Origin of the sequence: Halogeometricum pallidum JCM 14848 (assembly GCF_000337095.1) — an archaeon.
Lineage (GTDB): Archaea > Halobacteriota > Halobacteria > Halobacteriales > Haloferacaceae > Halogeometricum > Halogeometricum pallidum.
This window is the reverse complement of the sequence record NZ_AOIV01000002.1, coordinates 1-54,077: the sequence shown is the minus strand read 5'-3', so window position 1 is coordinate 54,077 and position 54,077 is coordinate 1. Positions and strand designations below refer to the sequence as shown.

Here is a 54,077-nt window from a genome sequence, read left to right as displayed (position 1 = left end):
CGGGCGGCCGTCGGCGATGCCGGTGGGCTGACCGCTCTCGTCGTCGCCGAAGGTGTAGTAGAAGCCGACGGAGACGACCACCTCGTAACCGTCGTCGCGTTCCTCGACCGATTTCACGCCGGCGCAGACGACTATCTCCTGTAGTTCCTCCGTCTCCTCCTCGACGATTGCGTTGTGGCGGTACACCTCCTCGGAGGCGGCGACGTACGGGCCGGCCGTCTCGGCGTCGACCGTCGGGGGGCGTTCGGGATACTCGCGCGATTCTACGGTGTCTCCGCCGATCAGTCCGCCGAGACATCCCGCGAACAGCACCGACAGGGCGACGGCGACGAGAACGACGCTTCGATTTACCCCGGTACTGTTCGACCGCTGAGATGACATATTCCCTCGCCGCTTCGGTCGCTCACTCGGCCGCCGACGAAGTCGGACTCCGGGTCGTTTCCTGCCGGCGGACCGTGGTTTCAACCCGCCGGGGCGCGAGTCGTCCCGTATGCCGCGAACCACCGTCGCCGAGTTCTCCGTGGAGTCGCTCGAAATCCTCGCCCCCGATGGGAGCGTCGACGAGGACTTAGAGCCCTCCCTCTCGGAGGAGACGCTGTTCGACATCTACCGGACGATGCGCCGCGCGCGCCGCCTCGACGAACGCGCCGTCGCCCTCCAGCGACGGGGTGAACTCGGGACGTACGCGCCCGGAACCGGGCAGGAGGCGGCGCAGGTCGGAAGCGCCGCCGCCCTCGCCGAGGACGACTGGGTCGTCCCGGCGTTCAGAGAGCAGGCGGCCCTGCTGACGCGCGGCGCGTCGATGGGGAGTATACTCGCCTACGCGATGGGACTCGAAGAGGGAGCCGAAACCTCGGCCGAAGACCGCGCGCTGCCGCCGGCGATTCCCGTCGGGTCGCAGGCCCTCCACGCCGTCGGCATCGGGTGGGCGCAGGCGATACGCGACGAGGACGCCGCCGCGATAGCCTACTTCGGCGACGGCGCCACGTCGACGGGCGACGTGTACGAGGCGCTGAACTCCGCGGGCGCCTACGGCGCGCACACCGTCTTCCTCTGTCAGAACAACCAGTACGCCATCTCGACGCCCCGGGAGAATCAGACGCGCGCGGGGACACTGGCGCAGAAGGCCGTCGCCGCCGGCATCGACGGGATTCAGGTGGACGGCAACGACGCGCTGGCGGTGTACGAGGCGACGCAACGGGCACTCGACCAAGCGCGCGAGGGCAACCCCGTGCTGGTCGAGGCGCTCACCTACCGCCGGTCGATGCACACCACCTCCGACGACCCGCGGAAGTACCGCGAGGAGGAAGAGGAGGTCGACTGGGACCGCAAGGACCCCATCGCCCGGTTCGAGGCGTACCTCCGCGGGCGCGGGATACTCACCGACGAACGCGTCGAGGAACTCGCGGCGGAGATAGAGGCCGAACTCGAAGACGCCGTCGCGGACGCGAGGGAGACGGCCGCCGAGGCCGACCCCGCCGACATGTTCGAGTACGCCTACGCGGAGACGCCGCCGTGGCTGGAGCGTCAAGCGGCCGCCTCCCGAGGAGGAGGTGACGCGGATGGCGAGTGACCTGCGATTGGTCGAGGCGGTGAAGGCGACGCTCGGCGAGGAGATGGCGCGCGACGAGTCGGTCGTCCTCTACGGCGAGGACGTGGGCGTCGCGGGCGGCGTGTTCCGCGCGACGGACGGACTGTTAGACGAGTTCCCGAACCGGGTGTACGACTCTCCGCTCGGCGAGTCGGGCATCGTCGGCGCCGGCGTCGGACTCGCCGCCGCCGGGATGCGGCCCGTGGCCGAGATACAGTTCCAGTCGTTCCTCTACCAGGGGTTCGCACAGCTTCAACAGCACGCCTCCCGCCTCCGGAGTCGGTCGCGCGGCGGGTTCTCCTGTCCGATAACGATTCGGACGCCGTACGGCGGCGGCATCCACGCCCTCGAACACCACTCCGAGAGCTTCGAGTCCGGGTTCGCGCACGTCCCCGGACTCAAGGTGGTGATTCCCTCCTCGCCCGCCGAGGGCAAGGGACTGCTCGCGGCGTCGATTCGGGACCCCGACCCGGTCGTCTTCATGGAACCGACGCGCCTGTACCGGTCGCTCCGCGAGTCCGTCCCCGACGACGACCACGTGATTCCGCTGGGCGAGGCTACCGTGGCCGAGGAGGGCGCGGACGTGACCGTCGTCGCGTGGGGATCGATGCTTCAACGGACGCTGAGCGCCGTCGACGACGTCGACGCGGACGTGGAAGTCGTCAACCCCCGGACCATCTACCCCCTCGACACCGACACCATCACCGAGTCGGTGAAGAAGACGGGGCGGTGCGTCGTCGTCCACGAGGCGCCCGAGACCGCCGGGTTCGGAGCCGAAATCGTCTCGCGCATCACCGAGACGGCGTTCTACCACCTCGAAGCGCCGCCCGAACGCGTCACGGGGTACGACGTGCCGGTGCCGATGTTCGCCCGCGAGGACGCCTACCTCCCGGACGAGAAGCGCATCGCCGCCGGGATTCGCCGGGCCGTCGAGACGTAAGGTGGCGCGGGCGGAAACGGACGCCGGCGCGAGCGAGCGACCGTCGTCTCGGTCACCCGCCGACCAAACGGTAATGGGAGTCGACCCCGTGTGACTCGACGGCACGGTCCGGGTCGCTCGGCGTCGGTACGGGACCGCCCCGGCGACGCCGCGACCCGCCCGCGGACGACGGCCGCAATCCCACGCTCCCATGTACGAACACGACATCACGCTGACGGTGAACGGTGCGACGGAGGAACTGACGGTCGAGTCGCGCACGCTGCTCGTCCACGCGCTCCGCGACCGACTGGACTACACCGGTCCGAACGTCGGATGCGAGAGCGGGAAGTGCGGCGCCTGCACGGTCCACCTCGACGGCGACGCGGTGAAGTCCTGTACACTGCTCGCCGTGCAGGCCGACGGGAGCGACGTGACGACCGTCGAAGGGATGGCCGAGGGCGGCGCGGATAGCGACGCCGACGCCCTCCATCCCATCCAGCGGGCGTTCCACGAGGAGCACGGCCTCCAGTGCGGCTACTGCACCCCGGGGATGGTGATGACGGCGGCGCAGGTGCTGGAGGAGGAACCGGACCCCTCCCGCGAGGCGATTCGCGCGTCGCTGAAGGGGAATATCTGCCGCTGCACGGGCTATCACAACGTCGTGAACGCCGTCGAGTCGGCCGCCGACTCGCTCCGGAACCTCGACCCCTCGACGGCGGGGGGCGAGTGAGATGTTCCCGCCGCAGTTCGGCTACCGGCGGGCCGAGAGCGCCGACGAGGCGATAGCGCTCCTCGCGGAGTTCTCCGACCGGGACGTGCGGCTGTTGGCCGGCGGCCATGGCCTGTTACCGGACCTGAAAGCCGGGCGCGAAGCGCCGGACGTGTTGGTCGACGTCGGCGGCGTCGACGACCTGCGGTACGTCGACGCGGGGAGCGGAGCGGTGGCCGTCGGCGCGCTGACGACGTACGCCGACGCAGTCGAGAGCGGGCCGCTCTGGTCCCGCGCGACGGCGTTCGCGGAGGCCGTCTCGCACGTCGGCGACGTGCAGATTCGCAACCGCGGCACCGTCGGCGGCAACCTCGCGCAGGCCGACCCGTCGGCCGACCCGCCCGCGGCGGCCCTCGTCTCGGAGGCGACGCTGGTCGCCCGCGGTTCGGACGGGCGGCGCGAAATCGACGCCGCGGACTTCTTCGGGGGCGACGGCGAGACGGCCCTCCGCGACGGGGAACTTCTGACCGAGATTCGGCTCCCGGACGCGGGTGGCGAGGACGCGGGAGACGAGACGGCCGGCGGCGCCTACGTCAAGAAGACCCACCCCGCGTCGGGGTACGCGCTGGTCGGCGTCGCCGCCGTCGTCGCCGTCGAGGGCGGGAGCGTGACCGACGCCCGCGTCGCCGTCAACGGCGTGACCGACCCGCCGCGGCGACTCGCGCCCGTCGAGGCGGCCCTCGAAGGCGAGTCGGCGGACGCCGAGAGCGTCGCAACCGCCGCCGGGCGGGCGGACGAGGGCGTCGACGCCGCCGCCGCCGTCTCTGACTCGTACGCGTCCGGCGCCTACCGGGTCGACGTTCTTCCCGTTCACGTCCGCCGGGCGCTCGAAACGGCGCTCGACCGGGCGACGGGCGCGGCGGCGACGCCGGCCGGTCCGCCGCACCGCTCCGCCGTCGCCGACGGAGGTGACCGCCGGTGAGCGACGCGCGGGACGGACGCGCCGATGACGCGCGAACCGTCGGCGGCGAGGAGTCCGACGGGTCGACTTCGGGTGACCGACTCGTCGGACGCGGAATCGACCGCCGGGAGGACGCCGAACTGCTCACCGGACGGGCGACGTACACCGACGACATCTCGTCGGACGCGGCGCATCTCGCGTTCGTCCGGAGTTCGGTCGGGCACGGGCGAATCGAGTCGATAGACGCGAGTGAGGCAGAGGAGATGGGGGGCGTCCTCGGCGTCTACGCGTGGGCGGACCTCGACGCCTCGCCGTCGCCCGGCGTGCTCCCCATCCGGACCGAGTCGCTGGACTGCGAGGTGCCGGGACATCCGGTGCTCGCCCGCGAGCGAGTCCGCTACGAGGGCCAACCCGTCGCCGCCGTCGTCGCAGAGGACCGCTACGTCGCTCGGGACGCCGTCGAGGCGGTGGACGTCGAGTACGAGTCGCTCCCGGCCGTCGTCGACCCCGCCGAGGCGACGGCGGACGGAGCGCCGACGCTGTACGAGACCGCGCCGGACAACGTCGCCCTCGACGCCGAACTCGGGGACGCGGCGGCGACCGAGGAGGCGTTCTCGGCCGCCGACCGGGTCGTGGAACTGGAGTTGGTGAACAACCGCCTCATCGCCAGCGCGCTCGAACCCCGGGCGGCCCTCGCGCGCTACGACGCCGACACCGAGCGGTTCACCGTCGAGATGACCAGCCAGTCGCCGCACGGTCACCGGGGAAAACTGGCGGAGACGCTGGGCGTCTCCGAGAGTCGAGTGAGGGTAATCGTCCCGCGCGTCGGCGGCGGGTTCGGGCACAAGGGTCACCACCACCCGGGCGAGGCGATGGCGGCGTGGTGCGCGCGGGAACTCGGCCGGCCGGTGAAGTGGACGGCGACCCGTTCGGAGAACTACCGCGAGGGCGCCCACGCCCGCGACCACCGGACGAGCGCGGAACTCGCCGTCGACGACGACGGCACGGTGCGCGGCCTGCGAGTCGACACGCGCGCCGCCGTCGGCGGCTACGGTCTCGGCGGCGGCGCGTCGATGCCGGGGTGGTACGGCCGCCTGCTGTCGAGTCAGTACCGCATCCCCGCCATCCACTGCCGGACGCGCGCTGTCTTCACCAACACCGCGCCGGTGCACTCCTACCGCGGGGCGGGCCGCCCCGAGGCCATCTACGTCACCGAGCGACTGATGGACGCCGCCGCGGACGAACTCGGCGTCGACCCGGTCGGACTCCGGCGACGGAACCTCATCGCCCCCGAGGAGTTTCCCTACGAGACGGCCGTCGGCGCCTCCTACGATAGCGGCGACTACGAGACGGCGTTGGACGAGGTGCTGGACGCGATAGGGTACGACGAGTTGCGCGAACGGGCGGGAGAACCGGGCGACGACGGCCGCTACCGCGGCGTCAGCGTCGCTTGCTTCACGGAGTCGACCGGCGGCGGATTCGAACGCGGCGTCGTCCGCGTCCGCCGCGACGGGAGCGTCGCCGTCTACGCGGGCACCCACTCGCACGGGCAGGGTCACGAGACGACGTACGCCCAACTCGTCGCCGACGAACTCGGCGTCCCGTACGACGACGTCGAGGTGGTCGAGGGGGACACCGACGACACGCCCGACGGCACGGGCACGTTCGGCAGTCGGAGCACCGTCACCGGCGGGAGCGCCGTCGTCGAGAGCGCGCGGGACGTGCTGAGAGCGGCCCGCGGCGTCGCCGCCGACCGGTTGGGCGTCGACGCCGCGGACGTCGTCTCCGAGGCGGGCGAGTTCCGCGTCGTCGGCCGACCCGAGCGCTCGGTGTCGTTCGCCGACGCGGCGCGCGCGGCCGAGACGACCGACGACGGAGCTAGTGAGAAGGGAGAGGGAGACGGCGTCGCCTTCGAGGCGTCGACGCGCTACGAACCCGACGGTACGGCGTACGCCTTCGGGACGCACGCCGCCCTCGTCGCCGTCGACGGCGAGACGGGCGCGGTGGAGATAGAGCGGTACGTCGCCGTCGACGACTGCGGCGAACGCGTCAACCCGACCATCGTCGAGGGGCAGGTGCACGGCGGCGTCGCGCAGGGCATCGGACAGGCGCGTTCCGAGGGCGCGGCGTACGACGACGACGGACGCCTCCTGACGGACTCGATGCTGTCGTACGCCCTGCCGCGGGCCACCTCGCTGCCGGACATCGAGACGCGCGCGACGGTGACGCCGAGTCCGCGAAATCCCATCGGCGCCAAGGGCATCGGCGAGGCGGGCACCATCGCCGCCCCGCCGACGGTGGTGAACGCCGTCGTCGACGCGCTCTCGCCGTTCGGAATCGAACACGTCGACATGCCGCTGACCGAGGAGAACGTCCTCGACGCGATACGGACGGCGGAGGACGAAGTCTGAGCGACGGAGTCCGACGGCACTCTCACCGACTCTTTCGTCGGATTAGTCGTCCGGGCGACGTTCGCGGGCGTCGACGGCACGCCCGCGGGCAGACCCGCGCGCCCGTTCGCCGAGCGCGCCGCTCAGAGGCGTTCGACGGCCGCGAGATGCCAAGTATCGAACGAACCGACGGTCGGACGACTCTCCGGTCTCGGCGCATAGGTACGGACCGTTCGGCGTCGAAAGGTGTCGCCCGAGACACTAACGGCCGGTATCATCCCCAGGCGGCGTGCCGCGTCAACCGGGAAACCCTCGTGTCAGGCGGTCCGTCTTTGCGGCGCGGACGGTCCGAACTGTCGCGCACCTGGGTTCTCCGCCTGTTCATCGCTCCCGTAGCGGGATAACTCGGGCGGGGACTAACGGTGCGCACCGGACGTAGAGCGCCGACGATAAAGGGGATTCCGACTCGGCTCAGAGCGCGTATTCGTCCTCGGACAACTGGACGTAGCGGTCGCCGCGGAACTTGCGTTTCGTCTTCTTGTAGTTCGTGACGAACCGGGCCGCCGAGAGACCCGAGCGAATCTTCCCCATCTTGAACAGGCTATCGTTCGAACTGGCCGACATGAGTTTCCGGGCGATGGAGAACGCGCGGTCCCAGTCGTCGGGGCCGTAGTCGCGGACGACGTCCGCGAAGGCGACGTTCCGCCGCACCTCGTCGCCGATGGCGTCCTTCCAGCGGTCGTTGTACGCCGAGAGGTCGCCGGAGGCGGCGAGTTCGCCGGCGATGGCGCCCGTCCGCACGGCGACGTGGTCGCCGCCCTCGTGGAACGCCGAGGTGGCTCCCATCGCGCCGCCGGTGACGGCGATGCCCGCCCCCGTCGGTGAGTCGATGGGACGGGTCGACGATATCGAGTAGGTCTCCGTCCCCTTCGTCTTCCCGCGGTCCTCGACGAGGGGGAAATCCTCCTCGACGTCGTACTCGTCGCCGTACTCCTGTTCGAGCAGTCGCCGGACGTACTCCTTTCCCTGCGGGACTCGCTCGTCGGAGTCGCGGAGCAGTTTGTACTTCTCGCGGGCCTCCACCGCCGAGAGGTCGAGTCCGATGGGCATCGTCAGTCCGATGCGGGCGACGTTGTCGTCGTTCGGGAATATCCACGGGTAGGCGGTATGACCGGGCATGTACCCCCACCAGAACGTGATGGCGCCCTCCACCTCGCGGGCGACTTCCTCCGGAAGGCGGCGGTGCTCCTGGTAGGCGATGTGGTTCACCTTCGTCGTCGCCAGTCGGTCGGTGATATCGAACGCGAGGTAGCGGTCGAGCACCTTGTTCGTCACCTGTCGCTGCGGACCGTCGGCGAGGACGAGGAACTCGCCGGCGACGTCGTCGCCGCTCGCGAGGCGGACGGTGTGTCGCGGCGTCCCGTCCAAATCCGTCTCCACGTCGCGGACGGAGGCCTTCACGCGGTACTCCGCGCCAGCGTCCTCGGCCCTGTCGCGGAGGAAGTCGTCGAAGCGCGCGCGGTTCATGCAGTAGCCGAAGTGGTCGTACGAGGTGTCGAACCCCGTCTCGCGCATGGTCAGCGCCTCGTTCGGGCCGACGAACTCAGCGCGGTCAAGCGTCGAGAGGACGACCCCGTCGGGCATCTCGTCGGGGTGGATGCCCATGATGTCGATCCAGTAATCGAGGATGCCCGCGGCGTCCGTCGAGTCGGGACCGAGGCGGTCCGGGCGGTCCGCCCGCGGTACCCCTTTCTCCAGCACCACCGCCGACGCCCCCGACTCCGCGGCGGCGTGCGCGGCGGCCGACCCCGCGGGGCCGCCGCCGACGATGACGACGTCGAATCGCTCCATGCCGATACTGCTTCTCGGTTCGGTATTAAACCCGGTGAACCGGTGACGGCGCCCTCACTCCCCGTCGCCGGGGGCGGTCATCGCGCCGGTGAAGGCGAAGCCGTCGTCGTTGTCGTCACTCCGATGCGGACGCCTCGACCGCTCGTCGACTGTCCGATGGTACGATACGGGGAACACTTCGGAAACGGCACCGCCCGCCGGATGAGGTGGACCTTTGTAGCCGTTTTCGGAAGGGACTCCTAACGATGAGCCAAGAGGACGCGCCGGATATCGCGGTGCTTCGACAGAAGATTCACGGACTGTCCGCCGAGGAGTACGCGGAGACGCTCCGGGAGCGACTCCCCGAGAAGGACATCGCCCTCGCGCGGACGCCGGCGGAGGAGCGGGAACTGCTGAAGCAGGTGCCCGTCGCGACGGGGTTCAGCGTCGAGGAGGACGTCCTCGACGAGGCGGAGAATCTCGAACTGTTCGCCTGCGTGTTCGCCGGGACGGGCCACCTCCCCCTCGAAGCGCTCGAAGAACGCGGCGTCGCCGTCACGAACGCCTCGGGCGTCCACGGCCCGAACATCGCCGAGCAGGTGCTCGGCGGCATCCTCTCTTTTTCCCGCCGCTTCCACGTCGGGTGGCGGCAGAAGCAGCGCAACGAGTGGCGTTCGTACCCCACCTACGAGTTACAGGGGTCGACCGTGACGGTGCTCGGACTCGGCGCCATCGGCGAGGCCGTCGTGGAGCGACTCGAACCGTTCGGCGTCGACACTATCGGCGTGCGCTACTCCCCGGAGAAGGGCGGCCCCACCGACGAGGTAGTCGGCTTCGAGGACGAGTCTGGCTTCCACGACGCCCTCGCTCGCTCGGACTACGTCGTCGTCGCCTGCCCCCTCACCGACACCACGCGCGGTATCCTCGACGCGGACGCGTTCAAGACGATGGACCCCGAGACGGTGCTGATAAACGTCGGCCGCGGCCCCGTCGTCGACACCGACGCCCTCCTCGACGCCCTGCGCGGCAACGCCGTCCGCGGTGCGGCCCTCGACGTGACCGACCCCGAACCGCTCCCGGACGACCACGAACTGTGGGGCTTCGACAACGTGCTCATCACGCCGCACAACGCGGGCCACACGCCGAAGTACTGGGAGCGCATGACGGACATCATCGAGGAGAACTTGGAGCGGTTGGAGTCGGGCGAGGAGGAACTGCGGAATCAGGTGTAGGCCGGATTCGGACGCGAAGCCGTCGGGCGGACCGCGGGAGCCCACACGCCCCCGTGAACCGCCCGTTCGACGCGTTGTTTCACCTCTCGAAGGCGTCTCACTACTCCTTCGGACTCCGAGTGACGACTTCGTAGGGTCGCATCATCTCTTGGTCCTCGTGTTCGAGGATGTGGCAGTGCCAGACGTACCGTCCGGCGAAGTTTCCGAACCGGCTGATGATGCGGACCGTCTCGCCGGCGTACACCTTCACGGTGTCTTTGTTCCCTCGTTCGGTCGGGTCCGGTGCGTCGGTTCCGTCCGGTCCCCTCCCGACGACCTGGAAGTCGACGAGGTGCAGGTGGATGGGGTGGGCATCCGGCGTCTGGTTGTGCAGCTCCCAGATTTCGGTGGTCCCGAGTTGCGGCTCGGTGACGACGTCGTCTCCCCAGTGCTCCGGTTCGGTGTCCAGACCCCCCTCGTTGAGGAGATGCGTGTCGATTCCGGACGGGTCGTTCTCGGGCGAGACGAGTCCCATCTGTCGGGTCGTCACCGTCGCCTGCTCGCTGAACTGCTCCGGCTCCGGGAGGCGAAGCGACGTCGGGTCCACGACGGGGTCCTGCGGCGTTCCCGTTCCCACCTCGAACTGCGCCAGTTCGGGGAGGTCGGAGCCGTCCGTGGATTCGCTCGGACTCTCGAACGGGAATCCGGCGTCGTTCGTGACGGTCAATGTCTCCCCCGCGTGTTCGGAGAAGTCCACGACGACGTCCGCTCGTTCCGCGGGGGCGAGCAGGAGGGACTCCTTCGACTGGTCCGGTCCGACGGCGACCGCGTCCCGGAGGAATCCGAGGTCGGTCCCGATCTGGTACATCGTCGGGACGGTGCCGCCCTCGTTGTCGAAAGCGAGACCGAAGAACCGCCCGTTCGACCCGTTGAGAAGTCGGAAACGATACTGCCGCGGTTCGACCTGGAACCGGGGCCACGCGAGTCCGTTGACGACGGAGACGTCTCCGGAGACCTCCGCCTCGAACTCCTCGGGGTACTTGTACGACCCGGTCGGTTCGTCCTCGTCTGGGCCGTTGAACGCGCGGTCCTGAAACAGCATCGGCACCTCGCGGTCGCCGCTCGGGAGGCCGAGTCGCTCCTCCTCCGGTCCGCGCAGGAGGTAGAAACCGGCGAGTCCGGCGTAGACGTTCAGTCGCGTGGTTCCGAGCGCGTGGTCGTGGTACCACAGCGTCGCGGGCGACTGCCGGTTCGTGTAGTCGTACACCGCTTTCTCGAACTGCGGGCCGGTTATCACGTCCGCGCCGTTCGCCGACGAGGAGGACCACTGCTCGGGCAGACCGTCGCTCGCGGACTCGACGTGAAGTCCATGCGCGTGCGTCGACGTCCTGACTTCGGGGAAGGCCCCGTCGTACTGGCTTGCCCACTCCTCGTCGTAGTCCTCCCACGTGGTCCCGTGGACCCGCGTGTCCACGTCGAAGATGTGCTGGTCGGGGAGTTCGTTCACGAACTCGACCTTCAGCCGTCGGTTGACCGCGGCTTCGATGGTCTTTCCGGGGTACTGACCCTCCGCGTCGTTCGGTCCTTTGTACCCCCAGACTTTCGTGTCCGGAATGTCGGGATGATGCGAGTGCGTCCCCGGTCTCATCTCGACGCGGTAGTACGGCGCTCCGTCTCGCGTTCCGGTGGGCGACATGACGCCCGGTATCGCGTCCTCTATGTCGACGTCCTGCCATCCGAGGTCGCCGAGACCGAACCCTGGCGACGTCAGACCGATTGCCGCCGTCGGCCTCGCGGCGACCGGTAGCATCGCGGCGGTCCCGAGTGCTGCGCCCGTCTTCAGGACCGTTCGGCGGTCGATTCTCCGGTTCGATTGTGAGTGCTCGTCTGTCATCGGTTTCACAAGGGTCCCAACCCTCTACATTGTCAACATTTAACACGGCATTTGTAATATTGACACTTCTCTGATAGACTGTCGAGACACTACCGCTAACGTGGTGATTATTGCCGGCGCAGACCGAGAAACTCGACGGCAGAAACGGAGTGACTCCCTCGAAGCGCGGTTCGGAGGAAACGAACACTACCGTCCGGCGGAACCCGCCGGAAACGGCGTGCTGCGAGCGGATAAACCTGATATTTACCTGAACTGAGTCTCCAAGGCTCCTTCCCCAACGGGCGACCGGGGGCGTCCCGTCGGGGGCGTTCTGCGACGCCGTGCGACCCGACCACCTGACCCTCAGACCCAGCCTTCCTCGACCAGAAGCTCCCCGTTCAGCAGGGAGGCGCCGGCCGCGCCGCGAATCGTGTTGTGCGCGAGGCAGTTGTACTTGATTCCGGTACCCGTCTCCTGGACTCCGCCGGCGGATATCTGCATGCCGTCGCCACGTTCGCGGTCCAGACGGGGCTGGGGCCGCACGGGGTCCTCGAAGACGTGGATGAGTTGTTCGGGGGCGCTGTGCAGGTCGATGCCCTCGTAGGAGCGCATCGCCTCGGCGGCGTCCTCGGCAGTCGCCTCCTCGGCCGTCTCGGCGAAGACGTTCTCCAGGTGGCCGTCGATGGTCGGGATGCGGTTGCAGGAGGCGGCGACGTCCATCCCGTGGAGGTTCACGTCGACGCCGTCGAACTCTCCGAGCAGCTTTCTGGATTCGGTCTCCATCTTGTTCTCCTCGCCGCCGATGTGTGGGATGGCGTTGTCGATTATCTCCATCGACGTGACGCCGGAGTAGCCCGCGCCGGAGACCGCCTGCAGGGTGGAGACACGGACGGATTCGAGGTCGAACGCCTCGTCGAGGGCGGCCAGCGTCGGCACCATCGTGATGGTCGAACAGTTCGGGTTCTTCACGAGGGCGCCGTCCCACCCGCGTTCGTCGCGTTGGACCTCGATGAGGTCGAGGTGGTCGGGGTTCACCTCCGGGATGGTGAGCGGTACGTCGGGCGCCATCCGGTCGTTCGAGGAGTTCGAGGAGACGACGTAGCCCTCGTGGAGGAACTCGGGTTCGACCTCCGTGGCGACGCCGGAGGGGAGCGACGAGAAGAGGAGGTCGACGTCCTCCGGGATGGCCTCGGGCGTCGTCGGTCCGACCTCCATCTCGGCCACGTCCTCCGGGATGGGGACGTTCACGCGCCACTTCGCGGCGTCCGCGTAGGTCTTGCCCGCGCTCTCCTCGCTGGCGGTCAGCGCCGCGAGTTCGAACGTCGGGTGGTCGTCGAGGAGTTGGATGAATCGCTGTCCGACTGCACCGGTCGCGCCGAGGATACCGACTCGTACTGCCATTGCCGTGGCTTTCCGTGGCACACCCATAAGGCCGTTTGGATTCGGGACGTACTTCACGAACGTTCACCTTCGACGCCGAAACGGTAGTCTCGACGGACGTTCGTCCACTCCGACGCCGCAGCGGGTGCGACGGACGTCGAACCGGGAGCGGTACCGAACCGATAGAATGAGGTGCCGCGTTCGGGTATACTCCCGCAAATGTTCAGTAAGGTTCTCGTTGCCAACCGCGGGGAGATAGCCGTCCGCGTGATGCGGGCGTGCAAAGAGTTGGGCGTGCGCACCGTCGCCGTCTACAGCGACGCCGACAAGCACTCGGGACACGTGCGCTACGCGGACGAGGCGTACAACATCGGCCCCGCCCGCGCGGCGGACTCCTATCTCGACCACGAGGCGGTCATCGAGGCCGGCGAGAAAGCCGGCGCCGACGCCATCCACCCCGGATACGGCTTCCTCGCGGAGAACGCCGACTTCGCCGCAAAGGTCGAAGAGTCGGAAATGACGTGGGTCGGCCCCTCCGCGGCGGCGATGGAGCGTCTCGGCGAGAAGACGAAGGCGCGCGCGCTGATGCAGGAGGCCGACGTCCCCGTCGTTCCGGGCACCACCGAACCCGTCGAGTCCGCCGACGAGGTCAAGCGGGTAGCCGACGAGTATGGCTACCCCGTCGCCATCAAGGCGGAGGGCGGCGGCGGCGGCCGCGGCCTGAAGGTCGTCTACGACGAGGCGGAGGTCGAAGAACAACTCGAGACCGCACAGCGGGAGGGGGAGGCGTACTTCGATAACGCCTCCGTCTACGTCGAGAAGTACCTCGAAGCGCCGCGGCACATCGAGGTGCAGATTCTCGCGGACCACCACGACAACGTCCGCCACCTGGGCGAACGCGATTGCTCCCTCCAGCGTCGCCACCAGAAGGTCATCGAGGAGGCGCCCTCGCCCGCTCTCGGCGAGGACCTCAGAGAACAGATCGGCGAGGCGGCGCGCCGCGGCGTCGACGCCGCCGACTACACGAACGCCGGGACGGTGGAGTTCCTCGTCGAGGACGGCGAGTTCTACTTCATGGAGGTGAACACCCGGATTCAGGTCGAACACACGGTGACAGAGCAGGTGACGGGTATCGACGTGGTGAAGTGGCAACTGCGCGTCGCCGCCGGCGAGGAACTCGGCTTCGAACAGGACGACGTGGAGATAGAGGGCCACTCGATGGAGTTCCGCATCAACGCGGAGAACGCCGCCAACAACTTCGCGCCCGCACCGGGCGGGAAGTTGGAGACGTACGACCCGCCGGGCGGATTCGGCGTGCGACTGGACGACGCCCTCCGGCAGGGCGACGACCTGGTGACGGACTACGACTCGATGATAGCCAAACTCATCGTCACCGCGGGCGACCGCGAGGAGTGTCTCGCACGCTCCGAACGCGCCTTAGAGGAGTTCCAGATAGACGGCTTCCACACCATCATTCCGTTCCACCGGCTGATGTTGACCGACGAGAAGTTCCGCGCGGGCGAGCACACGACCGACTATCTCGACGAGGAACTGGACAAGACGAGAATCGAGCGGGCCGTCGAGAAGTGGGGGCCGGCCGACTCGGAGGGCGACTCGGACGAGGGAGACGAGGAGGTCACCGAACGCGACTTCACCGTCGAGGTCAACGGCAAGCGCTTCGAGGTCAGCCTCGAAGAACGGGGCGCGCCCGCCGTGGAAGTCCCCTCGGGGGCCGGCGGCGCGGGCGGGAACACCCGTTCGCGCCCCGACGTGGCCGAAGAGGACGAGGAGGAGGCGGTCGCCGTCGAGGGCGGCGAGCAGATAACCGCCGAGATGCAGGGTACTATCCTCTCGGTCGACGTGGCCGAGGGCGACGACGTCGAGAGCGGCGACGTGGTGTGCGTCCTCGAAGCGATGAAGATGGAGAACGACGTCGTGGCCGAACGCGGCGGCACCGTCGCGCAGGTGCTCGTCGGCGAGGGTGAGAGCGTCGACATGGGTGACGTGCTGGTCGTCTTGGAGTAACGACGACCGCGTCCGCGATGCGTCGGTCGTCTCTTTTCAGCGGTTGCCGGTGAGAACGAGAATCAGGCCGAACACGACGCCGACGGCGATAAGCGCCGCGCCGCCGATGCCGTACAGTTCCGCGGCCGTGTACTGGAACCGTTCGCCGTAGCGCATGATACCCGCCGAGAGAAGCAACGTGATCCCCGAACCGGTCAGTACCGTCGCGATGTCGAAACCGGCTGGGTTTCCGAAGTCAGGCACGGTCGAGACGACTCCCAGCGCGTGCAAAGACCTACCGGCCGGGCTCAGAGTTGCTTGACGACTTCGGCCGGGTTACCCTGCACGACCACCTCGTCGGGAACGTCGCGGGTGACGACGGCGCCCGAGGCGACCACGCTGTCGTCGCCGATGGTCACGCCGGGGTTGACGACGGCCCGCCCGCCGAACCACACCCGGTCGCCGACGGTGACGGGCTTTCCGTACTCCTCGCCGACCACGCGTTCGGCGGCGTCGAGGGGGTGCGTCGCGGTGTAGACGTGGACGCCCGGCGCGAGCATGCAGTCGTCGCCGAACTCGACGCGGCAGACGTCCAGTACGACGCAGTCGAAGTTGGCGAAGAAGCGGTCGCCGACGTGGACGTTGTAGCCGTAGTCGCACTTGAACGTCGGTTCGACGAGTGGGTCCTCGCCGACGGACCCGAACAGTTCTCCGAGGATATCCTCCCGGCGGTCGTCCTCGTCGACGCCCGTCGCGTTGTACTCCTCGGTCAGTCGGCGCGCCGCGCGCCGTTCTTCGACCAGCGTCGGGTCCGAAGGGTCGTAGAGTTCCCCCGCCAGCATCTTCTCCTTCTCGGTCTCCGTCTCTCCGTCTCGCTCCGGGGGCATCGTTCTCCCCTCGTCGCCGGCGGACTTCGTTCTTGCGCGCCGCCGCGGGAACCCCCGCGCTTTTCTCCCCGTCTCTCCCACCCCCGGTATGAACGAGACGCGCCGCACCCTCCTCGACGCCCTCGCCGAGGGGCCGACGACGGGGCCGGCACTCGCGGACCGACTCGGCGTCTCCCGCGCCGCCGTCTGGAAGCAGGTCGAGGCCCTCCGCGAGGAGGGGTTCGGCGTCGAGAGCGGCGAGGACGGCTACCGGATCACCGACGTGCCCGAGTACGGCGCGGCGGCCATCGAGTTCGGCCTCGGCGCGCCCTACGAGGTGGAGTACCACGATAGACTCGGGAGTTCGAACGACCGGGGGCGCGAACTCGCCGCCGACGGCGCCTCGGACGTCGTCGTCGTCGCCGGCGAACAGACCGGGAGCAGGGGGCGACTCCGCCGCGAGTGGACGGCCCCCGCGGGCGGCGTCTGGGCGAGCGTCGTCCTCCGACCCGAGGTTCCGCCGGCGCACGCGCCCCTCTACACGCTCGCCGCCGCCGTCGCCGTCACGCGGGCGGCGCGCGAGGCGGGCGTGGACGCGTCGATAAAGTGGCCGAACGACGTCCTCGTGAACGAAGTGAACGAGGGCACGTCGGCGGATGCTGACGGAGTTCTCGTGAGTGAAACGAACGAAAACACATCGGCGGACGCTGACGGGGAACGGGTCGAAGAATCGACGGCGAAACCGGACCGCGGCGGCCGCAAACTGGCGGGCGTGCTCACCGAGATGGAGGGCGAAGCGGACCGGGTCTCGTGGGTCGTCGTCGGCATCGGCGTGAACGTCAACGTCGACGCCGCCGACCTCCCGCCGGGCGCGACGACCGTTCGGGAAGCGGTCGGCGACGTGGACGGGCGGACGTTCTGCCAACGGGTTCTGGAGACGTTCGCCGAGTTGACCGACGACCCCGACTCGATTCTCCCGGCGTGGCGCGAACACGCCGCGACGCTGGGGCAGTACGTGCGCGTCGAGACGCCGGGCGGCGTCGTCGAGGGGGAAGCCGTCGACGTGCGCACGCCCGGAGCGCTCGTCGTGCGGACCGACGAGGGCGAACGCGTCGTCCACGCGGGCGACTGCGAGCACCTCCGACCGGCGCGTTCGCGTTAGTCCGCCTCGACGCCCGCCCCGGCGTCTGACTGCGTCTCGGCGTCCGACTCCGCTTCGTCTTCGGTCTCCTGATCGGCGTCGCCGACGCGGACCGTCAGCACCGGCACCTCGGAGGCGCGGACGACCTTCTCCGCGACGCTGCCGAGGAGCAGGCGGTCGATGCCGCCGCGGCCGTGCGTCCCCATCACGACGAGGTCGCAGCCCTCTCGCTCGGCGAACCGAACGATCTCTCGGCTCGGCGTCCCTTCGGCGACCGTCGTCTCGACGGGTACGTCCGCGTTCTCGGCGACGGTGCGAGCCTCCTTCATCGCGGCCTCGGCGTCCGAGCGCAGCATCTCGTCTAACCCCTCCCACGAGGACTCCATCGGGAGGCCGGCGTAGCTCCCGGTGTTGACGACGTACAGAGCGTGGACGGTCGCGCCGTGGACGGCCGCGAGCCCGACGGCGTGTTCGAGGACGCGTGCGGACCCGGCGGAACCGTCGGTCGGGACGAGGATGCGCTGATACATCATGTTAACTCACCGCACGATAGTCGGCTCAGCGCCTTAACGCTATCCGCCGGAGGTGTTACGAACCGAAACCCGGCGTCAGAGGAGCACGTCGGTGACGTCCGCCCGCCCCGCGCGCCTGACGACGGCGCGGACGGGGTCTTTCGCGCCGGCGAGGTTGTCCGAGTCGCCGTCGAGGACGAGCAGTTTCGCCTCTCGGCCCTCCTCGACGACGCCGTAGTTCTTGCCGGCCAACTCGGCGCCGTTGACCGTCGCCATCCGCAGCACCTCGGCGGCGGACACGTCCGCGAGTTTGTTGAGAAACTCCATCTCGCGGAACATCGACGGCGAGTTGAGCATCACGTTGTCCGTCCCGAGGGCGACGGTGGTCCGGTCGACCAAGTCGCGGACCGGGGCGACGCCGACGTTCGTGACGAGGTTCGACCGCGGGCAGAGGACTATCGGCACCCCGCTCTCCTCGATGCGGTCGAGGTGCGACGCCTCGGGGTGGACCATGTGGACGGCGAAGTCCGGCGAGAGGTCCAGCGCCGGGTCGATATCGAGCGAATCGCGTTCGCCAGCGTGGATGCCGAACAGCTTTCCCGCCTCCCGCGTCGCCTCGCGGAGGTCGGCGAACTCGGCGTCGCGGGCGCCCGAGGCGCCGAAGCCGTCGGACGCGCGCATCGCGTCGGCCGTCTCGCGGCCGAGGACCACGGGGTCGATGTCGAGTCCGTCCGCGGCCGCGCGGATGGCCTCGACGCCCTCGACGCCGCCCTCGCGGAACTCGATGCAGGTCGCCGTCCCCGTCGCCTGCATCATGCGGAGCGACCGCCGCATCGCCTCGACCTTCTCCTCGCGACTCGCCGCGCGGAGCAGTCGATGTTTCAGGCCGTCCGGCGGCGCGACCAAGTCGTCCAGCGACAGCCCCGACCCCGCCTCCTTGGCGATGGAGTCGCCGATGTGCGTGTGCGCGTTGACGAACGCCGGCAGGACGATGCGCTCGGAATCCACGTCCGCCTCCTCGACCGCCGAAATCTCGCCGTCTTCGACGACGACCCGACCCTCGACCGGGTCGAACTCGCGGCCGCGGAGGACGGTTCCTTCGACTATCATGGTCGGTACTCCCGCCGGCGAGCGCTTGAAACTCCCGACCTCCGAATCGGAGTCTCCACTCTACTCCGCGAACTCGTCCAGCGTCGTGTTGACGCCGTGGCGAACGTCGGAGACGAGGGCGCCGTCGATGTCGAGGCCCATCTCCTCGACGGCGGCGCGGCCGACGGCGGCCGTCTCGTCGGCGGGCGCGTAGACGCCGAAGCGCCACTGCTGGCTCTGGGCGGTCCGGAGGGCGGAGACGAGCGGAGACTGCTTGCCGAGGCGGCGTATCTCGCCGCTGACCATCACGCGGGTGGTCGATTCGGTCATCGACGGCCGCGGGGGAACGTCGACGATGACCGACTCGGGGTCGGTGCCCGCCCGGTCGGCGATGGCGGCCTCGAACTCCCGGTAGGCGCCGTGGTCGGCGTCGACGACGTCGTTCGGGACCGCGTCCATCTCCGCCCAGACCGCCCGCTTGAACAGGTTCCGACTGCCGAGGCGTTCGGCGAACGCGCCGGTTTCGGGGGTCATCCGGAGGGCGGCGATGAGGTCGTGGTCGTCCATGCGACGGAGTTGGTCGGGCGTGAGGTCGGGTTGCCGCAGGAGGCGTTCGGTCGCCCGCCTGAGCATCGCCTTCGAGATGCGGGCAACGTGGTGCTGGTAGACGGTCGGGTTCATCAACGCGCGGGCGAGCAGCAGCGATTCGGCCGTTTGGACGTTCCCCTCGTCGAGGACGAGTTCGCCGTCGACGAAGGTGAGTTCCCGGATCAGTCGCTCGTGGTCGATGGTGCCGTACGGGACGCCGGTGTGGTGGGCGTCGCGCACCAGATAGTCCATCCGGTCGACGTCCAACTCGCCCGAGACGAGTTGGCCGTACTTCCCCTCGCCGGCCACGAGGTCCGCTATCGTCGCGGGCTCTAAGTCGTGTTCGCGGAGGACGTGCCCCACCGCGCCCTCGGCGATGAGTTCGTGCACGTCGTCGTGGTACTTCCCCGTGTGGCGGTGGGTGACGCTCTCGATGTTGTGGCTGTACGGCCCGTGACCAACGTCGTGGAGGAGCGAGGCGGCGCGGATTCGCTCGGCCTGCACGCCCTCGATGCCGAGGTGGTCGAGGGCGCGGGAGGCGAGGTGGTAGACGCCCAGCGAGTGCTCGAACCGCGTGTGGTTCGCCGACGGGTAAACGAGTTGCACCGTCCCCAACTGCTTGATGTGCCGGAGCCGTTGCACCTCCTCGGTGTCGAGGAGGGCCTCGGCGACGCCCTCGACCTCGATGTGGTCGTGGACGCTGTCCTTGATGGTCGTCATACCGAGCGTTGGGTCGTCTCCGGGTAAAAAACGTCGGACGGGGGTCTTCGGGCCAGTCGCCGCGCGCCGACGGACGGTCGATGCGCGGGTCCGACGGCCGACGCACTGCTCCGAATCAGGCGGTCGGTTCGGGCCGCCGCGCCTCGCCCGCGTCGGCCAGCGTTCCGCCCAGCGCGCCGCCGAGCGTACCGGGGACGACCGTCACGGTGACGAACAGCAGCGTCGCGAGGCCGGCCGTAAGGCCGAACGTCGGGGTGACCGCGCCGAGCGCCAGCAGGACCGCCCCGAGCAGGGCGCTGCCGGCGACTGCGGCGACGACGCCGTGCGCGGCGTCGCGTCCTACCGTTCCGGCGTTGACGTAGCCGGCGACGCCGCCGGCGAGGAGTCCGGAGAGCCCCGCCCCGAGCATCGGGAAGTCAGACTCGGCGTATGGCAGTCCCGGTCCGCCCATCAGTCCCACCGCGACGCCGACGAACAGCCCGGAGAGTAGCGCTCTGTAGTTCATGAGGACTCTATACGCCGCGTCAGTACGTAAACGAGTTCGCGGCGTTCCGTGATTGTCCGGTTCCCCGTCGGATGCGCCCGAACGTCCGTCAGGCGGTGACGCGGTCATCCACCGTTGGTCGGACCGTTCGGCGGCCCACTCGGCGTCGGGTCACGCCGCCTCGCGCGGAATCGCGTCGAGCATCCGCCGCGCCGTCTCCTCGCTGACGGCCGCCACGAGGTGGCGGTCGTACGCCGGGCGCGAGACGAGTCCCGTCCCGCGGTCGTCGAGTCGGTAGTCGCCGGCGGCGACGACGTCCGACCCGTTCCGCGAGTCGAAGCGAATCGGGTCGTTCGCGAGGGCGGCCGCCACGTGCTCCTCGTGCCCGTTCGCGTCGAAGGCGGCGCGCCACTCTATCGTCGCCGAGGGCGTCGCCGGGTTCCACCGCGCGTTCCACGAGTCGACGGCGACGACGAGGACGGGGGAGCCGTCGTCGGGAATCTCGGAGGCGACGGTCACGTCGAATCCGTGCTCGGCGAACGACTCGCTGAGACTCTGTTCGAGATGGGGGCGGACCGAGTCGGGGGCGCGGACGACCAGCGTCGCGTTGGCGACGACCGGGTCGGACCCGTTCGTCGTCGTCGACGCCGTCGCCGTCGAACCGGTCGTCGAGGACTGGAACTCCGCGGCGGAGACGTCGCCGAGGGCGAGGACGCCGTACGCCGGCGCGACGAGGGCGAGGAGGACGAGGAGGGCGGCCGCGACGACGCGGACGCGGGCGGAGAGGTCAGCCATCACCGCGTCTCGGTCCGGCGGTCGGAAAGGCCTTGTCGGTCGACGCGCGCCGGTGAGCAACCTTGAAACCGCCCGTCGGCCTCTACGGGAACATGGTCACGTTTCTCGCCGGGGGGACGGGCACCCCGAAACTGCTCGACGGCGCGAGCGAGGTGTTCGACCCCGCGGAGACGACGGTGGTCGCCAACACCGGCGACGACGTCGAACTCGGGGGACACCTCGTCTGTCCGGACGTCGACACCGTGCTGTTCCACGGCGGCGGCGTCCTCGACACCGAGCGCTGGTGGGGCATCGAGGGCGACACGACGGCGACGGACGACGAACTGCACCGCCTCGCCGAGGCCGCCGGCCTCGACGGCGGACCGCGCTACCTCCGCGACGAGGCGCAGGTGTCCGGCCGGGACATCTCCCGGTGGCGCCGCTTCTCCGGCGTCGCGGAGTTCATGGAGATAGGCGACAAGGACCGCGCGGTGCATCTCACCCGAACCTCCCTCCTCGACGAGGGGAACTCGCTCACCGGGGTGACGCGGACGCTCGCCGACGCGTTCGGCCTCGAACGCGAACTCCTCCCGATGTCGGACGACCCCGTCGCCACCATCGTTCACACCGACGAGGGGACGATGCACTTTCAGGCGTACTGGGTCCACCGCCGCGCCGAACCGCGAGTGGAGGAGGTGGAGTTCCGGGGGGCCGGCGAGGCCGACCCCACCGACGCCGTCCTCGGCGCTCTCGCGGATCCCGTCGTCGTCGGCCCGTCGAACCCCGTCACAAGCCTCGGGCCGATGCTGGCGATGGAGGCGTTCGGGGACGCCCTCGACTCGACGCCGGTCGTCGCCGTCTCGCCGTTCGTCGAGGACCGGGTGTTCTCCGGTCCCGCGGCGAAGTTGATGGACGGCGTCGGCCTCGACCCCTCCACCCGCGGCGTCGCCGACGCCTACCCGTTCGCGGACGCGTTCGTCCTCGACTCGGCGGACGGAACCGACCTCGACCGGCCCGTCGTCAGGACCGACACGAGGATGGACGGCCCCGAGGACGCCGCGCGCGTCGCCCGCGCCGTCGAATCCGCGCTCGCGGAGGTGTCCTGAGTGGTCGAATCCGAACCGGAGTTCGAGTTCGAACCGCGCGTCGCCCTCGCCAGCCTCAGCGGCGAGAGCGACGCCGCGTGGGCGCGGGCGGCCGCCCCCCACGCCGGGATGGCGTTCCTCGGCGGCATCGCCCTCGACGCCGAGAGCAGGGCGGCCGCGAGGGACCTCGTCGCGCGCGACCGAACCGAGTTCCTGCCCGATGACCCCCTCGCGTTCGTCGCCGGGGAACTCGACGCCCTCGCCGAGACCGACCTCCGAGTCGGCGTCAACGTCCGGAGCGCGACGGTCGAACCGGTCCGCGAGGCCGCCGCGGTCTGCGCGGATCGCGGCGCCGTCCTCGAAGTGAACGCCCACTGCCGGCAGGAGGAACTCCGCGCCGTCGGGTGCGGGGAGAGCCTCCTCCGCGACACGGACAGACTGTGCGAGTACGTCGCCGCCGCCGCCGACGAGGGGGCGACGGTGAGCGCGAAGGTCCGCGCCGAAGTCGACGGCGTCGACCTCGCGGAGACCGCAGAGCGACTCGCCGGCGCGGGCGCGTCGACGATACACGTCGACGCGATGGACTCGAAGGCCGTCGTCGCCGAGGTGTCCGAGGCACCCCTGTTCGTCGTCGCCAACAACGAGGTCCGGGGCGAAGAAAGCGTCCGCGAGTACCTCGACTACGGCGCGGACGCGGTGAGCGTCGGCCGACCGAGCACCGACCCGCGCGTCCTCCGGGACGTCCGCGCGGCGGTCGACGAGTGGTTCGCCGGACGGGAGGGGACCGAGACGGCGGCGGGGGCGACGGAGGGTCGACGGTGACGGGCGCGGGGAACCCCGACCGGTCCGAACGTCCGAGTCCCCGAACGCCCGCGGAGAACGCCCAACTCGCGCTCCTGCTCGAAGTCGCCGGGACGCCGAAACCGGGAAACGTCGACCGCGCGCGCGACCTCTCGGACCTCCGCTTCGAGCACTTCCTCGCGGGCGCGGTCGGGTCGAACGAGGGCCTCCGCCGGGCGGCGTCGGGCGCGCCCGTCGGCGTCGCCTTCGAGCGGAGCGTCCGCGGGATGCGCCACCAGGAGGGAGGAAACACCCAGTTCGGCTGTCTGCTCCTCCTCGTTCCCCTCGTGCGCGCGGCGGCCGCGGGCGACCTCTCGCCCGCGGGCGCCGCCGACGTCGTCGAATCCACCACCGTCGCGGACGCCGCGGACTTCTACCGCGCGTTCGAGCACGTCGACGTGGCCGTCGACGACCCGCCGGAGAACCTCTCGGACCTCGACGTGCGCCGCGGGAGCGACGCGGTGCCGGCGCTCAGGGAACGGGGGCTGACCCTGTCCGACGTGATGGCCGCGAGCGAGGGCGACGGCAACGCCGCGGAGTGGGCGGACGGGTTCGCTCACACGTTCGACGTCGCCGACACCATCCTCGCGGACGACGGCCCCGCGCCGGACAGGGTCGCCCGCGCCTTCGTGAACCGCCTCACCGAGGGGGAGGACACCCTCGTGCGGACGAACCACGGCCCCGAGGTGGCCGCCGACGTGCGCCGCCGGGTGGCCGAGGCCCGCGGCGACCCCGAACGGATGGCCGAACTGGCGGAGGCGTTCGTCGCGGAGGGAATCAACCCCGGGACGACCGCCGACCTCGTCTGCGCGGCGACGTTCGTCGCCCTCGAACGGGGGTTGTCGGTGTGAGCGGTCCGGGACCCGAGGGGGAAGCGACGGTCGACGGGTGGCCCGTCGCCCTCCGCGGCGTCACCGAGTCGGTGGTGACGACGCTCGGTCCGAACGGCCGCTGGAACGTCGCCGCTCTCGGCCTGCACGCGCCCGAGGAGTCGGGGGACCCGGTGACGGCGACGACGTGGGGGAACACGCGCACGAGGCGCAACTTCCACCAGCGCGGCGGCGGGGTCGTCCAGTTCGTCTCGGACCCCCGGGAGTTCGTCTCGGCGGCGATGACGGTGCGCGAGGAGGACTCACCCGTCCTCGACGCCGCGCACGCGTGGGCCGAAGTCGAGGTTCGGCGCGTCGACGGCGGCGAACGCGGCGGCACGCGCTGGGAGGAGTGGGAACTCCGCCCCGCAGAGGTGCGCGTCGTCTCCCAGACGGTGCCGACGATAAACCGGGGGTTCGCCGCCGTGATAGACGCCACCGTCGCGGCGTCGCGCCTCGACGTGCCGGCGTACGACACCGACGAACTGCTCTCCCGACTGGCGTACTTCGCGGACACCGTCGAACGGTGCGGCGGCGCGGCGGAGAAAGAGGCGTTCGAGACGATAGACGAGGTATCGGGCTGGCGAGAACGCCTGTAGCCGACGGCGGGCCGACCGAGGGNGGTGCGGCGGCGCGGCGGAGAAAGAGGCGTTCGAGACGATAGACGAGGTATCGGGCTGGCGAGAACGCCTGTAGCCGACGGCGGGCCGACCGAGGGTGGGGACGCCACCTCGCCCGGACGACCCGCGTCCCGACCGCTCGGGCCGACGGGAGCGGAACGAATCGTTTTAGTGCGCTCTGTGGGTATCGTCGGGCATGGCTATCAAACCCAAATACGTCAAACAGCTCGGAAAGGTGCTGCTGGAGAAGTATCCGCAGGCGTTCAACGCCGACTTCGAGACGAACAAGAAGAGCGTCAGCGAACTGACGAACGTCGAGTCGAAGGGCGTCCGGAACCGCATCGCGGGCTACATCACGCGAAAGAAGGGCGGCGCGGCCCAGACGGCGTAGACGGGAGCGCTTTTTCGACGCGACATCGACCGACCCGAGAGCGGCGCATCGATTCCCGAATCACTCGATTTCGAGGCTTCCGCCGCTCCCGCCGTCGCCGCCGTTCTCGTCCCACTCCAACTCGAACTCCACGCTCAGTTCGCCGGGCTTCCCCGTCGCGCCCTCGCGTTCGGCCTTCACCTCGAACGTCAGTCGAGGCGGCGGGTCCATCGTCACCGACTGGTCGCCGGTGCGCAGCGTCAGTGAATTCCCGTTTTCGAGATTGTCAGCGACTTTTCGCAGATACGACGCGATATCTTCTCTGTTTTGCGTGCTTTCGGATTTGAACAGCGTCTCTTCGGGCATACGTCCGATTAGTGGAGGCGAGGGAGGTTAAGTCCGCCCCTCGTTTCGAGAGACGGTCCCGAGGGCGGAGTCGTCGCTCAGAACCGGTCGGTGCGCCCGGCGGCGGTCCATCCGTCGCGCGGCGCACCCGTCGGGACGCGCGCGGCGCGCCGGCCGACGCCGTCCAACCGCCCGGCGAACGACCAGCGCTCGCCGTCCCACGAGTCGTCTCCCTCGTCCGCGGCGGCCGCGGCCGCCGCGGCCGCCCGTCTGTCGCGGAGGTGCGCAGCGACGGCGGCGGCGATGGCCGCCGCCTCGTCCTCGTCGGCCGTCTCCGGGACGGAGAGGCCGACGCCGCCGGTCCGGTCGGCGCCCTCGACGGTCATATCGGGATGTTACCGTGCTTCTTGTCGGGCAGGGACTTCCGCTTCGAGCGGAGCATCTCCAGGTCCTCGACGAGTCGCGCGCGCGTCTCCGTCGGTTCGAGAACGCCGTCGAGGAATCCCCTGTCCGCCGCGGTGTAAGGGTTGGCGAACTCCTCGCGGTACTCCTCGATGAGTTCCTCGCGGCGGGCGTCGGGGTCCTCGGCCGCGTCGAGTTCGTCGCTGTAGAGGATGTTCACCGCGCCCTGCGGGCCCATCACGGCGATTTCGGCCGTCGGCCACGCGTAGTTGACGTCCGCGCCGAGGTGCTTCGAGGCCATCACGTCGTAGGCGCCGCCGTAGGCCTTCCGCGTGATGACCGTCATGAGCGGAACCGTCGCCTCCGAGTAGGCGTACAGCAGTTTCGCGCCGTGACGGATGATGCCGCCGTGCTCTTGGTCCGTCCCCGGGAGGAAGCCCGGCACGTCGACGAACGTCACGATGGGGACGTTGAACGAGTCGCAAAAGCGCACGAAGCGGGCGGCCTTCTCGGAGGCTTCGATGTCGAGGGTTCCCGCGTTCACGCGCGGTTGGTTGGCGACGACGCCGACGGAGTGGCCGTCGAGGCGGGCGAAGCCGACGACGATGTTCTTGGCGAACTCCTCGTGGACGCCGAAGAACGACCCCTCGTCGAGGACGCCGTCGATGACGTCGTGGGCGTCGTAGGGTTTGCGCGGTTGGTCGGGGACGACGGAGTTCAGAGACTCGTCGGCGCGTTCGGGGTCGTCCCACGGTTCGACGCGCGGCGGGTCCTCCACGTTGTTCGGCGGGAGGTACGACAGCAGCAGTCGAATCTGGTCCAGCGCCTGCTCCTCGGAGTCGCAGGCGAAGTGCGCCACGCCCGACTCGGAGGCGTGCGTCATCGCGCCGCCGAGTTCCTCGAAGGTCACCTCTTCTCCCGTAACGGTCTTGATGACGTCCGGGCCGGTGATGAACATGTGGCTCGTGTCCTTCACCATGAACGTGAAGTCGGTGATGGCGGGCGAGTAGACGGCGCCGCCGGCGCACGGTCCCATGATGGCCGAAATCTGCGGGACCACTCCGGAGGCCTCGGTGTTCCGTCTGAATATCTCCCCGAACCCGCCGAGCGACTGGACGCCCTCCTGGATGCGGGCGCCGGCGGAGTCGTTCAGACCGATGACGGGCGCGCCCACCTCGACGGCCTTGTCCATCACCTTCGAGACTTTCTCGGCGAACACCTCGCCCAGAGAGCCGCCGAAGACGGTGAAGTCGTGGGCGAACACGAACGTCTTGCGCCCGTCGACGTCGCCGTAGCCCGTGACGACGCCGTCGCCGGGCAGTTGCGTCTCCTCCATCCCGAACTTGTGGTTGCGGTGCGTTCGGAACTGGTCGAACTCGTTGAAAGTCCCGTCGTCGAGGAAGTAATCGATCCGCTCTCTGGCGGTCATCTTCCCCTTCTCGTGTTGGGACTCGATGCGGTCTTCGCCGCCGCCTTTCAGCGCTCGCTCGCGCTTCTCGCGGAGTTCGTCGATACGGTCGTCCATCGTCACGCCGGACCACCTGCACTCATTATCACGAACGTCCAGACGGGACGCAAAAGGGTTTCCGCTATAGGGTACGCGGAGGTTCGACGTTCGTCGTATCTCCCTCCCGGCCGGACTGCCGTCACGCTTACGCGACGCCGGTCGGTACCGAGCGGTATGTCCCATCGCCACACCAGCGACGACGACGAGGAGTCGGAACCGTTCGACCAGGATGCGTCCCACCGCTCGAACGACCGTCGCTCGGGCGAGGACGTCGACAGCGACACGACGGTGACCAGCCGCGAGGCGTCGGGAGCCAACACGGAGGCCGGCAGCAGCCCGAGCCCCGACACCGGTTCGACGGCCGACGAGGTAGCCGCCTCCGAGGAGTCGGACGAGACGGGCGGATCCGCGGGGGGCGAACTCCCCCCTATCCTCGACGTGCGCGACGCGCTGGACCGTATCGAACGCGAGGCCGACGCCGACGTCTCAGACCAACTGAGCCGCATTCGCTCGCTCCTCGACGAGTACGGGGGCCGCGACGCCGACGCCGGCACCTCGCGTGCGTCGCTGGCCGACGACATCGACGGCGTCGTCGTCTCGATGCGCGAACGACTCTCCGGTGACGCCGACAGGCAGGCTGAGAGTATCGAGAACCGCATTCAGATCTACCGCGACTCGCAGAACGACGCCTCCGAGACCCTCCACGTCTCCGGCGCCGAACTCACCGACGACGGCGGCCACGTCGAGTCGGCGAAGGCGGTCCGCGGGGAGGCGGTGACGCTCGACGCGACGCTCGTCAACCAGGGCGAGACGCGCGACGGCGTGGTCCGACTCACGTTCTACGACGAGGCGCACACGCCGATGCTCCGGGTCGAACGCCGCGAGAACGACCTGCGTCCCGACGACAACCGGCAGGTGAGCCAGCGGGTGTTCGTCCCCGAGGAGGCCGAGTACTTCGACATCTCGGCGCTGGACACGACGGACGGGGCGGCGAGCAGTAGCGTCTGAGCCGGTCCGAACGCCTCGAACGCGCCGAACGCTTCTCCGCGGCGACTCACACCGCCACCAGTGCCGCGCCCACAACGACCAGCACCGCGCCGGCGACGATACCGCGGGTGACGCGTTCGAGGTCCGAGAGCAGGAAGTAGGAGAACACCGTCGTGAACAGCGGCGCGGTGGCGATGAGCGGGTCGACGACGGCGACGCGGCCTTCCGGCAGCGACAGCGCGGTGAACATCGCCAACAGCGCGACGGCGGTCATCGTCCCGCTGACGGCGAAGACGCCGTAGGTGCGGCGCGGCGCGTCGAGCACGTCGCGCCGGCCGGCGACGACGACGTAGCCGCCGAGGGCGACGAGCGCCGCGAACTCGTTGAGCGCGACGGCCTCCAGCGCCGTCGTTCCGCCGAGTTGCAGGCCGAACCGTCGGAGCACGTTGCCGATGGCGAAGGTGACGGCGGCGGCCAGCGGCATCAGCAGGTCGCGGCCGTCCCACCCGGAGAGGTCGCCGCCCTTCGCCAGCGAGAGCACCGCGAGGCCGACGACGAGGACGAGGACGCCCGCGACGGTCGCGAGCGAGACCGGTTCCGCCAAGAAGCCGACGGCGAGGGCGGTGGCGAACAGCGGACGGGCGCTGACGACGGCGCTGGAGACGCTGGCGCCGACGCGGTCGTTGCCGGCGAAGATGGCCAATCGACCGAGGGAGGTGCCGAAGACGCCGGCGACGACGAACACCGCGGCGGTTTCGAGCGGGAGGCCGACGAACGGCACCTTCCCGCGCGCGAGGAGGGCCAGCGAGTACAGCAGGGTGTCGACGACCACGACCACCAGCGCCGCCTGCAGGGGCCGACCGCCACCCGAGAGCGCGCGCTTCTCGATGACGGGCGTGAACCCCCAGAGCACCGCGGGGCCGAGCGAGAGGAGGAGGACGAGCGGCGAGACGGAGACGTTCACGTGCGTCGGTCCGGCGGCGGCGGGGAAAGCGTGCTGATAGCGGAAGTGAAGGCTGGAAAACCCGGCTCAGACGAGCGAGCGCTCGCCGCGCAGGCCCGCGAAGGCGGCGACGGCGACGACGACGGCGGCGGCGACGGTGGGCCAGAAGCCGATTTCGGCGTCGACGTTGAACGTGGTCAGGAGGGTGAACACGAGGAACGTCGGGAGCAGGACGCCGACGGCGAAGAGCCACGGCGTCGAGACGGCGCGGCCGACCGGACCGGCGCCCTTCCGGAACTCCACGAGGGCGTCCCGTCCCATCACCCAGCCGACGAAGACGAGACAGACCGCCAGTCCGAGGGTGAGCAGGATGTCGACGAGGGTGCCCGCGACGAAGCCGAACACCGCGGTGTTCAGCGCGCAGACGGCGCCGGTGACGGCGACGAAGCCGCCGACGGTCGTCGCGGCGCGCCGGCGCGAGAGGTCGTACTCGTCGACGAGAAAGGAGACGGATATCTCGAGGATGCTGATGGCCGAGGAGAGCGCCGCGAGGGCGACGACGGCGAAGAACGCCGTCGCCACGACCGCGCCGCCCGGAATCTGCGCGAACGCGCCCGCGAGGCCGACGAACAGCGCCCCCGCGCCGGTGCCCGTCTCGCCGGGTTCGATACCGAGCGAGAACAGCAGGGGGAAGACGACGAGGCCGGCGAGGACGCCGACGACGGTGTTGAGGACGGCGATGCTCGCGCCGTCGAACGGGAGCGAGCGGTCCTCGTCGAGGTAGGAGGCGTACGTTATCATCGTGCCGACGCCGAGCGAGAGGGTGAAGAGCGCCTGTCCCGCCGCGGGGCCGAGCAGGCCGAAGAAGTTCTCCCGGATGACGCTCGTGTCGAACCGGAGGTAGAACGCGTACGCCTCGGCGGCGCCGGACTGCGTGGACGCCCACGCCGCGAGGCCGACGAGCAGGGCGAAGATGGCGGGCATCATCCACTTCGTGGCGACTTCGATGCCCCGCCGGATGCCGGCGACGACGACGAACGCCGTCAGCGTGAGAAAGACGAGGTGGAACGCGACGGCGTCGAATCCGGCCGACGCCGCGCCGAAGGACGCTCCGGGGTCTGCGAAGTAGGGGACGCTCCCGGTGAGGACGCCGAGCAGGCTCTCGCCGAGGTAGCGCAGTATCCAGCCGCCGACGACGCTGTAAAAGGAGATGAGCACCAGCGAACTGAAGACGAGGAAGCCGCCCGCGAACCCCCAGCGGTCCGACCCCGAGAGTTCGCGCAGGGCGCCGACGGGGTTGCGCTTGGCGCGCCGCCCGACGACGAACATCGCGAGGAGGCCGGGGACGCCGACCAGGAAGACGATACTAAGATACATCGCCAGGAAGGCGCTGCCGCCGTTTTCGGCCGTCACCCACGGGAACCGCCAGATGTTCCCGAGCCCTACCGCGCTCCCGACGGCGGCGAGGATGAACCCGACGCGTGTCGCCCACGTCTCTCGTGCCATTGACTCGCAATCCCCCGCTCGGGCTAAAAGCGCTTACGGACCGAGGATTCGTCAACCGTCAAATGTAACGGATAAACCGCGGTCAGAATACGATATTCGTCGGTAATCGGTACGAAAATCGGTCGTTCGGTGACGGTTCGTCGGGCGACGTTCGGCTCGCGACGACGTCGCGAGCGTCGCTGTCGGCTCTCGTAACCTCAGAGCGGGGGAACGATGGCCGGGTCGGGGCCGCCGAACAGCGTGATGAGGCCGAGCACCAGCGTGAGGAGGACGCCGAGGAGGACGACGGTTCGGACCGTCCACAGCCACAGGGCGCCCATCCCGCCGCCGAAGCCGGTGCCGCGGAGGAGTTCGTCGACGGCGGCGCGGCCGAACACCCACCCCGTGAAAACGAGGATTCCGAGCACCGACAGCGGCAGGAACAGTTGGTAGGCGAGCGTGTCGAACCACGTCAACCACGCGGTGTCCCACGCCGAGGGGAGACCGAGGACGAAGATGGCCGCGCCGAGTCCGGCGGCCACCTGCGGTCTGGAGACGGCGTAGTTGTCGACGGCGTAGGAGACGACGACTTCCAGCAGGCTGATGGCCGAGGAGAGCGCCGCCACGAGGACGACGAGGAAGAAGACGAAGCCGACGACACGGCCGAACGGGATGGTCGCGAACGCGCTGGCGACGCTGACGAAGAGGGCGCCGGCCCCGCCGGCGCCGGGTTCGGCCCCCTGCGCGAACAGGAGGGGGATGACGACCAGACCCGCGAGGATGCCGATGAGGCTGTTGAAGACGACGATGGTGACGCTGTCGCCGAACAGGCTCTCGTCGCCGTCGATGTAGGAGGCGTACGTTATCATCGCACCCATGCCGAGCGACAGCGAGAAGAACGCCTGCGAGACGGCGAACGGGATTATCTCCGCGAGGGGGCCGCCGAACGTCACCCACGGGAACGACCCGGTCGTGCCGACGGTGAGGCGGAGTTGGCTCAGGTCGGGCGAGAGGAAGTACGCGTAGCCCGGGCCGGACCCGGGGAGGGTGAACGCCCACACCGCGAGGGCGACGAGGATGACGAGGATGCTCGGCACCATCAGCTTCGTCGCCTTCTCGATGCCGTCCTCGATGCCGAAGGCGACGATGCCGACGACCAACGCCATGAAGACGGCGTGGAGGGCGACGGCCGGGAGGCCGGCGGAGATGGTTCCGAAGTACGCCCCGGCGTCGCCGAAGTAGGCGCCGGTGACGCTGCCGCCGACGTAGCGGAGCACCCACCCGCCGACGACGCTGTAGTACGAGAGGATCCAAAACCCGGTCAGCAGGCCGACGATACCGGCGGCGCGCCACTGCCGGTAGCCGAGTCGCTCGAACGCGCTGATGGTGTTGAGGTTGCTCTTCCGGCCGATGACGAACTCCGAGAGCATCGCCGGGAGACCGATGCCGAACGCCGCCACGAGGTAGACGACGAGGAACGTCGCGCCGCCGTACTGCGCCGTCTTGAACGGGAACTGCCAGATGTTCCCGAGGCCGACGGCGCTTCCGACGGCGGCGAGGATGAATCCCGCCCTCGTCGCCCACGTCTCTCGTTCGCTCATGTCTGTCTCTCCGTACCAGACGAAAACGTGATAAACAACACGATGTGCGTCCGAAAATCGGCCGATACATCGACTGATCCGCCCGCGACCGCTCCCGAGGAAACGTTCGTCCGCTTTCGTCGCTCGGGGGATGCGCGTCACCGCGTGCGCCGCGCGGCGCAGGGAGCGCCGAGCGCTCACGTACGCTTATGTCGGCGGCGTATCAGTGGTACCGTATGGCAGACGATTCCGAGAAGACCGCCGACGTGACGCGTTCCCTGTCGACGCTCGGCCGCGTGCTGTTCGGTCTCGGCCTGGCGCTGCAGGCCTCCGAGGACTTCCGCGACCCGGAGGGACAGATAGAGTACGCCGAGTCCGCGGGCGTTCCGATGCCCGAACTGGCCGCCCCGTTCGCCTCCGGGATGATGCTCGTGAGCGGACTGCTCCTCGCGGCCTGGCGGCTTCCCCGCCTCGCCACCGGGGCCGTCGTCACGTTCCTCGCGGTGGTGACGACGACGATGCACGACTTCTGGAACGAGGAGGGCGACGCCAGCGGCGAGCGACTCGCGTTCTTCGGCAACCTGGCGATGTTCGGCGCGGCGCTGGTGTTCCTCCGCGAGGCGTACCGCTGAGCGGCGCCTCGCGTACGGCTCAGACGCCGATTTTCGTCACGCCCAGAATCGCACCGCACTCCGAGCACTCCCACGCCTTCGCGGTGCTGAACTTCGCCGCCGTGTCGCTCTCGACCACCTCGATTAACTCCTCGCCGCAGTCGGTGCAGCGACCCATGACGGCCGTTCTCGCAGACGTGACAAATATCCGTCCGTCCCCGGCGAGCGGAGGCCGGCGCGCACTCTCAGGGGACGAGCACGAGTTTCCCGAGGAAGCTGTCGTTGAGGACGGCTCGCTGGGCGTCGTCGGCTTCTTCGAGGGCGTAGGTGTCGTGGACGACCGGTTCGACGTCGCCGCGGACGAGCAGTTCGTTGAGGTGCGCGAGGACAGCGCTCGGGTCCGGCGTGTTGAACATCGACATGAACTGGTAGCGCAGTTCCTTCGACTTCGTGACGCCGATGTCGTCGAACCCGCCCTCGGCGGTGTCGTTGCCGATGCCGACGATGCGGGCGCCGTCGGCGGCGACGTTCGCGTTCAGTTGGAGGTAGCGGTCCATGTGGGTGTCGAGGACGACGTCCGGCGCGCCCGCCTCCGAAATCGCGGCCGCGAGGTCGTCGCGGCGGTAGTCGAAGGCGGACTCGGCGCCGAGGTCCCGCAGGGCGTCGTGGTGGCCGGGAGACGCCGTGGCGAGGGGGCGCGCCCCCATCGCCCGCGCCAGTTGGACGGCGACGTGCCCGACGCCGCCGCTTCCGCCGTGGACCAACACCCGCTCGGCGGGTTCGACGCCCGCGTGGTGGACGAGAGCGCGCCACGCCGTCGTGCCGACGAGGGCGAGTGCGGCCGCGTCGGTCAACTCCGCGTCGTCCGAGAGGTGGGCGAGCGAGTCGACGGGCGCCGCCACCTGTTCGGCGTAGGTGCCCGACCGGCCGTTGCCGAGGCCGGTGCCGAACACCCGGTCGCCGAGGGAGAACCGCTCGACGTCGTCGCCGACGGAGACGACGGTGCCCGCGAGGTCCGACCCGGGCACGAACGGGAGACTCGGAACCGGGTACGCCCCCTCGCGGAAGTACGTGTCCACCGGGTTGACGCCGGCCGCGCCGACCTCCACGACGACCTCTCCGTGCCCCGGTTCGGGTTCGTCCACGTCGTCGACGGTCAGTACGTCCGGCCCTCCGTGTTCGTGAAACCTGACTGCGCGCATCGGCCGTCGGTTCGGCGCCGGGATTGATAAAGGAGTGCGGCGGAGCGTCTCGCGTGCCCCCCAGAACCTGTCCGGACTGCGAGTTCGCGACGGACGAGGCGACCCACGAGACGACGAGCGAGGCGAACGGGCTTCGCGTCGACGCCGGCGGCAGGGAGCGTCTGCACGGCCGATACGGGACGGAAGTGCAGGCGTACGTCTACCCCGGGTGCGGCCTCGTCAGACTGTACGCGGAGTAGCCCCTCTCCCCTACCGAACCATGTACCCGCCGTCGACGACGACGGACGCACCGGTGACGTAGCGCGCGGCGTCGCTGGCGAGGTAGACGACGGTCGGCGCCACGTCCTCCGGCGGCGCTATCTCCTCCATCAGCATCTCCCCCTTCCACACCTCGTCGATGTCGGGGTCGACGGCGTCGGCCTGGTCGGTGTTGTCGGTGCGGATGTAGCCCGGCGCGACGGTGTTCACTCGGATGCCGTGTTCGGCCCACTCGGAGGCCAGTTGTCGCGTGAAGGACTCGACGCCCCCCTTCGAGGCGTTGTAGGCGACCTGTCGCTGGGGGTAGTTGGCGACGAACGCCGACATCGAGGAGACGCTGACGATGGACCCCCCGTCGCCGGCGCGCATCGGTTCGCCCGCGTACTTCGAGCAGAGGAAGACGCCCGTGAGGTTCGTCTGCACGACCGAGTTCCACTCGTCGAGCGTCATGTCCTCGATGCCCTCGTGGACGACGATGCCGGCGTTGTTCACCAAGATATCGACGTCGCCGAACTCCGCCAGGGTCGAATCGACCATCGACCGCACGGAGTCTTCGTCGGCCACGTCCACGGGGACCGCCAGCGTCTCCGCGCCCGTCGCGTCGGCTATCTCCTCGGCAGCGACGGCCCCCGAGTCGGCGTTCCGGTTGGCGACCACCACGTCGGCCCCCGCCTCCCCGAGGGCCCGCGCGATGGCGCGGCCGATGCCGCGGTTGCCGCCGGTGACTATCGCCGTCTGGTCGTCGAGTCTGAATCTGTCGAGGACTCCCATACCCGGCCGTCGACGCCGAATGTGATAAGTTGTCCTCGTCCGGTCTGCGTTCCACGGACGTCGCCGAACCGAACAACCACACGCGTCGCTGAGCGAGAAACCGCCGTGGACGGGACTGGAAGGGGTCGGGCTTCCGAGTTGTTCGCTGTCGTTCAGTCCGCGAGTTCGTCGTCTCTCACGCAGAATCGCTCGTCACGACGAGTTTCCCGACGCTCTCTCGTTCCTCCATCGCGCGGAACGCCTCGCCCGTCTCTTCTAACGGATAGGTCTCGTCTATCTCCGGGGCCAACTCGCCGTCGGCGACGAGGCCGACGAGTCGCTCTAACTCCGTCTGCGTCCCCATCGTGCTGCCGATGACGTGCTTGTGCTTCAAGAACAGATGCGGGATGTCTATCTCGGAGTACCGACCGGCGGTCCGACCGCAGACGGCCATGCGCCCGCCGCGGCGGAGGGCGTCGAGGCCGAGTTGGGTGTACTCGCCGCCGAGGTGGTTCACCACCGCGTCGGCCGGGCCGACCCTCTCGACGGCCTCGCGCAGTTCGTCGGGGTCGGTGCCCTCGATAGCGTGGTCGAGACCCAGCGCCTCCATCCGGTCGAGTTTCGACGCCGACGAGGAGGTGCCGACGGTCCGCGCGCCGAGGGCGTCCGCGAGTTGGACGGCGGCGACGCCGACGCCGCCCGTCGCCCCCGGGACGAACACGAGGTCGTTCGCCCCCACCTCCGCCTTCCGGAGCATGTGGAAGGCGGTCAGGTAGGCGGTGGGCAGGGCGGCGGCCGTCGTCGTGTCGACCGAATCGGGCAGCGAAACGAGTCTGTCCGCTCGCACGCGCGCCTGTTCGGCGAGGCCGCCGTGATACAGAGAGAAGTTCTCACAGAGGTTCTCCGGCCCCTCGCGGCAGAAGCGACAGGTGCCGCACGTCTCGTTCGGGCAGAGGACGACGCGGTCGCCGGGGTCGACGGCGGTCACTCCGTCGGCGACGGCGCGCACCGTCCCCGCCGCGTCGAGACCGCTGACGAACGGGAGGTCGTCCGCGTCGACCATCGCGGAATCGCCCTGCAGAATCCACAGGTCGTGGCGGTTGATGGAGCACGCTTCGACGTCGACGACGGCCTCGCCCGAGTCCGGGTCGGGGTCGGGTCGGTCGACCATCTCCACGCCGTCCGGTCCGGTCAGTTCGGCGAATGCTGCGGCGCGCATGGTGCGTGATTGCGGCGTGAGACCGATAACACTGATGACGGGACGGCTCCGACCGACTCCGACCGGCACGAGAGCGGCCCGCGACCGACCCCCCAGCGCGATCCGTCAGGCTCGGTCGGCGTACTCGGCGAGGGACTCTCTGGTGCCCGTCTCGCCGGTTTCGACGTGGAAGGACGCGCAGAGGTTGCCCAGTCCGAGCGCGTCCTCCCACTCCCACCCAGCGGCGAGGCCGTGAGCGAGGCCACCGGTGAAGCGGTCGCCCGACCCCGTCTGTCGCCTCTTCCCGCCCGCCTTGACGTTCGGAACCGTGAATCGCCCGTCCGCCGTCGCGGCGGCAGCCTCCGACTTCCCGTGGCGGACGACGCCGGCGATTCCGACCCGCTCTCGGAGGTCCGCGAGGTCCGAGCCGTCGTCCGTCTCCCCGACGGAGAGCACCCGCAGGAGGTGCGCGATTTCGTCGCCGTTCGCGCTGAGGACGACGTCGTACGTTGCTTCGAGGTCGCCGAGCGCATCGCAGAGTCGGGTCGTCGGGTCCGCTCGAACGCCCGTCAGGTCGCCGGGGTCGAGGACGAACAGGCCGCCGTCGAAGCCGCGGGAGGCGAGGCGGTCGAGCGCGCCCGTCATCGAGTCGAACGAAACCCAGTTCACACAACAGACCGCGTCGGCGGTGAGGCGGGCCTCGAAGGCGTCGCCCGCGACCGCTCTCAGGTCCGAGAGCGACCAATCGGGCATCTCTTCCGACCCCTCGGCGAACATCAGGTCGCCGTCGTCGAACTCGTAGACGGACACCGACGCCGGGGCGCCCATCGACGCCGTCTCGAAGTCGAGGCCGTCGAACACCGGGTCGTCGAGGTGGCCGAACAGCCTCGTCTCGTCGCCGAGCGCGTGCGTCTGTCGGGCGGTGTTGACCGCCTGCCCGCCGGGTTTCCGCTCCGAGCGGTCGACCGCGAAGGAGTCCGCGTCGTCGGCGATTCGCTCGCCGAACGCGACGCGCGAGTCGATTCTGTCGCCCCCGTTGTCGTGCACCTCGTAGAACGTGTCGACGCTGCCGTCCGGGAACACTGTCACCCCGCCGCGGGACTGGTCCTCTCTGAGCCTCGTCGCGAGTCCGGCGTAGTCCATTCGAGTTTCCCTTACGGAACCTCGTGACTTAGCGGGTTCGCCCGGCGTGGCGGGTCGTTCTCGCCGAGTCGCGACGGGTCAGTTCTCGCGGGTGTTCCGGGCGAACGAGACGTCTCTCTCGGTACCGGATGGACGGGATTTAAGCGCGCGTCATTCGCACACACGAGTGCATGAAACTCCACGAGTATCAGGCGAAGGATATCTTCGCCGAGGCGGGGATTCCCGTGCCCGAGTCTCGCCTCGCGACGTCGGTCGACGAAGTGATGGAGGTTATCGAGGAGGTCGGCTACCCGGCGGCTATCAAGGCGCAGGTCCACGTCGGCGGACGTGGCAAGGCGGGCGGCATCAAGATAGCGACGAGCGAGGAGGAGGCCCGCGAGGCCGCCGAGGACATCATCGGCATGGACCTCAAGGGCTACACCGTCGAGAAGGTGCTCGTCGAGGCCGGCGTCGACTTCGAGAACGAACTGTACGTCGGCGTCACGATGGACCGCGGCGAGGGTAAGCCCGTGGCGATGGTGTCGACGCAGGGCGGCGTCAACATCGAGGAGGTCGCCGAGGAGAACCCCGAAGCCATCGCGCGCGAACACATCGACCCCGCGTTCGGCCTGCACCCCTACCAGGCGCGGAAGGTCGTCTACGACGCGGGCATCGAACGCGACGTGGCGAACGACGTGGCGTCCATCCTGACGACGCTGTACGACCTCTACGAGGAGAAGGACGCCTCGGACATCGAGATCAATCCAGTCATGATCACGTCGGACCGCGACGTCGTCGCGGCCGACGCGGTCATGAATATCGACGACGACGCCCTCTTCCGCCATCCGGACCTCGCGGAGATGGAGGACGAGGCGGCCGAGGACGACCTCGAACGGAAGGCGAACGACTACGGCTTCGACTACGTCCGCCTGTCGGGTAACGTCGGTATCATCGGCAACGGCGCCGGTCTCGTCATGACGACGCTGGACCTCGTCGACCACTACGGCGGCGAACCCGCGAACTTCCTCGACATCGGCGGCGGCGCGAAGGCCGAACGCGTGACGAACGCCCTCGATATGGTGTTCGCCGACGAGAACGTCGACGCGGTCGTGTTCAACATCTTCGGCGGCATTACCCGCGGCGACGAGGTGGCCAAGGGCATCAACGAGGCGCTCGAAGCGTTCGACGAGATTCCGAAGAAAGTGGTCGTCCGCCTCGCGGGCACCAACGCGGAGGAGGGCATGGAGATTCTGAACACCGACCTCGTGGAGGTCGAGAAGACGCTCGAAGACGCGGTCCAACGGGCCGTCGAGAACGCACAGGAGGCGAACCAATGAGCATTCTGGTCGACGACGATACGCGCGTAGTTGTACAGGGAATCACCGGCGGCGAGGGCAAGTTCCACACCCAGCAGATGGTGGAGTACGGCACGAACGTCGTCGCCGGCACCTCGCCCGGAAAGGGCGGTCAGGACGTCGACGGCATCCCCGTCTACGACACGGTCGAGGAGGCCGTCGACGAGGAGGACGCCGACGCCTCCGTCGTCTTCGTCCCGCCGGCGTTCGCGGGCGACGCCGTCTTCGAGGCCCTCGATACCGACCTCGACCTCGTGGTGGCCATCACCGAGGGCATCCCGACGCAGGACATGGCGAAGGTGAACAAGCGCCTCACGGAGGTCGACACCCGCCTCCTCGGGCCGAACTGCCCCGGCATCATCACGCCCGGCGAGGCGAAACTCGGCATCCTGCCCGGCAACATCTTCGAGGCCGGCAACGTCGGCCTCGTCTCCCGGTCGGGCACCCTGACCTACCAAGTCGTCTCGAACCTCACCGACCGCGGCATCGGCCAGACGACGGCCATCGGTATCGGCGGCGACCCCATCATCGGCACGTCGTTCGTCGACGCCCTCGAACTGTTCGAGGCCGACGAGGACACCGACGCCGTCGTCATGTGCGGCGAAATCGGCGGCGAGGACGAAGAACAGGCCGCGAAGTACATCGCGGAGAACATGGACACGCCCGTCGCGGGCTTCATCGCGGGCCGCACCGCGCCGCCGGGCAAGCGCATGGGTCACGCCGGCGCCATCGTCTCCGGGTCCGGAACCGGAACGGCGGAATCGAAGATATCGGCGCTCAACGACGCGGGCGTCCCCGTCGGCGACACGCCGAACGAAGTCGCCGAACACGTCGAAGACTTCCTGTAAACGGTCGGAGACGGAGACCGCCGCTCGGCGGTTCCGGCCGATTTCTTTTTTACGCTCACGCTCGTGCCGCAGTCAGGTCTCCGTCCGACCGCACGGCGTCGGCCGCATCGGCGGCGAGTCACTTCGTTATCTTCGCCAGACAGACGCCGCAGAACCGGGTGTACTCGGGGTTCGGCGCGCCGCACCGCGAACACGTCGGCCCGCCGCCGACCGACCGCCCCTCCTGCCCGCTTGCTCGCTCGGAGTCCGACCCCGGCAGCGACGGTGCGAACGCGCGCCACGCACCCCGATTCGACCGCGCCCTCCCGCCTCCGCCTCCCGGATTCGGCCCCTGCTCGTACTCGTCCATCTGCAGAAGTACCCGCTCGACGAACGGGTCGTCTCTGAGCCTGTCGAGGCCGCGGACGAGTCCGACGTACAGCAGGGTGGGGGCGACGACGCAGAACCCCGATAGGAGGAGTGCGAACCCGACCTGCCAATCCATAGGAGCGCCACGGGGCAGACGAACTTGGCTCTGTCGCCGCTGACGGACGCGAGAGGCCCGGAGTCGGCGCTCACGTCCGGAAGCCCGCTCCGCGATTCGGCCCGCGGGCGTCGATATCGAACGGGGGAGGCGCGGCCGAGAACCGACGGACTGCGAGGCGTTCGCTCGAACCGCGTTCGAGGGCTGACGACGGAAGACGATACAGAAGAAATTCTTTTTTGGGAGAATTTCTCAGTAGGTGCGAATAGATGGAAATTTTAAGAATACTGACTACTATTCTAACGTTATGAGAGCCGACCGCACGGCCACCGCCACTTCCGACTCCCTCCCCGAGGCCATCGTGTCGCTGGTCGCGGAGCTAGACGGCGTCGCCGTCACCGACATCCCGCCGCTCGCGTCCGTCGTCGATCCGGACGCGCTCGTCGCCCTGTTCGACGGACCCCAGAGGGCCGCCGCGAGCGACGTGGAGTTCGACTACGCGGGCTACCGCATCCATCTCCGCGGCGACGGCGACGTACGGGTGCTCGAAGCGACGCCCGTCAAACGCTGCAGCGCCGACTGAGCTCCGTCGGTTCCCACCCGTTCTCCGGGTGGCCTCCCGACGGCGTCGCGGCCGCTCCTTCCCGACCGTTCCGATAGTCACGATATTCTCGTGTCAATACGGACGATACGGCGGCGAAACCGTACGACCGCACGCGTCCGTTCCGCCTCCACCGGCGTTTCGCCGCCGGATGCGGACGTGTGCGGTTCCACTCGGCGTCTCCGCCGTCGCGGGCCGCCCCCGGCCCGACGATTCGGCCCTCCTCGCCATGGGGACGGACGGGTTCCGGACTCGCCCGTCCGGCCCGTCCCTCTCGATTCCGATCCGCCCCTCGCTATCCCCGCTGACGGGTCCTCCCCGCCGACCGCTCGGCCTTCCGAAGATTCATGTAGACCATCGAACCACTCCGACTATGGACAGCGGGCTTCCCTCCGGCCGGCGGGTGCATATCGCACCCCTCGGATACGAACGCGACCGCGTCGTCGAACCCGTTCGCATCGAGGCCGCGGACGTGGTCTACCTCCTCGTCGACGACCCGAACCGGACCGACGCCGAACACGGCGACGTGGACGCCGATGCCGACTGGTCCTCCCCCGACGACGAGAACGTCCCGTGGGCGGCGGCGACGGCGTACCAACGCGCCGTGCGTGAGGAACTCGACTCGCTCTGCGAGGCGCGGGGGGTCCCCGTCGACGTCCACAACGTCTACGACGTGATGGGCGTCACCACGACTATCGCCGCCGCGCACGACGACGACCAGGTGTTCGTCAACATCTCCTCGGGCACGAACGTCGCCGCCGTCGGCGCCGCCATCGCCTGCATGACGACCGCCGCCCTCCCCTACAGCGTCGAACCGGAGTCCTACGGGCACGACGTGGAGGCCGAACCGCTCTCACGGGGCGTCGCCGGTATCGACCGCGTCCCCGACTACCCCATCGAGGCGCCGACGCGCGAGCAGGTCCACATCATGGGCTACCTGTACGAACAGACGGTCGAGAACCCCTACACGCTGAACAAGCGGAGCCTCATCCAACGCGCGAACGACTACGGACTCCCCTTCCTGGCGAACTACTCGACGGAGAGCAGACAGTCGGAGTACCGCCGCCTCGACGCCGCCATCATCGACCCGCTGGTCGAGAAGGGGTACGTTCGGCTCGAACCCGCGGGCAAGCGGAAGAACGTCGTCCTGACCGACACGGGCGTCAGCGTCTACCGGGCGTTCCAGCACAAGGCCGACGCGGCGTAGACGGTCCGCCGGGGAACCGTCCGTCCCCGCCCCCGGAGTCTCCTTCGAATCGCCTCTGCCGTTCGCAAACGTCATGCCCGCCGAACCGCTAGGGCCGGCAACGACGCCCGTCCGCACCGCGGGCGGGAGGTTCTCACACTCACATGGCTCCGAAACTCACTCGCCGTCGCCTCCTCGGGACGCTCGGCACCGGTGCGCTCGCCGGCACCGCGGGCTGTATGAGCGCCCTCGGGTTCGAGACGCGGTCGGCGTGGCGCGACCCGCCGCTGGTCGAGGACCGACCCGACGCCGTCTACGTCCCCGCCATCACCGAGGGGATGAACACGTACGGAACGACGACCGCCGGCCCGTACGGCGTGGCGCTGACGTACTCGTACCCGCACCGCTTCTGGACGCTGACGGGGACGGAGTTCTCGAAGACGGTCGTCGAGTCGGACGACTCGATACACCTCATGGTGTCGCTGTGGGACGCCGAGACGGGCACTGTCCTCCCCATCGACTCCGGCGTCACCCTCGAAATCCTCCGGGACGGGAGCCTCGTCAGCGAGGAGATAGCCTATCCGATGCTCTCCCAGCAGATGGGGATGCACTACGGGTCGAACTACGCGCTGAACGGCGAGGGGAGCTACGAGGTGAACGTCCGCGTCGGCGGCGTCTCCCTCCGCTGCACCGGCGCGTTCGAGGGTCGCTTTCGGGGGGCCGAGACGGCGACGTTCTCCATCGACTTCGACACGGAGAAACTGTACGACGTTCCCATCACGAACCCCGAGAACCCGGGGTCGCGCGGCGCCGTCCCGCCGATGGAGATGGAGAACGTCCCCGTCGGCCGCGCGCCCGACCCCGACTCGCTCCCCGGTCGACACTTCGGGCGGGCGACCAGCGGGGACGCCGTCTTTCACGCGTTCGCCGCCGACGCCGACCGCTTCGGCGACGGCACCTACCTCTACGTCTCCCCGCGGACGCCGTACAACGGCATCGTCCTGCCGATGATGGGGCTGACGGCGACGGTGTCGCGCGACGGCGAGGCGGCGACGGAGGCGGAACTGACGCGGACGCTCGACCCCGAACTGGGCTACCACTACGGGGCGAGCGTCGGGTCGCTCCGCGCGGGCGAGCAGGTCGGCGTCGACGTCGCGGTGCCGCCGCAGGTGGCGCGCCACGACGGCTACGAGACGGCGTTCGTGGAGATGGATTCGATGACGTTCGCGGTCCCCTCATGAACCCCGAGGAGCGCCGGGACGAACGAAAAGCCTCACGCGAGTCGGGTCCCAACGGCGAAGCGAGTTCCATGACGGAGACGACGCGCGGCGCGACGGACCGGCGGACGGAACCGAACGCGGACGCGGTCTCGAACCCTCCCGAGAGTTACGCCTGCCGGGTGTGCGGGCGGGCGTTCCCGGAGTCGAGACTGCTCGTCCTCCACCGCGGCGTCCGCCACGCGAACGCGCTCACGGACGGAGAGAAGGAGGCGTACGTCGAGGCGTACCGGGAGGAAGAGGCCGAACTGCACTCCTTCCGCATCCGGGCGCTGGCCGTGCTGGTCGTCCTCTACTTCGGCGTCCTGTTCCTCTACATCGGCTTCGCGGGGTGACTCGACGGTGAGCGCCTCTCCTCCCTCCCGGCCCTCGCCCCGCCGCCTCGCCGGCCGCGCGCTGAGCCTCTGTCTCGCCGTCGTCGGCTTCCTCCTCCTCGCCCGCGGCGTCGCCGCCAGCAACGCCGCCGTCGGCCTCGGACAGGCGTCCCGCGACCCGCTGAGCGTCCCGCGGTGGCTCTACGTCGCCACCGGCGGCGTGACCATCGGCGCCTCCGCCCTGCTCGCCAGTTTCGTCACCGACCGTCGCTTCGTCCTCTCGATTCACCGCTGGCACGAGACGCTCCCCGATTGGGAGTCGGCGTACCGCGCTGGAACCCTCGCGCTGAACGCCCTCGGTCTCGTGCTCTTGGCCCTCGTCGTCTACCGGGGACTCGTCGGCCCGCAGATACCCACCGTCAACCTCGCCGTCGTGTTCGTCTTCGCCGGGATGCGCGCCGGGTTGACGATGTTCGCCTACCTCGTCGGGAATCCCTGGCCCGCGCTGAATCCCTGGCGCGCCGTCGCCGAGCGACTGCCGAACGGATTCCTCGACTACCCCGAGGCGCTCGGACGCTGGCCCGCCGTCGCCGGCCTCCTCGCCCTCGTCTGGGTGGAGACGACGACGCCGGTGACGAGCGACCCGTCGCTGCTCGCCGCGGCCGTCGGCGGCTACTCCGTCCTCACCGTCGTCGGCGCCGTCGCCGTCGGCGTCGACGACTGGTTCGGGAACGTCGACCCCGTCTCGGTGTTCTTCGCGTTCTACGGGCGCGCCGCGCCGTTGTCGTGGTCCGACGGCCGCCCGCGACTCCACCTGCCGGGGATGCGACTCGTCGGCGACGACGGGTACGGCGACGATGAGTCCGCGGCGCCGACTTGGGGGATGGACGACGTCGCCTTCGCCGTCGCCCTCGTCTGGGAACTCACCTACAGCGGGTTCGTGACGACCGCTCAGGGGGGAGCCGCCGTCCGCGCCCTCGTCGGCGTCGGCCTCCCGCCCGCCGTCGTCTACGGCGGCCTCTACCTCGCCGGGTTCGCGGCGTTCTACGGCGCGTACGCCCTCGCGGCCCGCGCGTCGGCCTCGCGGCTCCGGACGTACCGCGAGGCGCGCGAACTCGCCGTCCGCTTCGCGCCCGCGTTGCTCGCCATCGCGGCTGGCTACCACCTCGCGCACTACTTCGCCTTCTTCGTCTCCCTGTCGCCGTCGCTCTTCACCGTCCTCGCCTCGCCGCTGTCCGTCCCGCCGAACCCGCTCGTCCTCACGCTCCCGGCGTGGATGGGGGGGCTCAACATCGCGTTCGTCCTCGGCGGTCACCTGCTCGCCATCTGGGTGGCACACTCCACCGCGTACCGCCTGTTCCCGAGTCGGTTGCAGGCCATCGAGAGCCAGTACCCGTTCGTGTTCGTGATGATGGCGTACACGGCCATCAGCCTCTGGCTCATCTCCCTGCCGACGGCGCCGCCGCCGTTCCTCCCCTGAGCGGACGCCTGAGAGTCGAACGCGGGGATAGCGCGGCCGTGCCGGCGTTCCGCTGTCGCTTTCGCAACCGCTTTCACCCCGGACCGTCAGGCGTACGAGGGAACATGCTCCTCGCCGGAACCGTCATCGCCGACTCATCGACCGTCATCGACGACGGCGCCGTCGTCGTCGAGGCAGACCGCATCGTCGCCGTCGGCGAGCGAGCGACGCTGACGGAGGAACACCCGGACCGCGAGGTCCGCGAGTTCGACCTCCTGACGCCGGGCCTCGTCGGCGGCCACGTCCACTCCGTCCAGAGCCTCGGACGGGGCATCGCCGACGACACCTCGCTGCTCGATTGGCTGTTCGACCACGTCCTCCCGATGGAGGCGTCGCTGGACGCCGAGGGGATGCGGACGGCCGCGGAGTTGGGCTACCTCGAACTGCTGGAGAGCGGCACGACGACGGTGATAGACCACCTCTCGGTGGCGCACGCCGAGGAGGCGTTCGAGGCGGCCGGCGAACTCGGCATCCGGGGCCGCCTCGGCAAGGTGCTGATGGACCAACGCGCCCCCGACGGACTGACCGAGGACACCGACGACGCCCTCGCGGAGACGGAGCGACTCATCCAGACGTACCACGGGTCGTTCGACGACCGAATCCGGTACGCCGTCACCCCGCGCTTCGCCGTCAGTTGCACCGAGGAGTGCCTGCGCGGCGCGCGCGAACTCGCCGACCGGTACGAGGGCGTCACCATCCACACCCACGCCAGCGAGAACGCCGACGAGGTGGCGACGGTGGAAGCAGACACCGGGATGCGGAACATCGAGTGGCTCCACGAGGTCGGACTGACCGGCGAGGACGTCGTCCTGGCTCACTGCGTCCACACGACGGAGGCCGAGCGCGAACTGCTCGCGGAGACGGGCACGAACGTTACCTACTGCCCCTCCTCGAACATGAAACTCGCCTCCGGCGTCGCGCCGATACCCGACTACCTCGACCGCGGGGTCACCGTCGCCCTCGGCAACGACGGCCCGCCGTGCAACAACACGCTGGACCCGTTCACCGAGATGCGGCAGGCCAGCCTCCTCCAGAAAGTCGAGGAGATGGACCCGACGACGACGCCCGCGGGGGCCGTCTTCGAGATGGCGACGCTCGCCGGCGCGCGCGCCGCCGGGTTCGAGAGAGTCGGGGCGCTCCGCGAGGGGTGGAAGGCCGACGTCGTCGCTCTCGACACCGATATCACGCGCGCGACGCCGTTGCACGACCCGCTCTCGCACCTCGTCTTCGCCGCCCACGGCGACGACGTGACGTTCACGATGGTCGACGGTCGGATCGTCTACGACGAGGCGTTCGGCGGCCTCCAGACGGGCGACGCCGACGACATCCGACGCCGCGCCCGGACGGTCGAGTTCGAGGGCAAACCGGCCCCGTAGCGCGGCGCGGTTGGGGCGCGGCTACACCGTCTCGTGCGTGGCGACCCACGCGTCGTCCTCGCGCCGCACGTCCGAGACGGTGCGGAATCGGAGCCGCCGTTCCTGTTTCGTCACGACGGGGAAGTCGTAGTGTTCGGCCTCGTAGCCCGGCGGACTCCCCTGCTCCCGTCGCTCCTCGACGAACTCCCGGTGTGCGTCGAGTCGGTCGGCGACGACGGCGCGCGAGAGGTCCGGGGCGCGGGCGGCGCGGGCGTCGAACGCCTCGACGAACGCTTCTTCGAGTTCGTAGCCCACGGAGTCGCGCCCGGCGACCATCGCGGCCAGCGCGGTGGTGCCGGTGCCGAAAAAGGGATCTAGGACGGTGTCGCCGTAGACCGAGTACATGTTCACCAGCCGGTAGGGGATATCGAACGGGTAGGCGGCGGTCCGGTCTCTGAGTTCGTCGTCTGGCGACTCGCCCGCGTTCGTCCGGTCGCCTCCGTTCGCGTTTGTGCTGTCGGCGTCGCCGCCGTCGCTCGAAACCGCCGGCGCGCCGTCGAACCGCTTCGTCGCCTCGGCGACCCGTTGGTCGGTGCCGGCCACGTCGGTCCAGACGTCGGTGAACCACGCGTTCCGCTCCTCCCAGAAGTACGCCGACTCGTACCGTCTGTCCGCCCCCGGGTCGAACGACCGCGACCCGGCGCCGTTGCGGAACACCAGCACGTACTCGTGCTCTAAGGTGACGTAGGCGTTCGGCGGGAGCATCCCGCTACCCATGAACTTCGCGGCGCTGTTGGTCGGTTTTCGCCAGAGCACGTCCGGAAGCGGCTCGAACCCGAGGTCGACGAACGCGTCGACGACGCGGGCGTGGTTTGGGTAGACGCGGAAGCTGTCGCCGACCGTCCGGGTGGCGTCGCCGACGTTCACGCAGGCGATGCCGCCCGGCACGAGCACGCGTCGGAGTTCGGCCCACACGTCGTCCAAAACGCGGTGCATCGCCTCGAACGCCGCGGCGCCGTCGCCGTCGCGGAGCGCCGGGGCGACGCCGTCGGCGAGGTCCGAAAAGAGGTCGTCCCACATCTCAACCATCGGATACGGCGGCGAGGTGACGACGAGTTCGACGGCGTCGTCGGCGAGGCCGCTCATCCCCCGCGCGTCACCGACGACGGCCCGATGTTGAGACTCCACGCTGCCGACGCTACGTCGGTACGTCTGATATAACCTCGCACTCTCGGTACTCCCCGACGCGCCGAGCGACGGCGGGGAGCGGGTTCGCCGCTACGCGTCCTCGCTTTCGTCTTCGGGGTCGTCCTTCATCTCGCCCAGTCGGTCGACGAGGGCGTTCGTCGACACGTCGCTCTCGACGTTGACCTCGCCGTCGTGTTCGTGCTCGTGGGCGTCGACGCCCTCGGCCTCTTCCTCCCCGTCGTTCGACTGTTGACGCTCCTGCTCGGATTCGTCGTAGCTTCCGAAGCCCATGCGTACGGGTTGCGGAGTCGCACTGAAGAACCAACCGATTCCCCCGGGGGCGAGCGGATTCGAGTCCCGCGGCGCCGGGGACGCCGTGACCGTCGAGTGCCGATCCGTTTCCTTCACGCCTCGCTCGTCTGCGCCGCCCGGTGGGCTTCGAGCCACCGGTCGACGTAGTAGTTGACTGCCTCGGACAGCGGAACCGCCGCCTCGGCGACGCTGTGCGCGAGGGGCACCCGCGTTTCCTCGTCGACGTCGCCACCGCCGAGTTCCCGCTCGAACTCGGAGACGAGCCACCGCAGTTCCGCGAGCTTTCGATAGGTGTCGTCCAGCGCGAGCAGTTCGTACTCGTGGCGGGTCATCTCGCCGGCCTCGGCGCGGTCGCGTTCGTTACCGTACGGCTTCGTCCCGGCGTACTGGAACCGATTCTGGAAGGTCATGACACGTCTACACGTGCCGTGAGGGTATGTCGTCGCTGCTTGAGTATGCCGGGTCGGCCCCGTCTCGAAGACGGCGCCCGGCGGGACGAACTCGTGGCGAGCGAGGGAAACCGCCTTCAGACGTTGTCGGCCCGCTTCAAAACCTTCACTGCCGCCTCGTACTCGGAAAGCTTCCCCGCCGGTCGCTCGCCCCGAACCGCGCTGAACGCCGCCGGGTTCGACTTGGTTCCCTCCCGTCCGCGCGCGGAGAACGTCACGTCCTTCGCCCCGTAGTCCAACTTCACGACGACCGATTCGCCCTCGTACCCGTCGGGGGCGTCGAGGTCCCGTACGCGACTGTCGACGACGACGGCGGGGGTACCGCCGTCGGTGCCGTCTCCCTCGAACGTGCCGGCCGCAACCTCTCCGGTGACCAGTTTGTAGACGTCTTCTTCGTGTTCGATCCGCGCGCCGAATCCCGGCGTGTCGACGGAGACGACGACCTCCGGGTCGAAGCTTCCTCGTTCCATGGTGCAATCGACCGAGCAGCGTCACATGACGCTATCGGCACTGCGCTTTTACGTGGCGGTGAACTGTCGGCGTCGACACTTGATAACAGGTTTTGAGACTGTACGAAATACATATGTAAACTGAAATTCTATAACGATTGATGTACCTAGTGGACGAGATCTACTGGCGGCTCGACGAAGCGGACGGTACGATCAGTATCACGACCAGCAAGCCGGTGTACGAACGGATGGACGTCGACAAAGCGCGGGAGGTCCGCGACACGCTCTCGGACCTCGTCGCGGAACTGGAAGCCCGCCAGTCGGGCGACTGACGCGGCTCGAAGGGGGGACGCCGACTTCCGGGGCGACGGCGGTCACGAACCGTATTTATCGACAAGTAGTCGCAGCGCGTGACCGGCCTCGCGCATCGTGAGAAGGGTGGCCGAATCGTGCCGGTGTCCCAACACTTACCCGTGAACCAATCAACGAGATAATATGTCTTTTGGTGACATAAACAGACGGCGGTATCTTGCGCTGGCGGGGAGCGCACTCACGACGGGCGTGGCGGGATGTTCGGGTGGGTCCGAAGAGGCGGCGGGCGGAGACACGCCGGTCGAGAATCCCGGCGACGACGGCGGCGAAACCACGGCGACGGCCGCCGCGACCGAGACCGAGACCGAAACGGCGACCTCGACGGAGGCGCCCGGGAAGGCGGAGGTCGTCATCGCCTCGCGCGAAGTCAGGACAGAAGAAACCGACTACGGTACGGTCGACGCCTATGCGGTGTTCGAGCTGGTGAACGAGGGGGACGCGCCCTCGGGGCCAATCAACGTCGAACTGCGCTTCTACGACGGCTCGGATACCATCCTCTCGACCCGCCCAGCCACCGCCCGAACGCTCGGCCCGGGCGAGACGTGGCGCGGCTTCAAAAAGTATCTCGACACCGAAGGCCAAGACGTCGCGAGCGTTCGTATCGAAGCGGAGTTCGCGTCGTCACTCACCGTGATGGAGGACGTCGAAGTCGTCGAATCGAGCATCTCGCGCGAGGAGGATAGCAGCTATCTCACCTCGACGGGCGTCTTACAGAACAATACTGGCGGGGAGTTGGGTTACATTGAGGCGATCTCGAAGTTCTATATCGAGGAGAAGGTCATCGTCGGTGCGGAGTACACCAACGAGTTGAACATTCCGGCAGGCGAGCGTTGGCGCTTCGAGAATATGTTCGATACGAGTTTCGCGCCCGAAATCACGAACGTTGAGATACTTCCTGGCGACAACAATCTATAGCCGAACCGCCCCGGTTCTGAACCTCGTCGTAGTGCTCGCACATGACGAACACTGTTTGCTTATTTTTCTCTTTCCCCCGTGTACGACTGCTGGAGACAAGGTCTGCTTTCCCAATGATGACCTATCATCTTTTTCGGTGATGACGAACGTTTCTTCGCAAGACTCGCCGCATACCGGGCAGGTTCCTTCGGATATGAGATTCCCTCGCTCCGGAGGAACGTATCGTCAGGGAGGGACGAAACGAATCATCCGTCGCGGTCGCGATACGCACGAATCGTCTCGACGTCCGGGGGGTACGAGTCAATCGCTGCGTGCGGGATGACACATTCGTCGCTGATGATTCTCCGCGTCGGCCCGACGGTCGCCCCGCAGTCGGGACAGATGCGAACGATCCACCGTTCCCGCCGTACGAACACGCCGAGCGGGAACCGTTCGGTCTGGTAGCCGAGATCGCGTCGCTTCTCGACGAGCGGCCGCGGATGCGAACACCGCCATGGGAGGATTCGATCGAGGAATGTCATGGGGACAGGGTCAGTCGTCGGCGCGGACGGGCTTCGAGCACCGCTTTCGGTGATGATACTCACCGCCGAGGTCTAAGTTCTCACGGACGAGGTCGCACACCTCGGAGTTCTCCACTGGTCGACCGAGTCGTCGCCACAGAAGAAACGTAACGGGTTGGGGCGGATTCGAACCCCACTCGCTCCCTTCGGTCGCTCGCTGGTTCGGATCCACCGTCGTCACTTTCGGTATCACGGACTCCTCGCTGTCGCTCGTCGTTGCGAGATACCAGAAAGTGGGTTGGGGCGGATTCGAACCTCGGTCGCAAATCGGAGATTTGCTCCCTGCTTCGAATCCTCGGCTACCATACACTTCGGCATACGCTCCTCGCTTCGCTCGTCGGTAGTGCCGAAGAGAAGTGGGTTGGGGCGGATTCGAACCGCCGGCCTGCTCCGTGTGAAGGAGCCGTCATAACCTGGCTAGACCACCAACCCGGGCAGAAAAATCTAGCTCCGGGTGAGACTTAACCGTTCTGCTTCGGACTCACTCGGCGGCGCCGCGGTAGCGTTTCACGCGCCCGCGGGCCCGCCGGACGGCTTTCTTGCCGCCGCGTTCGGCGCGGCGGGGTACGTTCCGCAGTTCCGTCTCCAGGCGCTGGCGTCCGGTCGGGGCGGGTTCGACCGCCCGTTCCCGTCCGACCGCCTTGCGAACGCGCCGTTCGAGCGGTGCCGCCTCCTCGCGGAGTCCGACCGCGAGGTGGCCGCCGGCCCGTCGGAGGTAGTACCATGCGTCTTCGAAGTGTCGGTTCATAGGCGTCGATAGACCGGCAGCGGATAAAAGGATTGTGCGGGTGATTACCAAAAGGCGGTTTAGGACGGCCAAAAACCGAAGCGTTTTAGTGGTTGTTAGGCGTGCCTAAAACCGATGCGACGCCGGTCCGTCGGTGTCCATCGAGCGTCTATCCCAACGTGGCCGACCGTGGGCATCATCACCGTCGGTCCACGCCCTATCACTCAGTCGTACGTCGGCGACTCCTCGGGTATCTCGTCCCGCTTGTTCACCAGCCTCGCGAACACGAACAGGGCGTCCGACAGCCGATTAAGGTAGCGAATCGCCTCCGCGTTCACCGGTTCCTCGTCGGCGAGTGCCACGGCGCGGCGCTCCGCCCGGCGCGTCACCGCCCGCGCGTGGTGGAGGTTCGCGCCGGCGTCGCCGCCGCCGGGAAGGATGAACGACCGGAGCGGTTCGAGTTCCTCCTCGGCCTCGTCGATGTACGCCTCCAACTGCTCGATGTGGTCGGCGCGCACGACGGGGGCGTCCTCGTCGGGGTCCGGATTCGCGAAGTCGGCCTGCACGACGTGGAGGTGGTTCTGCACCCGTTCCAGTTTCTCGTCCACGTCGTCGTAACCGGTAGGGCGGACGCTTCCGACCAGCGCGTTCGCCTCGTCGACGGTGCCGTACGCCTCGATTCGGGTGTTCGTCTTCGACACCCGCGACATATCGCGCAGGTCGGTCTGGCCCTCGTCGCCTCGGCCGGTGTAGATGGTCATGCCGCGAGCGTCTTCTCGACGTACTGCAGGATGTTCTCGGACTCGCCCATCGTCACCCCGCGGTCGTGGTCGACGAGGACGGGAACCGCGCGCTGGCCGCTCACGCGCTTGACCTCGTCGCGTTCGGAGTGGAGCGCACCGACCCACTCCGTCTCGTAGTCGACCCCCCGTTCTTCGAGGGCATCGTGGACTTTCTCGCAGTACGGACAGCCGTCCAGAGCGTACAAGGTGATGCTCATAGGGAGACGTTCGAACTCCGCGCGCAAAGAGATTTGGCCGCCGGCAGCGTCGGTCCACTTCCGCGTCGTCGGCCCGACGCGCCTCCCGGTATCTCACGAACGACCGATACGGACGCGCTCCCGTGTCAGAAACGTTAATTCGCGGGTTCGAGTACACCCGAACATGATCGACGTCGAGGAGACGTACATCGAGAACCGCGTACTGGTCCACCCGAACGATACCAACAACTACGACATGGCTCACGGGGGCAACGTGATGAAGTGGATGGACGAAGTGGGCGCGATGTCCGCGATGCGGTTCGCCGGCGAGACGTGCGTCACCGCCCGGATGGAGAGCGTGAACTTCCACCGTCCCATCCCGCGCGGCGACGCCGCCCTCATCGAGTCGTACGTCTACGCGGCCGGGCGGACGAGCGTGAAAGTCCGCCTCCGCGTCTTCCGCGAGGACCCCCTCACCGGCGACACCGAACTCACCACCGAGTCGTACTTCGTCTACGTCGCCGTCGACGAGGACGGCGAACCGACGGAAGTGCCCGAACTGGAGACGAACACCGAATACGGCCGCGAACTCATCGAAACCGCCCTCGAAGGCGAGACGGAGTCGAACGGCCACGAAGAGGACTGAGACAGGGGTGCCGGTGGGGGGGACGGCCGGCCCGTCGGTCTCGCGTCCGATAACATCCATATTTTGCATATTACTAAACAGGTCGATTTCCGGGGCCAGCGTTTGCCACCTCGGGAACGACTTTTGCGGTCGACGCCGGACCCGCGTACGTGTCCGTCACAATCGGAATCCACCCGTCCGTCGCCCGTATCGTGCCCCCCGAACGCCTCGAATCGGAACTGAGCGATGCCGTCCCCGACGCGGCGATTCGCGTCCTCGACGGCGGTGGCGACGGCGGGAGAGACGCCACCGTCGACCCGGCCTCGGTCGGCGATTCGCTGGACGTCGTCGCCTCGTTCGGCTACGAGGAGTGGTTCCTCGACGCCGGCCTCGAGTGGATTCACGTCGTCCGCGCCGGTCACGACGAGTTCCCGGTCGACGCCCTCCGCGAACGGGGAATCGCGCTGACGAACAGTTCCGGCATCCACGGCGCCCCCGTGGGCGAGACGGTGCTCGGCTACATGCTCCAGTTCGCCCACGGTCTGCACCGCTACCGGACGGACCAGGCCGACCGCGAGTGGAACCCCCGCCCGTGGAGCGAGTCGTTCACGCTGGAGGGCGAACGCGTCTGCGTCGTTGGCTTGGGTACCCTCGGCCGCGGTATCGCCCGCCGCGCGGACGCTCTCGGCATGTCCGTCGCCGGCGTGCGCCGGACGCCCGCGCCCGTCGACCACGTCGAAGAGCGCTACTCGCCCGAGAACCTGCGGGAGGCGGTCGCCGACGCGCGGTTCGTCGTCCTCGCGGTGCCCCTGAATCCGGCGACGGAGGGACTGTTCGGCGCCGAGGAACTGGCGGCGATGCCCGAGGACGCCTACCTCGTGAACGTCGCGCGCGGCCCCGTCGCGGACCAGTCGGCCGTCGTCGACGCCCTCCGGTCCGAGTCCATCGCCGGCGCCGCCCTCGACGTGACCGACCCCGAACCGCTCCCCGAGGACTCGCCGCTGTGGGGGATGGAGAACGTCGTCGTGACGCCGCACGCCTCGGCCGCCGACGAGGCGTTTCCCGAACGAGTCGCCGACATCGTCGGCGAGAACGCCCGCCGCCTCGAAACCGGCGAGTCGCTGGCGAACCAGGTGGTCTGAGGACGACGGAGGTCCCCGTCCGACTCAGTGTCCGATGACCCACGGGTTAGCCGCCGGTCGCCCGACGCCGCCTCGTGGTATCGAGGCGTTCTCGCGGCCACGAGCGGGTGCCGGAAGCGCGGTGAACGCCGGGGCAGACCGGACGGCCCGAACGTATACCCGCCCGGATGCCGAGTCACCGTTTATGACTGACACCGACGACTACGACCGACGGACGCTCCTGCG

At 68.8% G+C, this 54,077-nt stretch carries 60 protein-coding genes and 1 tRNA gene (1 of these 61 running past the window's edge); 29 read left to right on the top strand and 32 right to left on the bottom strand.

Annotated features, from left to right (window positions below; genetic code table 11):
- Positions 1 to 381: the 5' portion of a hypothetical protein gene (locus C474_RS00485; RefSeq protein ID WP_008382890.1), read on the bottom strand. The gene continues 60 nt to the left of window position 1, outside the view; the window shows 381 of its 441 coding nt (coding positions 1–381); the start codon lies at positions 379 to 381; the stop codon falls past the left edge of the window.
- Between the two features lie 109 nt (positions 382 to 490).
- Between C474_RS00485 and pdhA the strand changes: the two genes are divergently transcribed.
- The 5 genes from pdhA (at position 491) to C474_RS00460 (ending at position 6,591) form a co-directional block, all read left to right on the top strand.
- Entirely contained in the window at positions 491 to 1,573 is a 1,083-nt protein-coding gene (gene pdhA, locus C474_RS00480) for a pyruvate dehydrogenase (acetyl-transferring) E1 component subunit alpha (protein ID WP_008382888.1), read from the top strand.
- Positions 1,563 to 2,531, top strand: coding sequence for an alpha-ketoacid dehydrogenase subunit beta (locus C474_RS00475; protein ID WP_008382886.1), 969 nt, complete (start codon positions 1,563 to 1,565; stop codon positions 2,529 to 2,531). The genes pdhA and C474_RS00475 overlap by 11 nt, the downstream gene beginning before the upstream one ends.
- Before the next feature lie 190 nt (positions 2,532 to 2,721).
- The gene (locus tag C474_RS00470; RefSeq protein WP_008382885.1) at positions 2,722 to 3,240 is read left to right on the top strand and encodes a (2Fe-2S)-binding protein; all 519 of its coding nucleotides are present in this window, start codon (positions 2,722 to 2,724) and stop codon (positions 3,238 to 3,240) included.
- A gap of 1 nt (position 3,241) precedes the next feature.
- On the top strand, positions 3,242 to 4,201 hold the full coding sequence (locus C474_RS00465; RefSeq protein ID WP_008382883.1) for an FAD binding domain-containing protein: 960 nt from the start codon (positions 3,242 to 3,244) through the stop codon (positions 4,199 to 4,201).
- Positions 4,198 to 6,591 carry a xanthine dehydrogenase family protein molybdopterin-binding subunit gene (locus C474_RS00460; protein WP_008382881.1) on the top strand — a complete coding sequence of 798 codons (2,394 nt, stop codon included), beginning with the start codon at positions 4,198 to 4,200 and terminating at the stop codon, positions 6,589 to 6,591. Before C474_RS00465 ends, C474_RS00460 begins: the two co-directional genes overlap by 4 nt.
- Before the next feature lie 450 nt (positions 6,592 to 7,041).
- Here the strand turns inward: C474_RS00460 and C474_RS00455 are convergent, their stop codons facing one another.
- A complete protein-coding gene (locus C474_RS00455) occupies positions 7,042 to 8,421 on the bottom strand; it encodes an NAD(P)/FAD-dependent oxidoreductase (RefSeq protein ID WP_008382879.1) in 1,380 nt (459 codons plus the stop codon).
- 245 nt (positions 8,422 to 8,666) lie between these two features.
- Between C474_RS00455 and C474_RS00450 the strand changes: the two genes are divergently transcribed.
- Positions 8,667 to 9,632 carry a D-2-hydroxyacid dehydrogenase gene (locus C474_RS00450; protein WP_008382877.1) on the top strand — a complete coding sequence of 322 codons (966 nt, stop codon included), beginning with the start codon at positions 8,667 to 8,669 and terminating at the stop codon, positions 9,630 to 9,632.
- Between the two features lie 100 nt (positions 9,633 to 9,732).
- Here C474_RS00450 and C474_RS00445 read toward each other — a convergent pair whose 3' ends face one another.
- Both C474_RS00445 and asd read right to left on the bottom strand, forming a co-directional pair.
- A complete protein-coding gene (locus tag C474_RS00445; protein ID WP_008382876.1) occupies positions 9,733 to 11,505 on the bottom strand; it encodes a multicopper oxidase family protein in 1,773 nt (590 codons plus the stop codon).
- 342 nt (positions 11,506 to 11,847) lie between these two features.
- Entirely contained in the window at positions 11,848 to 12,885 is a 1,038-nt protein-coding gene (gene asd, locus C474_RS00440; RefSeq protein ID WP_008382873.1) for an aspartate-semialdehyde dehydrogenase, read from the bottom strand.
- A gap of 198 nt (positions 12,886 to 13,083) precedes the next feature.
- Between asd and C474_RS00435 the strand changes: the two genes are divergently transcribed.
- On the top strand, positions 13,084 to 14,889 hold the full coding sequence (locus C474_RS00435) for an acetyl-CoA carboxylase biotin carboxylase subunit (RefSeq protein WP_008382871.1): 1,806 nt from the start codon (positions 13,084 to 13,086) through the stop codon (positions 14,887 to 14,889).
- A 36-nt stretch (positions 14,890 to 14,925) separates the two neighbouring features.
- Here the strand turns inward: C474_RS00435 and C474_RS00430 are convergent, their stop codons facing one another.
- On the bottom strand, positions 14,926 to 15,132 hold the full coding sequence (locus C474_RS00430) for a hypothetical protein (RefSeq protein ID WP_049916615.1): 207 nt from the start codon (positions 15,130 to 15,132) through the stop codon (positions 14,926 to 14,928).
- Between the two features lie 44 nt (positions 15,133 to 15,176).
- Positions 15,177 to 15,755, bottom strand: coding sequence for a maltose acetyltransferase domain-containing protein (locus C474_RS00425; protein WP_008382867.1), 579 nt, complete (start codon positions 15,753 to 15,755; stop codon positions 15,177 to 15,179).
- Between the two features lie 88 nt (positions 15,756 to 15,843).
- Between C474_RS00425 and C474_RS00420 the strand changes: the two genes are divergently transcribed.
- The gene (locus tag C474_RS00420) at positions 15,844 to 16,896 is read left to right on the top strand and encodes a bifunctional biotin--[acetyl-CoA-carboxylase] synthetase/biotin operon repressor (RefSeq protein WP_008382864.1); all 1,053 of its coding nucleotides are present in this window, start codon (positions 15,844 to 15,846) and stop codon (positions 16,894 to 16,896) included.
- Here C474_RS00420 and C474_RS00415 read toward each other — a convergent pair.
- The 5 genes from C474_RS00415 to C474_RS00395 all read right to left on the bottom strand — a co-directional run bounded on the left by C474_RS00415 (position 16,893) and on the right by C474_RS00395 (position 21,063).
- Positions 16,893 to 17,408: a universal stress protein gene (locus C474_RS00415; protein WP_008382862.1), complete on the bottom strand. Its 516-nt coding sequence runs from the start codon at positions 17,406 to 17,408 to the stop codon at positions 16,893 to 16,895. The two genes, C474_RS00420 and C474_RS00415, sit on opposite strands and share 4 nt — an antisense overlap.
- Positions 17,409 to 17,483: 75 nt before the next feature.
- Positions 17,484 to 18,497, bottom strand: a complete 1,014-nt coding sequence (locus C474_RS00410) for an amidohydrolase family protein (protein WP_008382860.1) — start codon at positions 18,495 to 18,497, stop codon at positions 17,484 to 17,486.
- 60 nt (positions 18,498 to 18,557) lie between these two features.
- On the bottom strand, positions 18,558 to 19,784 hold the full coding sequence (locus tag C474_RS00405; RefSeq protein ID WP_008382859.1) for an HD domain-containing protein: 1,227 nt from the start codon (positions 19,782 to 19,784) through the stop codon (positions 18,558 to 18,560).
- Positions 19,785 to 19,899: 115 nt separating this feature from the next.
- The gene (locus C474_RS00400) at positions 19,900 to 20,289 is read right to left on the bottom strand and encodes a DUF5518 domain-containing protein (RefSeq protein ID WP_008382857.1); all 390 of its coding nucleotides are present in this window, start codon (positions 20,287 to 20,289) and stop codon (positions 19,900 to 19,902) included.
- Positions 20,290 to 20,439: 150 nt separating this feature from the next.
- A complete protein-coding gene (locus tag C474_RS00395) occupies positions 20,440 to 21,063 on the bottom strand; it encodes a hypothetical protein (RefSeq protein ID WP_008382855.1) in 624 nt (207 codons plus the stop codon).
- Between the two features lie 92 nt (positions 21,064 to 21,155).
- Between C474_RS00395 and cofD the strand changes: the two genes are divergently transcribed.
- The 5 genes from cofD to C474_RS00370 all read left to right on the top strand — a co-directional run bounded on the left by cofD (position 21,156) and on the right by C474_RS00370 (position 24,847).
- The gene (gene cofD, locus C474_RS00390; protein ID WP_008382853.1) at positions 21,156 to 22,148 is read left to right on the top strand and encodes a 2-phospho-L-lactate transferase; all 993 of its coding nucleotides are present in this window, start codon (positions 21,156 to 21,158) and stop codon (positions 22,146 to 22,148) included.
- The gene (locus tag C474_RS00385; RefSeq protein WP_008382851.1) at positions 22,149 to 22,949 is read left to right on the top strand and encodes a tRNA-dihydrouridine synthase; all 801 of its coding nucleotides are present in this window, start codon (positions 22,149 to 22,151) and stop codon (positions 22,947 to 22,949) included.
- Positions 22,946 to 23,818, top strand: a complete 873-nt coding sequence (locus C474_RS00380; protein WP_049916614.1) for a triphosphoribosyl-dephospho-CoA synthase — start codon at positions 22,946 to 22,948, stop codon at positions 23,816 to 23,818. The genes C474_RS00385 and C474_RS00380 overlap by 4 nt, the downstream gene beginning before the upstream one ends.
- Positions 23,815 to 24,435: a DUF447 domain-containing protein gene (locus tag C474_RS00375; protein ID WP_008382848.1), complete on the top strand. Its 621-nt coding sequence runs from the start codon at positions 23,815 to 23,817 to the stop codon at positions 24,433 to 24,435. Before C474_RS00380 ends, C474_RS00375 begins: the two co-directional genes overlap by 4 nt.
- A gap of 217 nt (positions 24,436 to 24,652) precedes the next feature.
- Positions 24,653 to 24,847 carry a 30S ribosomal protein S17e gene (locus C474_RS00370; protein WP_008382847.1) on the top strand — a complete coding sequence of 65 codons (195 nt, stop codon included), beginning with the start codon at positions 24,653 to 24,655 and terminating at the stop codon, positions 24,845 to 24,847.
- 60 nt (positions 24,848 to 24,907) lie between these two features.
- On the opposite strand, the gene C474_RS00365 is transcribed toward C474_RS00370, so the two are convergent.
- The 3 genes from C474_RS00365 to C474_RS00355 all read right to left on the bottom strand — a co-directional run bounded on the left by C474_RS00365 (position 24,908) and on the right by C474_RS00355 (position 27,098).
- The gene (locus C474_RS00365; protein ID WP_008382846.1) at positions 24,908 to 25,192 is read right to left on the bottom strand and encodes an amphi-Trp domain-containing protein; all 285 of its coding nucleotides are present in this window, start codon (positions 25,190 to 25,192) and stop codon (positions 24,908 to 24,910) included.
- 77 nt (positions 25,193 to 25,269) lie between these two features.
- Positions 25,270 to 25,557, bottom strand: a complete 288-nt coding sequence (locus tag C474_RS00360) for a hypothetical protein (RefSeq protein WP_008382845.1) — start codon at positions 25,555 to 25,557, stop codon at positions 25,270 to 25,272.
- Positions 25,554 to 27,098 (bottom strand): acyl-CoA carboxylase subunit beta, encoded by a 1,545-nt coding sequence (locus C474_RS00355; RefSeq protein WP_008382844.1) that lies wholly within the window; start codon positions 27,096 to 27,098, stop codon positions 25,554 to 25,556. The genes C474_RS00360 and C474_RS00355 overlap by 4 nt, the downstream gene beginning before the upstream one ends.
- Before the next feature lie 156 nt (positions 27,099 to 27,254).
- On the opposite strand from C474_RS00355, the gene C474_RS00350 reads away from it, so the two are divergent.
- Positions 27,255 to 28,088, top strand: coding sequence for a hypothetical protein (locus tag C474_RS00350; RefSeq protein ID WP_008382843.1), 834 nt, complete (start codon positions 27,255 to 27,257; stop codon positions 28,086 to 28,088).
- Positions 28,089 to 28,134: 46 nt separating this feature from the next.
- Here C474_RS00350 and C474_RS00345 read toward each other — a convergent pair whose 3' ends face one another.
- The 3 genes from C474_RS00345 to C474_RS00335 all read right to left on the bottom strand — a co-directional run bounded on the left by C474_RS00345 (position 28,135) and on the right by C474_RS00335 (position 32,096).
- On the bottom strand, positions 28,135 to 29,031 hold the full coding sequence (locus tag C474_RS00345; protein ID WP_008382842.1) for an EamA family transporter: 897 nt from the start codon (positions 29,029 to 29,031) through the stop codon (positions 28,135 to 28,137).
- Positions 29,032 to 29,097: 66 nt separating this feature from the next.
- The gene (locus C474_RS00340; RefSeq protein ID WP_008382841.1) at positions 29,098 to 30,516 is read right to left on the bottom strand and encodes a sodium-dependent transporter; all 1,419 of its coding nucleotides are present in this window, start codon (positions 30,514 to 30,516) and stop codon (positions 29,098 to 29,100) included.
- Positions 30,517 to 30,713: 197 nt separating this feature from the next.
- Entirely contained in the window at positions 30,714 to 32,096 is a 1,383-nt protein-coding gene (locus tag C474_RS00335) for a sodium-dependent transporter (protein ID WP_008382840.1), read from the bottom strand.
- Positions 32,097 to 32,311: 215 nt separating this feature from the next.
- Between C474_RS00335 and C474_RS00330 the strand changes: the two genes are divergently transcribed.
- Complete coding sequence (locus C474_RS00330; protein ID WP_049916612.1) at positions 32,312 to 32,707, top strand: DoxX family protein; 396 nt, start codon at positions 32,312 to 32,314, stop codon at positions 32,705 to 32,707.
- A gap of 19 nt (positions 32,708 to 32,726) precedes the next feature.
- Here C474_RS00330 and C474_RS22465 read toward each other — a convergent pair whose 3' ends face one another.
- Complete coding sequence (locus C474_RS22465; RefSeq protein ID WP_008382838.1) at positions 32,727 to 32,864, bottom strand: hypothetical protein; 138 nt, start codon at positions 32,862 to 32,864, stop codon at positions 32,727 to 32,729.
- Between the two features lie 67 nt (positions 32,865 to 32,931).
- Positions 32,932 to 33,888: an NADPH:quinone reductase gene (locus tag C474_RS00325; RefSeq protein WP_008382837.1), complete on the bottom strand. Its 957-nt coding sequence runs from the start codon at positions 33,886 to 33,888 to the stop codon at positions 32,932 to 32,934.
- Positions 33,889 to 33,941: 53 nt separating this feature from the next.
- Between C474_RS00325 and C474_RS00320 the strand changes: the two genes are divergently transcribed.
- A complete protein-coding gene (locus C474_RS00320; protein ID WP_008382836.1) occupies positions 33,942 to 34,127 on the top strand; it encodes a hypothetical protein in 186 nt (61 codons plus the stop codon).
- A gap of 10 nt (positions 34,128 to 34,137) precedes the next feature.
- Here the strand turns inward: C474_RS00320 and C474_RS00315 are convergent, their stop codons facing one another.
- The 3 genes from C474_RS00315 to C474_RS00305 form a co-directional block, all read right to left on the bottom strand.
- A complete protein-coding gene (locus C474_RS00315) occupies positions 34,138 to 34,917 on the bottom strand; it encodes an SDR family NAD(P)-dependent oxidoreductase (protein WP_008382835.1) in 780 nt (259 codons plus the stop codon).
- A 175-nt stretch (positions 34,918 to 35,092) separates the two neighbouring features.
- A complete protein-coding gene (locus C474_RS00310) occupies positions 35,093 to 36,115 on the bottom strand; it encodes an alcohol dehydrogenase catalytic domain-containing protein (protein WP_008382834.1) in 1,023 nt (340 codons plus the stop codon).
- Between the two features lie 105 nt (positions 36,116 to 36,220).
- Positions 36,221 to 37,237, bottom strand: coding sequence for a carbohydrate kinase family protein (locus C474_RS00305; RefSeq protein WP_008382833.1), 1,017 nt, complete (start codon positions 37,235 to 37,237; stop codon positions 36,221 to 36,223).
- A gap of 170 nt (positions 37,238 to 37,407) precedes the next feature.
- On the opposite strand from C474_RS00305, the gene sucC reads away from it, so the two are divergent.
- Together sucC and sucD are read left to right on the top strand one after the other, a co-directional pair.
- Positions 37,408 to 38,553 carry an ADP-forming succinate--CoA ligase subunit beta gene (gene sucC / locus C474_RS00300; protein WP_008382832.1) on the top strand — a complete coding sequence of 382 codons (1,146 nt, stop codon included), beginning with the start codon at positions 37,408 to 37,410 and terminating at the stop codon, positions 38,551 to 38,553.
- On the top strand, positions 38,550 to 39,419 hold the full coding sequence (sucD, locus tag C474_RS00295) for a succinate--CoA ligase subunit alpha (RefSeq protein WP_008382831.1): 870 nt from the start codon (positions 38,550 to 38,552) through the stop codon (positions 39,417 to 39,419). The genes sucC and sucD overlap by 4 nt, the downstream gene beginning before the upstream one ends.
- 118 nt (positions 39,420 to 39,537) lie before the next feature.
- On the opposite strand, the gene C474_RS00290 is transcribed toward sucD, so the two are convergent.
- Positions 39,538 to 39,903: a zinc ribbon domain-containing protein gene (locus C474_RS00290; protein WP_008382830.1), complete on the bottom strand. Its 366-nt coding sequence runs from the start codon at positions 39,901 to 39,903 to the stop codon at positions 39,538 to 39,540.
- Between the two features lie 286 nt (positions 39,904 to 40,189).
- Here C474_RS00290 and C474_RS00285 point away from each other — a divergent pair, with 286 nt between their 5' ends.
- The 6 genes from C474_RS00285 to C474_RS00260 all read left to right on the top strand — a co-directional run bounded on the left by C474_RS00285 (position 40,190) and on the right by C474_RS00260 (position 46,155).
- Complete coding sequence (locus C474_RS00285) at positions 40,190 to 40,465, top strand: HalOD1 output domain-containing protein (RefSeq protein WP_008382828.1); 276 nt, start codon at positions 40,190 to 40,192, stop codon at positions 40,463 to 40,465.
- Between the two features lie 391 nt (positions 40,466 to 40,856).
- Positions 40,857 to 41,690, top strand: coding sequence for an HFX_2341 family transcriptional regulator domain-containing protein (locus C474_RS00280; RefSeq protein WP_008382826.1), 834 nt, complete (start codon positions 40,857 to 40,859; stop codon positions 41,688 to 41,690).
- A 143-nt stretch (positions 41,691 to 41,833) separates the two neighbouring features.
- A complete protein-coding gene (locus C474_RS00275) occupies positions 41,834 to 42,910 on the top strand; it encodes a DUF7350 domain-containing protein (protein WP_008382824.1) in 1,077 nt (358 codons plus the stop codon).
- 68 nt (positions 42,911 to 42,978) lie between these two features.
- Positions 42,979 to 43,281, top strand: coding sequence for a DNA-binding protein (locus C474_RS00270; RefSeq protein ID WP_083861927.1), 303 nt, complete (start codon positions 42,979 to 42,981; stop codon positions 43,279 to 43,281).
- 7 nt (positions 43,282 to 43,288) lie between these two features.
- A complete protein-coding gene (locus C474_RS00265; RefSeq protein WP_008382821.1) occupies positions 43,289 to 44,740 on the top strand; it encodes a hypothetical protein in 1,452 nt (483 codons plus the stop codon).
- Positions 44,741 to 44,844: 104 nt separating this feature from the next.
- The gene (locus tag C474_RS00260) at positions 44,845 to 46,155 is read left to right on the top strand and encodes a 5'-deoxyadenosine deaminase (RefSeq protein ID WP_008382819.1); all 1,311 of its coding nucleotides are present in this window, start codon (positions 44,845 to 44,847) and stop codon (positions 46,153 to 46,155) included.
- 21 nt (positions 46,156 to 46,176) lie between these two features.
- Here the strand turns inward: C474_RS00260 and C474_RS00255 are convergent, their stop codons facing one another.
- The 4 genes from C474_RS00255 to C474_RS00240 all read right to left on the bottom strand — a co-directional run bounded on the left by C474_RS00255 (position 46,177) and on the right by C474_RS00240 (position 48,553).
- Positions 46,177 to 47,322, bottom strand: coding sequence for a DNA-methyltransferase (locus C474_RS00255; RefSeq protein ID WP_049916610.1), 1,146 nt, complete (start codon positions 47,320 to 47,322; stop codon positions 46,177 to 46,179).
- Positions 47,323 to 47,412: 90 nt separating this feature from the next.
- Positions 47,413 to 47,613, bottom strand: a complete 201-nt coding sequence (locus C474_RS00250; protein ID WP_008382816.1) for a DUF5786 family protein — start codon at positions 47,611 to 47,613, stop codon at positions 47,413 to 47,415.
- A 113-nt stretch (positions 47,614 to 47,726) separates the two neighbouring features.
- Positions 47,727 to 48,044 (bottom strand): hypothetical protein, encoded by a 318-nt coding sequence (locus C474_RS00245; protein ID WP_008382814.1) that lies wholly within the window; start codon positions 48,042 to 48,044, stop codon positions 47,727 to 47,729.
- Between the two features lie 116 nt (positions 48,045 to 48,160).
- Complete coding sequence (locus tag C474_RS00240) at positions 48,161 to 48,553, bottom strand: hypothetical protein (RefSeq protein WP_008382812.1); 393 nt, start codon at positions 48,551 to 48,553, stop codon at positions 48,161 to 48,163.
- Positions 48,554 to 48,693: 140 nt separating this feature from the next.
- On the opposite strand from C474_RS00240, the gene C474_RS22265 reads away from it, so the two are divergent.
- Together C474_RS22265 and C474_RS00235 are read left to right on the top strand one after the other, a co-directional pair.
- Positions 48,694 to 48,864 (top strand): hypothetical protein, encoded by a 171-nt coding sequence (locus tag C474_RS22265; protein WP_160166813.1) that lies wholly within the window; start codon positions 48,694 to 48,696, stop codon positions 48,862 to 48,864.
- Positions 48,865 to 49,027: 163 nt separating this feature from the next.
- Positions 49,028 to 49,819, top strand: a complete 792-nt coding sequence (locus C474_RS00235) for an FxLYD domain-containing protein (protein WP_152421568.1) — start codon at positions 49,028 to 49,030, stop codon at positions 49,817 to 49,819.
- Between the two features lie 245 nt (positions 49,820 to 50,064).
- Here the strand turns inward: C474_RS00235 and C474_RS00230 are convergent, their stop codons facing one another.
- From C474_RS00230 to C474_RS00210, 5 genes are all read right to left on the bottom strand, one after another.
- Complete coding sequence (locus C474_RS00230) at positions 50,065 to 50,340, bottom strand: hypothetical protein (protein ID WP_008382807.1); 276 nt, start codon at positions 50,338 to 50,340, stop codon at positions 50,065 to 50,067.
- Between the two features lie 396 nt (positions 50,341 to 50,736).
- Positions 50,737 to 50,811 (bottom strand) — tRNA-Val (locus C474_RS00225).
- A gap of 49 nt (positions 50,812 to 50,860) precedes the next feature.
- Positions 50,861 to 51,127 (bottom strand): DUF7553 family protein, encoded by a 267-nt coding sequence (locus C474_RS00220; RefSeq protein ID WP_008382805.1) that lies wholly within the window; start codon positions 51,125 to 51,127, stop codon positions 50,861 to 50,863.
- Positions 51,128 to 51,330: 203 nt separating this feature from the next.
- Positions 51,331 to 51,867: a cob(I)yrinic acid a,c-diamide adenosyltransferase gene (locus C474_RS00215; protein ID WP_008382803.1), complete on the bottom strand. Its 537-nt coding sequence runs from the start codon at positions 51,865 to 51,867 to the stop codon at positions 51,331 to 51,333.
- A complete protein-coding gene (locus C474_RS00210) occupies positions 51,864 to 52,106 on the bottom strand; it encodes a glutaredoxin family protein (protein ID WP_008382801.1) in 243 nt (80 codons plus the stop codon). The genes C474_RS00215 and C474_RS00210 overlap by 4 nt, the downstream gene beginning before the upstream one ends.
- Before the next feature lie 163 nt (positions 52,107 to 52,269).
- Here C474_RS00210 and C474_RS00205 point away from each other — a divergent pair, with 163 nt between their 5' ends.
- The 3 genes from C474_RS00205 to C474_RS22835 form a co-directional block, all read left to right on the top strand.
- Positions 52,270 to 52,731 carry an acyl-CoA thioesterase gene (locus C474_RS00205; RefSeq protein WP_008382799.1) on the top strand — a complete coding sequence of 154 codons (462 nt, stop codon included), beginning with the start codon at positions 52,270 to 52,272 and terminating at the stop codon, positions 52,729 to 52,731.
- Between the two features lie 149 nt (positions 52,732 to 52,880).
- A complete protein-coding gene (gene ddh, locus C474_RS00200) occupies positions 52,881 to 53,852 on the top strand; it encodes a D-2-hydroxyacid dehydrogenase (protein WP_008382798.1) in 972 nt (323 codons plus the stop codon).
- A gap of 34 nt (positions 53,853 to 53,886) precedes the next feature.
- Positions 53,887 to 54,077 (top strand): hypothetical protein (locus C474_RS22835; RefSeq protein WP_204366051.1); only part of this gene is annotated, 191 nt, incomplete at its 3' end.

What these genes read in the sequence shown, in the direction of transcription:
- pdhA (WP_008382888.1), top strand. Translation starts at nt 491, where the DNA reads ATGCCGCGAACCACCGTCGCCGAGTTCTCCGTGGAGTCGCTCGAAATC.
- C474_RS00475 (WP_008382886.1), top strand. Translation starts at nt 1,563, where the DNA reads ATGGCGAGTGACCTGCGATTGGTCGAGGCGGTGAAGGCGACGCTCGGC.
- C474_RS00470 (WP_008382885.1), top strand. Translation starts at nt 2,722, where the DNA reads ATGTACGAACACGACATCACGCTGACGGTGAACGGTGCGACGGAGGAA.
- C474_RS00465 (WP_008382883.1), top strand. Translation starts at nt 3,242, where the DNA reads ATGTTCCCGCCGCAGTTCGGCTACCGGCGGGCCGAGAGCGCCGACGAG.
- C474_RS00455 (WP_008382879.1), bottom strand. Translation starts at nt 8,421, where the DNA reads ATGGAGCGATTCGACGTCGTCATCGTCGGCGGCGGCCCCGCGGGGTCG.
- C474_RS00450 (WP_008382877.1), top strand. Translation starts at nt 8,667, where the DNA reads ATGAGCCAAGAGGACGCGCCGGATATCGCGGTGCTTCGACAGAAGATT.
- C474_RS00445 (WP_008382876.1), bottom strand. Translation starts at nt 11,505, where the DNA reads ATGACAGACGAGCACTCACAATCGAACCGGAGAATCGACCGCCGAACG.
- asd (WP_008382873.1), bottom strand. Translation starts at nt 12,885, where the DNA reads ATGGCAGTACGAGTCGGTATCCTCGGCGCGACCGGTGCAGTCGGACAG.
- C474_RS00435 (WP_008382871.1), top strand. Translation starts at nt 13,084, where the DNA reads ATGTTCAGTAAGGTTCTCGTTGCCAACCGCGGGGAGATAGCCGTCCGC.
- C474_RS00425 (WP_008382867.1), bottom strand. Translation starts at nt 15,755, where the DNA reads ATGCCCCCGGAGCGAGACGGAGAGACGGAGACCGAGAAGGAGAAGATG.
- C474_RS00420 (WP_008382864.1), top strand. Translation starts at nt 15,844, where the DNA reads ATGAACGAGACGCGCCGCACCCTCCTCGACGCCCTCGCCGAGGGGCCG.
- C474_RS00415 (WP_008382862.1), bottom strand. Translation starts at nt 17,408, where the DNA reads ATGATGTATCAGCGCATCCTCGTCCCGACCGACGGTTCCGCCGGGTCC.
- C474_RS00410 (WP_008382860.1), bottom strand. Translation starts at nt 18,497, where the DNA reads ATGATAGTCGAAGGAACCGTCCTCCGCGGCCGCGAGTTCGACCCGGTC.
- C474_RS00405 (WP_008382859.1), bottom strand. Translation starts at nt 19,784, where the DNA reads ATGACGACCATCAAGGACAGCGTCCACGACCACATCGAGGTCGAGGGC.
- C474_RS00400 (WP_008382857.1), bottom strand. Translation starts at nt 20,289, where the DNA reads ATGAACTACAGAGCGCTACTCTCCGGGCTGTTCGTCGGCGTCGCGGTG.
- C474_RS00395 (WP_008382855.1), bottom strand. Translation starts at nt 21,063, where the DNA reads ATGGCTGACCTCTCCGCCCGCGTCCGCGTCGTCGCGGCCGCCCTCCTC.
- cofD (WP_008382853.1), top strand. Translation starts at nt 21,156, where the DNA reads ATGGTCACGTTTCTCGCCGGGGGGACGGGCACCCCGAAACTGCTCGAC.
- C474_RS00370 (WP_008382847.1), top strand. Translation starts at nt 24,653, where the DNA reads ATGGCTATCAAACCCAAATACGTCAAACAGCTCGGAAAGGTGCTGCTG.
- C474_RS00365 (WP_008382846.1), bottom strand. Translation starts at nt 25,192, where the DNA reads ATGCCCGAAGAGACGCTGTTCAAATCCGAAAGCACGCAAAACAGAGAA.
- C474_RS00360 (WP_008382845.1), bottom strand. Translation starts at nt 25,557, where the DNA reads ATGACCGTCGAGGGCGCCGACCGGACCGGCGGCGTCGGCCTCTCCGTC.
- C474_RS00355 (WP_008382844.1), bottom strand. Translation starts at nt 27,098, where the DNA reads ATGGACGACCGTATCGACGAACTCCGCGAGAAGCGCGAGCGAGCGCTG.
- C474_RS00350 (WP_008382843.1), top strand. Translation starts at nt 27,255, where the DNA reads ATGTCCCATCGCCACACCAGCGACGACGACGAGGAGTCGGAACCGTTC.
- C474_RS00340 (WP_008382841.1), bottom strand. Translation starts at nt 30,516, where the DNA reads ATGGCACGAGAGACGTGGGCGACACGCGTCGGGTTCATCCTCGCCGCC.
- C474_RS00335 (WP_008382840.1), bottom strand. Translation starts at nt 32,096, where the DNA reads ATGAGCGAACGAGAGACGTGGGCGACGAGGGCGGGATTCATCCTCGCC.
- C474_RS00330 (WP_049916612.1), top strand. Translation starts at nt 32,312, where the DNA reads ATGGCAGACGATTCCGAGAAGACCGCCGACGTGACGCGTTCCCTGTCG.
- C474_RS22465 (WP_008382838.1), bottom strand. Translation starts at nt 32,864, where the DNA reads ATGGGTCGCTGCACCGACTGCGGCGAGGAGTTAATCGAGGTGGTCGAG.
- C474_RS00325 (WP_008382837.1), bottom strand. Translation starts at nt 33,888, where the DNA reads ATGCGCGCAGTCAGGTTTCACGAACACGGAGGGCCGGACGTACTGACC.
- C474_RS00315 (WP_008382835.1), bottom strand. Translation starts at nt 34,917, where the DNA reads ATGGGAGTCCTCGACAGATTCAGACTCGACGACCAGACGGCGATAGTC.
- C474_RS00310 (WP_008382834.1), bottom strand. Translation starts at nt 36,115, where the DNA reads ATGCGCGCCGCAGCATTCGCCGAACTGACCGGACCGGACGGCGTGGAG.
- C474_RS00305 (WP_008382833.1), bottom strand. Translation starts at nt 37,237, where the DNA reads ATGGACTACGCCGGACTCGCGACGAGGCTCAGAGAGGACCAGTCCCGC.
- sucC (WP_008382832.1), top strand. Translation starts at nt 37,408, where the DNA reads ATGAAACTCCACGAGTATCAGGCGAAGGATATCTTCGCCGAGGCGGGG.
- sucD (WP_008382831.1), top strand. Translation starts at nt 38,550, where the DNA reads ATGAGCATTCTGGTCGACGACGATACGCGCGTAGTTGTACAGGGAATC.
- C474_RS00290 (WP_008382830.1), bottom strand. Translation starts at nt 39,903, where the DNA reads ATGGATTGGCAGGTCGGGTTCGCACTCCTCCTATCGGGGTTCTGCGTC.
- C474_RS00285 (WP_008382828.1), top strand. Translation starts at nt 40,190, where the DNA reads ATGAGAGCCGACCGCACGGCCACCGCCACTTCCGACTCCCTCCCCGAG.
- C474_RS00280 (WP_008382826.1), top strand. Translation starts at nt 40,857, where the DNA reads ATGGACAGCGGGCTTCCCTCCGGCCGGCGGGTGCATATCGCACCCCTC.
- C474_RS00275 (WP_008382824.1), top strand. Translation starts at nt 41,834, where the DNA reads ATGGCTCCGAAACTCACTCGCCGTCGCCTCCTCGGGACGCTCGGCACC.
- C474_RS00270 (WP_083861927.1), top strand. Translation starts at nt 42,979, where the DNA reads ATGACGGAGACGACGCGCGGCGCGACGGACCGGCGGACGGAACCGAAC.
- C474_RS00260 (WP_008382819.1), top strand. Translation starts at nt 44,845, where the DNA reads ATGCTCCTCGCCGGAACCGTCATCGCCGACTCATCGACCGTCATCGAC.
- C474_RS00250 (WP_008382816.1), bottom strand. Translation starts at nt 47,613, where the DNA reads ATGGGCTTCGGAAGCTACGACGAATCCGAGCAGGAGCGTCAACAGTCG.
- C474_RS00245 (WP_008382814.1), bottom strand. Translation starts at nt 48,044, where the DNA reads ATGACCTTCCAGAATCGGTTCCAGTACGCCGGGACGAAGCCGTACGGT.
- C474_RS00240 (WP_008382812.1), bottom strand. Translation starts at nt 48,553, where the DNA reads ATGGAACGAGGAAGCTTCGACCCGGAGGTCGTCGTCTCCGTCGACACG.
- C474_RS22265 (WP_160166813.1), top strand. Translation starts at nt 48,694, where the DNA reads ATGTACCTAGTGGACGAGATCTACTGGCGGCTCGACGAAGCGGACGGT.
- C474_RS00235 (WP_152421568.1), top strand. Translation starts at nt 49,028, where the DNA reads ATGTCTTTTGGTGACATAAACAGACGGCGGTATCTTGCGCTGGCGGGG.
- C474_RS00230 (WP_008382807.1), bottom strand. Translation starts at nt 50,340, where the DNA reads ATGACATTCCTCGATCGAATCCTCCCATGGCGGTGTTCGCATCCGCGG.
- C474_RS00220 (WP_008382805.1), bottom strand. Translation starts at nt 51,127, where the DNA reads ATGAACCGACACTTCGAAGACGCATGGTACTACCTCCGACGGGCCGGC.
- C474_RS00215 (WP_008382803.1), bottom strand. Translation starts at nt 51,867, where the DNA reads ATGACCATCTACACCGGCCGAGGCGACGAGGGCCAGACCGACCTGCGC.
- C474_RS00210 (WP_008382801.1), bottom strand. Translation starts at nt 52,106, where the DNA reads ATGAGCATCACCTTGTACGCTCTGGACGGCTGTCCGTACTGCGAGAAA.
- C474_RS00205 (WP_008382799.1), top strand. Translation starts at nt 52,270, where the DNA reads ATGATCGACGTCGAGGAGACGTACATCGAGAACCGCGTACTGGTCCAC.